This window comes from Halalkalibacter sp. HAAS-P014 (genome assembly GCF_056619965.1).
Map to the genome: position 1 here is coordinate 115,343 of NZ_JBWQTV010000021.1, position 57,671 is coordinate 173,013.

The 57,671-nt window shown below is 37.8% G+C and carries 45 protein-coding genes and 1 riboswitch (2 of these 46 running past the window's edge); of the genes, 39 read left to right on the forward strand and 6 right to left on the reverse strand.

The genetic code is table 11. The features are described 5' to 3' along the window. Window positions 1-1,155, reverse strand: partial view of a protoglobin domain-containing protein gene (locus tag AC1FXZ_RS17120; RefSeq protein WP_480056068.1) — the 5' portion only. It extends 108 nt beyond the left edge of the window; 1,155 of the gene's 1,263 nt are visible here — the first part of the coding sequence; it begins with the start codon at window positions 1,153-1,155; its stop codon lies off the left edge, out of view. Window positions 1,156-1,527: 372 nt separating this feature from the next. Here AC1FXZ_RS17120 and AC1FXZ_RS17125 point away from each other — a divergent pair, with 372 nt between their 5' ends. Genes AC1FXZ_RS17125 through AC1FXZ_RS17145 form a run of 5 tightly spaced genes read left to right on the forward strand, consistent with a single transcriptional unit; the run spans window position 1,528 to window position 6,959 of the window. Next, window positions 1,528-2,439 carry an FAD binding domain-containing protein gene (locus tag AC1FXZ_RS17125; RefSeq protein ID WP_480055861.1) on the forward strand — a complete coding sequence of 304 codons (912 nt, stop codon included), beginning with the start codon at window positions 1,528-1,530 and terminating at the stop codon, window positions 2,437-2,439. Next, entirely contained in the window at window positions 2,423-4,705 is a 2,283-nt protein-coding gene (gene pucD / locus AC1FXZ_RS17130; RefSeq protein ID WP_480055863.1) for a xanthine dehydrogenase subunit D, read from the forward strand. The genes AC1FXZ_RS17125 and pucD overlap by 17 nt, the downstream gene beginning before the upstream one ends. Then, a complete protein-coding gene (locus AC1FXZ_RS17135; RefSeq protein WP_480055865.1) occupies window positions 4,706-5,218 on the forward strand; it encodes a (2Fe-2S)-binding protein in 513 nt (170 codons plus the stop codon). Window positions 5,219-5,240: 22 nt separating this feature from the next. Then, window positions 5,241-6,323, forward strand: a complete 1,083-nt coding sequence (locus AC1FXZ_RS17140; RefSeq protein ID WP_480055867.1) for an XdhC family protein — start codon at window positions 5,241-5,243, stop codon at window positions 6,321-6,323. A 21-nt stretch (window positions 6,324-6,344) separates the two neighbouring features. Next, window positions 6,345-6,959: a nucleotidyltransferase family protein gene (locus tag AC1FXZ_RS17145; RefSeq protein WP_480056070.1), complete on the forward strand. Its 615-nt coding sequence runs from the start codon at window positions 6,345-6,347 to the stop codon at window positions 6,957-6,959. 225 nt (window positions 6,960-7,184) lie between these two features. On the opposite strand, the gene AC1FXZ_RS17150 is transcribed toward AC1FXZ_RS17145, so the two are convergent. Further along, a complete protein-coding gene (locus AC1FXZ_RS17150; protein ID WP_480055869.1) occupies window positions 7,185-8,855 on the reverse strand; it encodes a PucR family transcriptional regulator in 1,671 nt (556 codons plus the stop codon). 702 nt (window positions 8,856-9,557) lie between these two features. Here AC1FXZ_RS17150 and uraD point away from each other — a divergent pair. From uraD to AC1FXZ_RS17275, 25 genes are all read left to right on the forward strand, one after another. Further along, window positions 9,558-10,082, forward strand: coding sequence for a 2-oxo-4-hydroxy-4-carboxy-5-ureidoimidazoline decarboxylase (gene uraD, locus AC1FXZ_RS17155; protein ID WP_480055871.1), 525 nt, complete (start codon window positions 9,558-9,560; stop codon window positions 10,080-10,082). 21 nt (window positions 10,083-10,103) lie between these two features. After that, on the forward strand, window positions 10,104-10,460 hold the full coding sequence (gene uraH / locus AC1FXZ_RS17160; protein WP_480055873.1) for a hydroxyisourate hydrolase: 357 nt from the start codon (window positions 10,104-10,106) through the stop codon (window positions 10,458-10,460). A gap of 54 nt (window positions 10,461-10,514) precedes the next feature. Beyond that, entirely contained in the window at window positions 10,515-11,522 is a 1,008-nt protein-coding gene (locus AC1FXZ_RS17165) for an ABC transporter substrate-binding protein (protein ID WP_480055875.1), read from the forward strand. A gap of 365 nt (window positions 11,523-11,887) precedes the next feature. Next, window positions 11,888-13,132, forward strand: coding sequence for a hydantoinase/carbamoylase family amidase (locus AC1FXZ_RS17170; protein WP_480055877.1), 1,245 nt, complete (start codon window positions 11,888-11,890; stop codon window positions 13,130-13,132). Between the two features lie 27 nt (window positions 13,133-13,159). Continuing rightward, on the forward strand, window positions 13,160-14,410 hold the full coding sequence (locus tag AC1FXZ_RS17175; protein WP_480055879.1) for a pyridoxal-phosphate-dependent aminotransferase family protein: 1,251 nt from the start codon (window positions 13,160-13,162) through the stop codon (window positions 14,408-14,410). A gap of 13 nt (window positions 14,411-14,423) precedes the next feature. Next, the gene (locus AC1FXZ_RS17180) at window positions 14,424-15,599 is read left to right on the forward strand and encodes an amidase (RefSeq protein WP_480055881.1); all 1,176 of its coding nucleotides are present in this window, start codon (window positions 14,424-14,426) and stop codon (window positions 15,597-15,599) included. A 23-nt stretch (window positions 15,600-15,622) separates the two neighbouring features. Further along, on the forward strand, window positions 15,623-16,483 hold the full coding sequence (locus tag AC1FXZ_RS17185) for a fumarylacetoacetate hydrolase family protein (protein WP_480055883.1): 861 nt from the start codon (window positions 15,623-15,625) through the stop codon (window positions 16,481-16,483). A 340-nt stretch (window positions 16,484-16,823) separates the two neighbouring features. Beyond that, window positions 16,824-17,513, forward strand: coding sequence for a Na-translocating system protein MpsC family protein (locus AC1FXZ_RS17190; protein ID WP_480055885.1), 690 nt, complete (start codon window positions 16,824-16,826; stop codon window positions 17,511-17,513). Between the two features lie 304 nt (window positions 17,514-17,817). After that, on the forward strand, window positions 17,818-18,504 hold the full coding sequence (locus AC1FXZ_RS17195) for a Na-translocating system protein MpsC family protein (protein WP_480055887.1): 687 nt from the start codon (window positions 17,818-17,820) through the stop codon (window positions 18,502-18,504). A 96-nt stretch (window positions 18,505-18,600) separates the two neighbouring features. Then, entirely contained in the window at window positions 18,601-19,794 is a 1,194-nt protein-coding gene (locus AC1FXZ_RS17200; RefSeq protein ID WP_480055889.1) for an ATP-binding protein, read from the forward strand. Window positions 19,795-20,154: 360 nt separating this feature from the next. Continuing rightward, window positions 20,155-21,807: a gamma-glutamyltransferase gene (ggt, locus tag AC1FXZ_RS17205; RefSeq protein ID WP_480055891.1), complete on the forward strand. Its 1,653-nt coding sequence runs from the start codon at window positions 20,155-20,157 to the stop codon at window positions 21,805-21,807. Window positions 21,808-21,854: 47 nt separating this feature from the next. Continuing rightward, on the forward strand, window positions 21,855-22,427 hold the full coding sequence (locus AC1FXZ_RS17210) for a chromate transporter (protein ID WP_480055893.1): 573 nt from the start codon (window positions 21,855-21,857) through the stop codon (window positions 22,425-22,427). Next, window positions 22,428-22,961: a chromate transporter gene (locus AC1FXZ_RS17215; RefSeq protein ID WP_480055895.1), complete on the forward strand. Its 534-nt coding sequence runs from the start codon at window positions 22,428-22,430 to the stop codon at window positions 22,959-22,961. A gap of 161 nt (window positions 22,962-23,122) precedes the next feature. Continuing rightward, window positions 23,123-24,481: an aminotransferase gene (locus tag AC1FXZ_RS17220; protein WP_480055897.1), complete on the forward strand. Its 1,359-nt coding sequence runs from the start codon at window positions 23,123-23,125 to the stop codon at window positions 24,479-24,481. Window positions 24,482-24,701: 220 nt separating this feature from the next. Next, a complete protein-coding gene (locus AC1FXZ_RS17225; RefSeq protein ID WP_480055899.1) occupies window positions 24,702-26,015 on the forward strand; it encodes a polysaccharide biosynthesis protein in 1,314 nt (437 codons plus the stop codon). A gap of 296 nt (window positions 26,016-26,311) precedes the next feature. Next, window positions 26,312-27,745, forward strand: a complete 1,434-nt coding sequence (gene treP / locus AC1FXZ_RS17230; protein WP_480055901.1) for a PTS system trehalose-specific EIIBC component — start codon at window positions 26,312-26,314, stop codon at window positions 27,743-27,745. A gap of 142 nt (window positions 27,746-27,887) precedes the next feature. Next, window positions 27,888-29,564 carry an alpha,alpha-phosphotrehalase gene (treC, locus tag AC1FXZ_RS17235; protein ID WP_480055903.1) on the forward strand — a complete coding sequence of 559 codons (1,677 nt, stop codon included), beginning with the start codon at window positions 27,888-27,890 and terminating at the stop codon, window positions 29,562-29,564. A 30-nt stretch (window positions 29,565-29,594) separates the two neighbouring features. Further along, a complete protein-coding gene (gene treR, locus AC1FXZ_RS17240) occupies window positions 29,595-30,311 on the forward strand; it encodes a trehalose operon repressor (protein WP_480055905.1) in 717 nt (238 codons plus the stop codon). 226 nt (window positions 30,312-30,537) lie between these two features. Next, the gene (locus tag AC1FXZ_RS17245; RefSeq protein ID WP_480055907.1) at window positions 30,538-31,593 is read left to right on the forward strand and encodes a nitric oxide synthase oxygenase; all 1,056 of its coding nucleotides are present in this window, start codon (window positions 30,538-30,540) and stop codon (window positions 31,591-31,593) included. A gap of 373 nt (window positions 31,594-31,966) precedes the next feature. Continuing rightward, the gene (locus tag AC1FXZ_RS17250; protein ID WP_480055909.1) at window positions 31,967-33,862 is read left to right on the forward strand and encodes an ABC-F family ATP-binding cassette domain-containing protein; all 1,896 of its coding nucleotides are present in this window, start codon (window positions 31,967-31,969) and stop codon (window positions 33,860-33,862) included. Window positions 33,863-34,016: 154 nt separating this feature from the next. Further along, the gene (locus AC1FXZ_RS17255; protein WP_480055911.1) at window positions 34,017-34,772 is read left to right on the forward strand and encodes a DeoR/GlpR family DNA-binding transcription regulator; all 756 of its coding nucleotides are present in this window, start codon (window positions 34,017-34,019) and stop codon (window positions 34,770-34,772) included. Beyond that, window positions 34,769-35,695, forward strand: a complete 927-nt coding sequence (pfkB, locus tag AC1FXZ_RS17260; protein WP_480055913.1) for a 1-phosphofructokinase — start codon at window positions 34,769-34,771, stop codon at window positions 35,693-35,695. The genes AC1FXZ_RS17255 and pfkB overlap by 4 nt, the downstream gene beginning before the upstream one ends. A gap of 1 nt (window position 35,696) precedes the next feature. Next, window positions 35,697-37,559, forward strand: a complete 1,863-nt coding sequence (locus AC1FXZ_RS17265) for a PTS fructose transporter subunit IIABC (RefSeq protein WP_480055915.1) — start codon at window positions 35,697-35,699, stop codon at window positions 37,557-37,559. A gap of 105 nt (window positions 37,560-37,664) precedes the next feature. Then, a riboswitch (TPP riboswitch) is annotated at window positions 37,665-37,764 on the forward strand. A 77-nt stretch (window positions 37,765-37,841) separates the two neighbouring features. Then, window positions 37,842-38,411 (forward strand): energy-coupled thiamine transporter ThiT, encoded by a 570-nt coding sequence (thiT, locus tag AC1FXZ_RS17270; protein WP_480055917.1) that lies wholly within the window; start codon window positions 37,842-37,844, stop codon window positions 38,409-38,411. 234 nt (window positions 38,412-38,645) lie between these two features. Then, window positions 38,646-39,431 carry a carbon-nitrogen family hydrolase gene (locus AC1FXZ_RS17275; protein ID WP_480055919.1) on the forward strand — a complete coding sequence of 262 codons (786 nt, stop codon included), beginning with the start codon at window positions 38,646-38,648 and terminating at the stop codon, window positions 39,429-39,431. Between the two features lie 193 nt (window positions 39,432-39,624). On the opposite strand, the gene AC1FXZ_RS17280 is transcribed toward AC1FXZ_RS17275, so the two are convergent. Then, a complete protein-coding gene (locus tag AC1FXZ_RS17280; protein ID WP_480055921.1) occupies window positions 39,625-39,939 on the reverse strand; it encodes a hypothetical protein in 315 nt (104 codons plus the stop codon). Between the two features lie 252 nt (window positions 39,940-40,191). Here AC1FXZ_RS17280 and AC1FXZ_RS17285 point away from each other — a divergent pair, with 252 nt between their 5' ends. The 9 genes from AC1FXZ_RS17285 (at window position 40,192) to AC1FXZ_RS17325 (ending at window position 54,496) form a co-directional block, all read left to right on the forward strand. Next, window positions 40,192-42,501 carry an NlpC/P60 family protein gene (locus AC1FXZ_RS17285; RefSeq protein ID WP_480055923.1) on the forward strand — a complete coding sequence of 770 codons (2,310 nt, stop codon included), beginning with the start codon at window positions 40,192-40,194 and terminating at the stop codon, window positions 42,499-42,501. Window positions 42,502-43,427: 926 nt separating this feature from the next. After that, window positions 43,428-44,627, forward strand: coding sequence for a poly-gamma-glutamate synthase PgsB (pgsB, locus tag AC1FXZ_RS17290; protein ID WP_480055925.1), 1,200 nt, complete (start codon window positions 43,428-43,430; stop codon window positions 44,625-44,627). An 11-nt stretch (window positions 44,628-44,638) separates the two neighbouring features. Then, entirely contained in the window at window positions 44,639-45,088 is a 450-nt protein-coding gene (gene pgsC / locus AC1FXZ_RS17295) for a poly-gamma-glutamate biosynthesis protein PgsC (protein ID WP_480055927.1), read from the forward strand. Between the two features lie 15 nt (window positions 45,089-45,103). Then, window positions 45,104-46,270 (forward strand): CapA family protein, encoded by a 1,167-nt coding sequence (locus AC1FXZ_RS17300; RefSeq protein ID WP_480055929.1) that lies wholly within the window; start codon window positions 45,104-45,106, stop codon window positions 46,268-46,270. Continuing rightward, a complete protein-coding gene (gene ggt, locus AC1FXZ_RS17305; RefSeq protein WP_480055931.1) occupies window positions 46,260-47,879 on the forward strand; it encodes a gamma-glutamyltransferase in 1,620 nt (539 codons plus the stop codon). Before AC1FXZ_RS17300 ends, ggt (AC1FXZ_RS17305) begins: the two co-directional genes overlap by 11 nt. Before the next feature lie 31 nt (window positions 47,880-47,910). Further along, entirely contained in the window at window positions 47,911-48,132 is a 222-nt protein-coding gene (locus tag AC1FXZ_RS17310) for a hypothetical protein (RefSeq protein WP_480056072.1), read from the forward strand. Between the two features lie 236 nt (window positions 48,133-48,368). Beyond that, complete coding sequence (locus AC1FXZ_RS17315) at window positions 48,369-51,347, forward strand: gamma-glutamyltransferase (RefSeq protein WP_480055933.1); 2,979 nt, start codon at window positions 48,369-48,371, stop codon at window positions 51,345-51,347. 94 nt (window positions 51,348-51,441) lie between these two features. Then, window positions 51,442-52,362, forward strand: a complete 921-nt coding sequence (locus AC1FXZ_RS17320; protein ID WP_480055935.1) for an LCP family glycopolymer transferase — start codon at window positions 51,442-51,444, stop codon at window positions 52,360-52,362. A 193-nt stretch (window positions 52,363-52,555) separates the two neighbouring features. Then, window positions 52,556-54,496 (forward strand): C40 family peptidase, encoded by a 1,941-nt coding sequence (locus AC1FXZ_RS17325; protein WP_480055937.1) that lies wholly within the window; start codon window positions 52,556-52,558, stop codon window positions 54,494-54,496. A gap of 487 nt (window positions 54,497-54,983) precedes the next feature. Here the strand turns inward: AC1FXZ_RS17325 and mreBH are convergent, their stop codons facing one another. The 3 genes from mreBH to ptsG form a co-directional block, all read right to left on the reverse strand. Continuing rightward, window positions 54,984-55,991: a rod-share determining protein MreBH gene (gene mreBH / locus AC1FXZ_RS17330; RefSeq protein WP_480055939.1), complete on the reverse strand. Its 1,008-nt coding sequence runs from the start codon at window positions 55,989-55,991 to the stop codon at window positions 54,984-54,986. A 244-nt stretch (window positions 55,992-56,235) separates the two neighbouring features. Further along, window positions 56,236-56,373, reverse strand: a complete 138-nt coding sequence (locus AC1FXZ_RS17335) for a YflJ family protein (RefSeq protein WP_480056074.1) — start codon at window positions 56,371-56,373, stop codon at window positions 56,236-56,238. A 107-nt stretch (window positions 56,374-56,480) separates the two neighbouring features. Continuing rightward, window positions 56,481-57,671: the 3' portion of a glucose-specific PTS transporter subunit IIBC gene (gene ptsG, locus AC1FXZ_RS17340; protein ID WP_480055941.1), read on the reverse strand. 849 nt of this gene lie beyond the right edge of the window; only the last 1,191 of its 2,040 coding nucleotides appear in the window; its start codon lies beyond the right edge, outside the window — the gene reads right to left on this strand; its stop codon occupies window positions 56,481-56,483.

Below are 57,671 nucleotides of genomic sequence, written 5' to 3' on the forward strand. Positions count from 1 at the left end.
AATCATCATATTTTGTTTTTTCATCGTTTCCATTGAACTTAGAATTTCATCAAAAAATTGGTTTGTTTGACTAGATTCTTTCGTCCCTCTTTCAATCGATTTATTGTTTTCATCGATCGATTCAGACATCGTACTTGTATAGCGATTGATTTCATTGACTAGGTTTGAAACTTCAGATACGGTCTCTTTCGTATTCTCAGCTAGCTTCCTCACTTCACCTGCTACCACGGCGAATCCTTTTCCTTGTTCACCAGCACGAGCTGCTTCGATCGAAGCATTTAAAGCAAGAAGGTTGGTCTGATCTGCAATAGATGTAACAATTTGTGAAATCTGCTCTATTTTTTTCGAGGTTGAAATTAACTGTTCCATTTGAGCAGAGATCCTTTTCATATTATCTTGTGTACTGATCATAATCTCTTCTAAACTAATTAAGCGATTTTTGCCATCCTTTGATTTCGCTTCTGTAGTGATAGCGATTTCAGAGCTTGATACAGTTAATTTCTTAATTTCACTCGTTTTGCTCGTTATTTCATGGATAGAAGAACTTGTTTCCTCACTGACAGCTGCTAGGTCTGCAGCATTTTTCTTGACTTCCTCTTTTAAAAGGTCCTTTTTTTCTTCTGCTTCATTTCTGATTCGTTCATTCTCTAATTCGTAAGCTTCTAATACAAGTTGCTGTTCTAGGTTAAGGATCTTGGTGACAGCTACCGTCGCTCTTTTTAACTCATCTTTGTTGATTGTATGTTCATCAATTACTTCCATTAATGATAAGAGCAAATCTTGAAACGCGCACATATACCATTTGGGCTGAAGTCCAATTTTGACATGAACATAAGCGATAATGTTTCTTTTTTGGATGAAATCGTCATTAATTTGCCCACTAAACATCTCAAAGATATGAGTGTAAAGGGTCTTCTGCAAACGGCTTACTGTACTATTATCGTTAATAATTTTCATAAGGGATGGCTCTTTCCCTAAATTTTTATAAAATTGAGCAACGATGTGGTCTAGATTTTCCTTAATAACTGGTTGAAAAGCACGAATGATAGCTAAATCTTCTATTGTTAGATTGATTAGTTCAATTTGTTTGCTGACGGTGCTTGACGGTTTTACTTTTATATAAACATCATTATTTTGATTTGAGATCGAAGACATGATACTCACTGGGGAGTTTTCTTTTCGTGAAAAAATTCTAACCAAATTTGTCACTTCTTTCTGTTATAAATTTTGAAATTGATCTGTCACGGGAAGGTTTTCTACCATACTTCCAATAGGACTGTTAAATTCTATCTAGTTCGATTATGGCACAATACATATCTAAAGTACTAATATTTTTTTGATATTAATGGATTAAAAGTGTTTTCGTGCTTGAAGCGTAGTAAAAAATACGCAGGAGATAAAAAACCTGTTAACTTTCCTGACAAAATTTATGTTTTGCTAAGGTAAATCGTAGAAAATTAATACATAGATGAAAAACAATGGATAACAAATCCAGGTGCCTTATGTTAGAAAGAGGTGGTTTAAAAGGTGGGAACAACTAAAACGATTTGGAGACCAAATAATTTAGAAGAAGCATGGAAAATACAAATGAATCTTGAGCCAGAAGCGTTTTGTTATGTATCAGGAGGAACATCGCTTCGTACGCAATGGGAGGCAAATCTACGTGAGATGGCACCGAATCTTATAAGCTTGGAAAATATAGCTGAGATGCAAGGAATTAAAGAGAGTCTTTCTTATGGCAGAAGAGAGATCGTGATTGGCTCGCAAACTAGTCTGACTAACTGTATTCAAAGTCCACTTTTACAAAGGTATGTAACCCCTCTTATAAGGGCATGTCGTTGTATCGCTGCCCCATCAATACGAAATCAAGCTACAATTGGTGGAAATATTTATACAACTGCAGGTGATACAATCTCTGCGTTGATGATTTATCAAGCGAAGATGAGTTGGTTTGATGGCCACTCGATTGAGACGGAAACAATCGAGGAGTGGTTACATTCATTGCAAACGAATGATGTAAGATCCGATAACCGAATTTTAGTGGATTTAAAAATTGATATAGATGAAGAAGTTAATTTAAAAGAGGTTTCTTTTTTTACAAAGGTGGGGCGGCGTGAAACCTTTACTGCTGCACTAGTCACAGTTGCTGGAAGAGGGATCATTAACACAGATGGGCTACTTCAGAGTGTTGCACTGGCTGCAGGAGGAGGTCCTTTGCCAGTGAGGCTGAAAAAAGCAGAGAAAGAGCTTATTGGCAATTCACTCTCAAAGGAAATAATAGAGAAAGTTCATCGGTTAATCAAAAAGGAATATTTAGCTGTATCGGATCCTTTTCTATCAGAAGAGTATAAGAAAACAGTAGTAGCAAATCTAATTGTAAGTGAGTTGATCAATAACGGACCTAGTAAAAGGGGGACTGGACATGCGACTCAATCGTAGCTTGAGTGGTAACAGATGGAGAGAGAGGCCAGATGGAAAAGAAAAAGTAACTGGAGAACTGCACTATTTAACCGATATTAAATTCTCAAACATGTTATATGGAAAAGTGTTAAGAAGTACGTTTCCACATGCGCGAGTAGTTTCCTTAAATACGGAAAAAGCCCTCAATTATCCTGGTGTAATAGCAGTATTAACCCATCGTGATATACCTGGATTGAATGGATTTGGTATTAGTAATCCGGATCAACCAGTCTTTTGTGAGGATTATGTCCGTTTTAAAGGTGATGCGATTGCAGCATTAGCTGCTGTAACCAAAGAAATTGCAGAGGAAGCGATTCGGTTAATTGAAGTCGAGTATGAGGAGCTTCCAATAATTGATTCACCAGAGGTTGCATTACAGCCAGATGCACCGTTGCTACATCCGAATGGCAATATCCTGCATCAAACGAATTATAGCAGAGGTGACGTAGAGACAGGGTTTGAGCAATGTGCCTACATCGTTGAAGAGACGTATCTAACTCCTAGGCAAATGCACACGTATCTTGAAACAGAGGGAGGAGTATTTGTTCCTAGCAAAGAAGGGAAATTGACGGTTTATGCCCCCACGCAGCACGGTTATAAAGACCGCATGCAACTGTCGCGCATAGTAAATATCGATGAGGAAAAAATTCGTGTTGTTTCAAGTCCAATAGGAGGGTCATTTGGTGGAAAAGATGAACTGAACATCCAGCCCTATGGTTCTTTACTTGCCCTTCATTGTAATAGACCAGTAAAAATGCATAACTCAAGGTGGGAGTCGGTTAAAGCCGGCATCAAACGTCACCCTATGAAAATAACTATGAAAACAGGAGTCAATGAGAAGGGGGAATTGATCGCACATAAAGTTCAAATTACATCAGATACAGGTGCATATTCAACTCTTGGAGCTCCGGTGCTCAACTTTGCCACAGAGCATGCGATGGGGCCATACCTCATAAGCCACGTTGATGTGAGGGGGAAAGCGATTTACACAAATAATGGTGTTTCTGGTGAATTTCGAGGGTTTGGAGGAAATCAAGTCATTTTTGCGTTAGAAGGTCAGATGGATCGCTTAGCTAAAAAACTAAACATCGACCCATGGGAATTAAGAAGGAGAAACTTACGAAAGCAAGAGGATCTAGGTCCGATGGGACAGCGAATCTTGCCAACGAATGGACCGGAACAAGTGTGGGCAGCGATTCAGCAGTCTCCACTTTGGGAGAGGAAAAATACAGACCAGGATACAAGTGAACCTTGGAAAAAGCGTGGCGTTGGTGTTGCTATTGCGATGCACGGGTCTGGTTTAGGCTACGGGCTTCCTGACCATGCAGGTGGAACAATTCGACTAACTAACGAAGGAAAAATTGAAGTGGCTTTTGGTCATGAGGAATTTGGGCAGGGACTAATTGGAACATTAGAAATTTTATTGCTTGATCATTTTCGATGTAGAAAAGAAGATATCAATATCATTATAGGTGATACCGGTCGTGTGCCATCAAGTGGATCATCAACAGCTTCTAGAACAACAAACATGGTTTGGCAAGCGTTAAACCGGTTAAAAGACCCGTTTTTAGAAGGAATGTTTACTAGAGTAAGTAAGTTAACAGGGTATGCTAAAGGTACATTAAAAACAGGAAGTGGTGGGATTTGGGCTAACGTATCTGGAAAGGAAGAGCGAGTAATCACATACGCTCAATTAGCTCAAAATAGTGAGTGCCTTGAATGTTCGACTGAGTTTCATTACCCTGTAACGCCGGATCCGGTCATCGGAGGACACTATTTATATACAAGTACATCTGTAATTGTTGAAGTAGAGGTGAATCTATTAACAGGTGAGGTTGCTGTTGAAAGAATTGACCATGCAGTTGCAGCAGGGCCAGTTATTAATCCAATGGGTTATTTAGGTCAAATAGAAGGGGGAAGTGTGATGGCACTAGGATTTACACTTACGGAAGATGCCCTTATGAGCGCTAGTCAATATGTTACGAAAAACCTAGATACGTATTTAATTCCGACAATCTTTGACGTACCTGAAGACCATCACGTCGATGCGATAGAAGAATTACCTGAGAACGACCCTTTTGGCCCTCGTGGTGTAGGGGAGGTTAGTTCAGTTGCTTTAGCTCCAGCAATTGTCTCAGCAATTAAGCAGGCTACAGGGGTTTGGTTAACGGAATTACCAGTGAAACGAGAAATGTTACTCGGTGATATCTCCAATTTTAATCACCTCATGATAGGAGGCAAGTAAATGGGCAATCAAAATGTCGATGTAATAAGTGAGAAAGGTAAAACTACCACGCATCAATTTTCTTTTGAATTAAACGGAGAGCCCATAAGTATAGAGTGTGATCCGTCAAGAAGATTGGTTGACGTTATTAGAAGTGATTTACATTTAACAGGCACGAAAATATCTTGTGAGATTGGCAGATGTGGTGCCTGTATGGTGTTGATAGATGGAAAACAACATAATTCTTGTTTAACAATGGCTTACCAATGTGAAGGGAGGCAAGTCGTAACAATAGAAGGAATAGGTGAAAAGAAAATGGATATAGTTCAACAGGCTTTTTTAGAAGAGGGGGGATTTCAATGTGGATACTGTACCCCAGGCATGGTCATCTCAATTAAGGCAATGTTATCCGGAAATCCAAACTCAACATTTGATGAGTTAAAGGAAGGCTTATCAGGGAATTTATGTCGCTGCACGGGCTATGGTGGAATTTATCGAGTTCTAAGGAAAGTAAGTTCAGATGCCAAAAGATAGTCATTGAAAGGAGAGGGTTGTTTTGAAGGAGCTTTATAATTACCTTTGTATTCTAAAAGAACAACCATATCGTACGTGCGCATTAGCAACGGTAATTCAAGTTGATGGATCCGCATACCGTCATGAAGGGGCAAAAATGTTATTTTTAGACAATGGCGTCCATTATGGAATGATTAGTGGGGGATGTCTAGAAGAAGACCTGAGAATTCATGCTGATACTGTTATTGAAAAAAGAAGCGTAAAAACAATCGAATACGACTTGCGGTCAGAAGATGATCTAGGCTGGGGACAGGGAGCTGGATGTAATGGCAAAATTAAAGTGTTGGTCGAACCGATTTGTTGGCAAGATCAAGTAGATAGTCACCTCTTTTGGCCTCCTGTGTTAGACCGACTAGAAAAAGGACACAAGCTTATTTCTGTTCGAGAACTGAATGATGAATTAAGTGGTTCCTATACCTTTTTTACGACAGATGGTGAAAAAGTTGGTTCTTGTAATATGAATGAAACGGAGCAATCGTTACGTAATGAAGTAACTTACTTTTATAAGGAAGGACGTACCTTCGAATATCAATTAAATTTAGAATTGAATTCACAGCTTTTGTTTGAATTACACGAACCAAAAGATACTCTTTATATTTTTGGAGCAGGAGTGGATGTAGAGCCAGTAGTAAAAAGAACAGCTGAACTAAATTTCTACGCAATTGTTATTGACCCAAGAGAAGACCGGTGTCGGAAAGAGTTTTTTCCAGATGCAGCACAGTTAATTGTTGAACATCCCGAGACATTCCTTAATAAGAATGAACTGAAGCCAAACGGTTATGTAGTAGTGATGACGCATAGCTTTTTACGTGACCGAAAGATCCTTACTTATTTTTTGCGGAATCAACCTAAATATTTAGGAGTATTAGGTCCCAAGAGAAGAACAGAACGATTATTGCAGTCGTATGTGGTGCCAGAGTGGATGCACTCACCAATTGGGGTGGATATTGATGCCGAAGGGGCCGAAGAAATAAGTATTAGTATTTTAGGAGAATTAATTAAAGTCAGAAATAAAAGAAGGGTACTTGATAAAGCTCAAAAAAGAAAAAAAGTGCAAGTGAACTAGTAAAAGGTGAGGTTCTATGTGATGAAATATAATAGAGTTAGTGCAATTATTTTAGCTGCGGGTGTTTCAGCTCGAATGGGCTCTGCAAAGCAGCTACTAAGATTAGCTGGTAAGTCTATTCTTGAACACGTGATAGAGAATGTTATGGCACACTCATTTGATGAAGTAAAGGTGGTCATAGGTCATCGCGCTGATGAGATAATTGACGAAATCGAAATGACAGATCGTCGTTTTTCTTGGATTAAAAACAACGATTATCGAGATGGCCAAAGTACGTCTTTCTTAGCTGGTATAGAGAGTGTAGCCCCTTCTATAAATTCAATAATGGTTTTTTTAGGTGATCAGCCTAATATTTCAAAGGAAACAATTAGTAGAGTAGTAACAAAAGGGTGTCTGAGTGGAGCGAGAGCAACAAGCCCTTTTGTTATTCGTCCATGTTATAACGGCAAGCCTGGGCACCCTGTTTTTTGGGGGAATTTCAAGGCCAATGACTTTTCAAAAGTTACTGGGGATGCAGGTGGAAAAGAGGTGTTGTCTCTAATCGAAAAAGAGTACGTTGCTGTTAATGATCCAATGATCCATTTTGATATTGATACTCCAGAAGAATACCAAAAAGCACTACAAAGAGTCCATTGAAAAAGGTACGATTTTCCCTTTTTCAATGGACTCGAAACCATGTGTGTAGCCGCCGTATTCGTTTAAGCTTTTTGAGGAATTTTTCAAAAAGCGCACGGCGTGTGTAGCCATGGCCTCGCTGACTCTATCCCAGTGCCTTTGCCTTTAGATCTTCAAAAGGTATGATTTTCCCCTTTTTCAGTGGATTCGAAACCACTCTTTGATGACTAGGCAAAGGGCTGTTATCTAAAGTAATAACTTTTCGTTTTTATTATGGATGAATGAGCGAATAAATAAAGCTGTCCGTAAAGTAAGCGTTTCATCGGACCCCTTCAACTCAATTCCTAACAATTCTTCACATTTTTTAATTCGGTAGATAACAGTGTTTCGATGAATAAACAATATTTTGGCTGTCTCTGAAATCTGGCAGTTATGGTTTAGAAAAACAGAAAGTGTCTGAACTAGATCTTCTTTCTCTTTATCCTTTGGATAAGCTAGATCTCTTAGAGTTGATCGATAAAATTCTTTTAACTTTTGTGAAGGGATCGTTTTAAAGATTTCGGCAAGCTCTTTAATTCGGTATGTTTTGATAAAGCGTTTTTTATTTTCTCGATAACCCGATTTTAAAGCATCTACTGCTTCTTGGAAAGCTGTTGGGATATCTGTAATATTCTCCGTGTAATTGCTAATTCCAAAAGACATGGATGAGTCAATTATCCGAAAAAGATCTGATTGTAGTTCAGTAATAACGTCCCAAACATTCTTTTCAATATCATCATTATAAAAGTCAAACCCTAGTAATGTTGTAAACAAATCCCCTTTCGTAAAAACGTTACAGTCAAATTGCCTTGTTAATTCAGATTCCATTAGTTCATAAATACGATCCCTTTGGAGGCTAGTTTCTTTTTCTGTTTGTAATGGATACGTGTCTTGGTATAGATCAGAGGAGCCGTCAATTTTACAAGTTATGCAAATATATTGGAGGGATTTATTTAAATGATAGGCTTTACCTCGGTTGATGATTTCTTCTTCACTCGGTATGGCTCCGTCAACCAAATCAACGAAGAATTCATTTTTTAATCTGCGTGAATTTTGTTCGAGTGCATGGAGTTTCATAAATTCAAATGATATTACATTGGCAGCTTGTTCAATAGCTAATGTAAAAGAGGATTTACTAGATAAAGTACTTCCGAATATAATTATATATCCCTTTTGTTGATTTGTTGTATTTATAGGATAGATTGAAAAGTCGGTATAGCTATTGTTTCCATCCTCTCGAGGGAGAGTTAACACTTTATATGTGTCAAGATTCTCGTGGTGAATTTTCTCGTGGATATACCAATAAATTTCAAAAAATGACTCTTTATCAATGTCGTGAGAATAAGCCATTATATCTAAACGGTAATTTAGTAAAATGACTGGCAAGTCTAAAATTGTAGCTAAGCTCTCAATAATATTGGAGAATCCACCACCTGAAACAACAATGTCGGTAAATTCACGATGAATATTTAAAGCATAATTTAATTCATGTGTACGCTCTTTTAGAATACAACTTAAAGCCTCGTTTAACATATCGCCGAGTGAATAATCGAGAGGGATCTCAAAGATTGGAAAGTGCATTTCGTTGGCTAACTCGATTACTTCTTCAGGTATCTTTTCAATAAACCTTTTTGTTTTTAACCCTAATCCAGCACAACCTTGTTTAGCCATTTGTGTTACGAGCTCAATTAAGGCATTAGGATTGTTTTTTATGGAGTACGCTGTCGTTAATAATAATTGCTCATCGCCTAAGTAATGAATAATATCAGGAGCATCCATAAGATTTACAGATTGAACACTTTTTTGTAACCCCAGTTCTCCACCTACGACTATCGTTTCTTTGAAAGTTGGCAGGTTTAAAATTTCTATTAACTTCATCCTTTGTCCTCCTCGCCAAATATTTTCTATTGTGAACAATGTACAAGAAAAATCAATATTCCGAAACATCTTTGTGAGATAATCTGACAAAATATATCGAATTATTAGTTAATTAGCACAAAATAGTAACTGTGACGAATGGTAAACGATTTTAATAAAGGCTGACTCGCATACTTTGTTGCTTTTGGGCTTGCGTGTATTCACATGTTCGTTCCATTTCGCTCCAATCACTCGCTTTCCGTGGGGAGATGCTGAGCCTCCTCGGCTGTGGGGTCTCGCCCCTACCTCTAAATCCCACAGGAGTCGAGTGACTTCCGCTTCATTTCACTACGAGTAAAAACTTTCTAATAGCAACAATCTTTACGAAAATAGCTTAATAAAAAAAGGCTCACAATGGGGTAAGCATTAAAGGAGAGATTGGTCATTCGCTTTTTTAGTTACGTTTTCTAACAAACGATTTTCTTTACAATTTCGAGAGTAAAGTAGGGTACTATTCGTTTTCTAAGGCTCTCCTTTCATAACGGTAAGTATAGGACTAAGATGTTTCATTTCTGAAATGGCAATTTCTTTGGTCTTACTGAACAATGCAAGATGGGCAATTTGTTCGTTGTAAATAATGACTAAGTACTAGTTTCCTTTTATGATTTGGCTATAACAAGTTAGGGGACGTTATTAAATTGAGTTTAATAGGTGAAGGGGTAGGTGGTAACCATCGTTATTACAATGGAAGAAGTCAATTTGATGAAAAAAGAGGAATTTGTTGAAAAGGTTGGATCTGTCTTTGAACATTCACCATGGGTATCTGAAAAGTCTTGGAAACATCATCCGTTTAAAAATTTTGATCAAATGTATGAATTGATGATTCAAGAAGTATGGCAAGCCGAAGAGTCATTAAAACTATCTTTACTAAGGGCTCATCCAGATTTAGGTACGAAGCTAACTATTTCTGAGTCTTCAGCGCAAGAACAACAGGATGCAGGATTAAGCCAATTGACAGAACAAGAGTATCAGGATTTTTCATTAATGAATAAACGTTATACGCAGAAGTTTAGCTTCCCTTTTATTATGACTGTTAAAGGACAAAATAAAGATTTTTTAAAAAGTAGTATGACAAAACGAATGAACAATACTTACGAAGAAGAAATGCAGACAGCGTTAGAACAAGTCGGTAAAATTGCTCGATTTAGGTTGGTAGAAATGATAAAAGATGTAGATGTAAGTATTTAGATAACTTTTGGGGGTGTGGTAGTGAAAGGGAAGCTAACGACTCATATTTTAGACATTAGCAAAGGGAAGCCGGCTAGAAATGTTCGAATCGAGCTTTGGAAAAAGCATGAAAATAGCCAGTTAGAAAAAATAGCAGAAGCTAAAACGAATGCAGATGGTCGAGTCGATCATCCTTTATTAGAAAGAGGACGATTAGAAAAAGGCATCTATCAACTACAGTTTCATGTTGGTGACTACTTCCGTGCCAGTAATCTAGCAGATGAACCTCTTTTCTTAGATATTGTACCAGTGCAATTTGTTATTTTGAATGAAACACAGGATTATCATGTTCCATTATTAATTGCTCCAGGTGGATATAGTACATATCGTGGCAGCTAATAGCCTTATTAAGTCTATATGTTGTATTAATCAATTGTTGAGAGGGGTTAAACTATGAAAATGTTTCAGATGAAGATGCTTATCTTAAGTATAGTAACACTATTCGTTCTTGTGGCCTGTGGTGGACAAGAGTCCAGTGGGGAAAGTGAAGGAGCAACGAGAACGAATGAAACAGAATCCGTTAAGCTTGTGTTAAACTGGTTTCCAAAAAGTCAACATGGTGGCGTATATGCAGCAAAAAAACAAGGGTATTTCACTGAAAAAGGGTTAGATGTTGAGGTAGAAGCAGGAGGCCCACAAGTATCATCGATGCAGATTGTTGCATCAGGAAATGCTCAGTTTGGTCTAGCGCATGCTGACCAAATTGTCCTTGCAAGAAATGAAGGGATTGAACTCATTACTCTTGCTGCAACGATGCAAGGCAGTCCAGCGTCATTAATGTTTCATAAAGGGGAAGACATTCGTAACTTTGAAGATATGAATGGAAGAACGGCATTTATTCAACCGGGAATTCCTTATTGGGATTTCTTAACTAGTAAGTATGATTTAAGTGGAGTGACGGAAATGGGCTATACTGGTCAGCATGTTAATTTTATCGATGATCTGGACTCTGTTAGTCAATCGTTTGTGACATCTGAACCGTTTTTCTTAGGAAAAGAAGGTGTTGAAACAGAAACGATTTTAGTCTCTGATTCAGGGTTTGATCCTTATAATGTTGTTTTGTTTGCTACAAAAGATTATGTTGCAGAGAACGAAGAAACAGTACGTGAGTTTGTAACTTCATTTGTAGAAGGTTGGAAGTATTATGAGGAATCACCTTATGAAGTTAATGAAGTTATTCATGGGGCCAATCCAGATCTTGCTCTTGAAGATTTAGAGTTTGAGACAGATTCGCAAAGGGACTTTGTTTATGGAGGAGATGCAAAGGAGTATGGGTTTGGTTATATGTCAGAAGAGCGTTGGCAAACATTGATTGAACAATTGTACGAAATAGGATTATTGGAAGAAGCTTTTGATGCTAATGATATTTTTACAAATGATTTTTTGCCAACAAACGAATAGTTTAATATTGAACGCACGGAGTACAAGAGAAGTTGCTAGGGGTCTTACCGGAACTAGTTACATACGTTTTTCATGTAGCAGACGTATGTTAACAAAGGGTGGACCCCTTTTGTTATAGATTGTAAAAAGTCTTGGTCTATCCGTGTTTTAGTTTTCGAAAAAAAGAAGGGGATATAATCTTACAAGCATGATCGTTGCTTTTACAATTACTACACTATTTCCAACCCAAAAGTATGAGACACGTTGGTTATTTTATCTAAATACATACCTCTTTATTGTGCGATATGAATAATGACTAACCGTGTTTAGTTATCTAAAATGAAAACACATAATAACTGGCACGTAATATAAAGAGGAGTGATAAAATGATCGCTGTACAGCAGATAAATCAGCAACGGTTATGGAATACACTTATGAAGTTGGGGGAAATTGGTTCTGGTTCTAATGTAGATGAAAAAGGAGTTACAAGACTCTCATTAAGTTTGGAAGATTTACAGGCTAGAGAGTTTCTAATCGGTGTCATGAAAGAGGCGGGGTTAGATGTCCGTGTTGATGCTATTGGGAACATAATTGGGAAACTTGAAGGAAAGGATGTTCATGCACCAGCTGTAATGACGGGTTCTCATATCGATACCGTTATTCAAGGAGGATTATTTGATGGGGCTCTAGGAGTACTAGGTGCTGTTGAGGCAGTTCGCTCTATTAGGGAATCGGGCGTCGAACTTACCCACTCCATTGAGGTAATCTCGTTTACGGATGAGGAAGGGACTAGGTTTGGGACTGGTTATATTGGAAGTAAAGCTCTTTCTGGTCATTTAAATGAAGAAACATTGGAATTAGAAGACGTCAATGGAATTACGCTGAGTGAAGCACTCCAGCAAGCTGGCTTTACCCCTGCAGATTATGAGCAAGCAAGAAGAGAACCAGAATCGATCAAGGCGTATGTGGAGATGCATATTGAACAAGGAAAAGTACTTGAAGAACACAACTTGCCTGTAGGGATTGTTACAGATATTCAAGGACCCGTCTGGTTAGAGGTAACTCTAAGTGGCAACCCGGACCATGCAGGAGCAACACCTATGAATATGAGAAAAGATGCGTCACTTGCGATGGCAGAAGTGATGCTTGAAGTTGAACGAGTTTCGAGTAAGTATAGTGGAGTGGGAACAGTCGGAAAATTAGCAATTGAGCCAGGTGGCGTAAACATCATTCCGGGCAGAGCGACTTTCTCTATTGATTTAAGACATGTTGATAAAGTAGCAAGAGCAGAAATGGTAAATGAAGTGAAAAAATCTATTAATACTATTTGTGCCCAAAGGGAGATAGAATCAAAGATTGATGTTAAAAAGGCCGTAGATCCAGCGACGTGTTCAAATGAAGTAGTGGATGTACTAGAAGCTTCTTGTACAGAGCTCAAAATACCGACAATGAAACTACAATGTGGCGCGGGACATGATTCCCTAATGATGACGAAAGTGACAGAAATGGGGATGATTTTTGTAAGATCACAAGACGGTATTAGCCATAACCCGAAAGAGTGGACGGAAAAAGAAGACTGTGTTGTTGGTACACAAGTATTGTTAAATGCATTGGTCAAATTAGCACAGTAATGAGAGAAAAAAATGGGAGGTAGAGAAATGCTTAAACCAAACAGATTACATGTTCCAGCAAGAATGATTATGACTCCGGGACCAGTCGAGGCTGATCCTAGAGTGTTGCAAGCAATGTCTTCGTCTATATTAGGTCAATTTGATCCTAGCTTTACTTCGTTAATGAATGAAACGATGAAGCTATTGCGAGAGGTGTTGCAAACAAAAAATCATTGGGCCTTCCCCGTTGACGGGACTTCTAGGGCAGGGATTGAAGCAATGCTATGCAGTGTGATTGAACAAGGAGATAAAGTTCTAATTCCTTCATTCGGTCGCTTTGGAGGCTTGCTAACAGAAATTGCTGAGCGTTACGGAGCGGAAGTTCATTTGGTTCATTGTGAGTGGGGAAGTGTCTTTGATCCAGAGGATATTATTAAAGAGATGAAGAAAATCCGGCCCAAGGTGGTTGCTATGGTTCATGGTGATACATCAACTGGTAGAATGCAACCATTAGAGGAAATAGGCCGAGCTTGTAGAGAACAAGATATATTGCTCATTGTCGATGCGGTTGCGACGGTAGCTGGAACAGATGTGAAAACAGATGAATGGATGATTGATGGACTTATTACTGGAACGCAAAAGTGTATCTCTGTCCCTTCTGGAATGGCTCCTCTGACGTATAATGAGAGAATTGAAAATATTTTGTTGAAAAGAAAATCAATTGAAAAAGGTCTTGTATCAGATCAACAAGTTTCAAGTAATGCCCGGAAAATTCGCAGTAACTATTTAGATTTAAGCCAGCTCCAAGATTATTGGAGTCCAGCTAGACTTAACCATCACACGGAAGCAACATCAATGCTTTATGGTTTATATGAAGGGTTACGATTAATAGTAGAAGAAGGGTTAGAACAAAGGTACATACGGCATCGTTTAAATGAAAGGGCGTTAGTTGCTGGTATTGAAGCGATGGGATTAACGTTATTTGGGGATCATAACTACAAACTGCCAACGGTTACGTGTATTAACATTCCTGATGGAGTCGATGGTGATTCAGTTCGGTCAATGTTACTTGATGAATTTGGGATTGAAATAGCAAGCTCGTTTGGGCCACTCCATGGAAAGATTTGGAGGATTGGAACAATGGGATATAGTTGTCAGCAACGAAATGTCTTGCTAACACTTGGTGCTTTAGAAGCCGTACTTTTGCGACATAAGGTCAAGGTAAATGTAGGAGCAAGTGTTCAATCCGCGTTAGATGTGTATCAAAACAAAGATCAAGAGAAGAGTATTTTAATTTAAGGGAGGTGCTCGAGTGAAAGGTAACTTTAATGTGTTTATAAATGAAAATATTGTTGTGAAACCGTTCGGAACAGGCAATCTCTCTGGAGTTACTTTTTCTGTTAAGGATGTATTTGATATCAAAGGGGTTACATCAAGTGCGGGCAATCCAGATTGGTTAAGAACGCATACTCCGGCAGAGAAGAACGCACCTGCCATAGACGCTTTATTACAAGCAGGAGCCACATTACATGGGACAACGATAACAGATGAGTTGATGTATAGTTTGAATGGTGAAAATTTTCATTACGGTACACCAGTAAATCCGGTGGCGAATAATCGAATTCCAGGTGGTTCATCGAGTGGTTCGGCAGTTGCTGTTTCTGCTGAGCTCGTTGACTTTGCGCTTGGTACAGATACGGGTGGGTCTGTTCGAATACCTGCAGCATATTGTGGGATTTATGGATTTAGGCCTACACATAATCATGTTGCAATTGAAGGTGTCATTCCTTTGGCTGAGAGTTTTGATACGGTAGGGTGGATGACAAGGGATGCTAGGCTGCTAAAGGACATTGGGAATGTGTTACTTAAAGCTCATTCTTCGAGTGGGAATTCATTTAGTACATTACTATTTCCTACAGATGCTTGGGAGTTAGTGGATGAAGAAAGTGAGGGAGCTCTCTCTGCACTTGTGGCACAACTAAAGCAAACGTTCCCATCACAATCGATTACCACAGCCAAAGAAGGGTTACAAAGATGGATGAAATGCTTTCGAATATTGCAAGGGCTAGAAATATCGAAAACACATGGCAAATGGATTAAGGAGGTTAAGCCTAAATTTGGACCAGACATTGGCGCTAGATTTGAATGGGCATGCTCATTAAGCGAAGTAGAAAAGAAGCCTGAGCAAAAACTAATAGAAGAAATTCAAGTAGGGTTGGAGGAATTATTGGGAGAAGATAACTTACTAGTTATTCCAACGACTCCGGGAAAAGCACCTTTTCGAAATCAATCAGGTGAAGAGATTGAAAACCGCCGATCACAAACGATGCAATTGTCTTGTATTGCAGGACTTGGTGGGTTGCCTCAAGTGACGATTCCTATTAGTGGAGAAGATGGATTGCCAATTGCATTATCTGTTATTGCAGGACCGAAACAAGATGCTAAGTTACTGCAATGGGTTTATGAAAACGAAAATATATTCAACTAATTTTTAAATACTAGGTGATGACTATGAAAATTGCGACAGTCAGTATTGAAGGAAGAGAAACGGCCGGAATTGTAACGAATAAAGGAGTTATACCTATAAAGATTATAAATGAGATGGAAAATACTAATTTTGCTCAGTCTCTTTACGAATTATTGGAAACAGGTCAATTTCAAGAGTTAAATAAGTGGTATAAAGAAGAAGGAGAAACACGACTTGCCAAAAAGCAATTAAAATCTCTTACCAAGCCTACATATGCCCCACTCTATCGTACTCCTCGGAAAGTTTGGGGAATAGGAATGAATTATGTGAAAATGAGATCGGAGTTAGGAGGATTAGAAGATTCTGATCCGGTGTTTTTTATGAAACCTGATACTAGTATCATCGGAACAAAAGATCAGATTGAAATTCCTCGACAATCAACAAGGACAACTGCAGAGGCAGAATTAGCCATTATTATTGGAAAGCAAGGGAAAGATGTACCGGAAGATGAAGTCGAAAATTTCATTGCAGGTTATACCACAGCTTTAGATATGACTGCTGCTGATATTCATGCCGAAAATCCTCGTTTTATGCAAAGATCAAAAAGCTTTGATACATTTTTTAGCGTTGGGCCGGTGATGGTAACAAAAGACGAAGTCCCTGAATTAGCAACACTTGAAGTAAAAACAATTGTAAATGGAAGCATTGAACATGAAAATAAAGTAGAAAACATGATTTATCGGCCTACTTACATCGTTTCCTTCTTATCACATGTGACGACATTATTACCTGGAGACATGATCATTACTGGTACGCCAGGGGCTGCTGTTATTCGTGAAGGTGATGTAGTCGAATGCCAGATTACCGGATTTGACTTACTATCTAATCCAGTAATCCAAAATTAATTTATAAAAAATTGCCTTAATATTATAATCAGAGAGTATTATTTGAATAATACGTGATAGTATGATACAGTTAAGTAGATTGTTGTCTAGAAGTGTCAATGATAGTTTTCTAAAAGGTAGTAGGCATACTCTACGTTCATAAACCTAATAATTAAATATAATTGGTAAATGGAAGAATATATACATAGTATAGAAGTCTTATTCATGGCCTAACTTCTCCACGCTTGTGGAAAGTTAGGCCATTTTTTATTTTGGGTATAAAAGTAAAAAAACAATGTAATTCGTAAGGGTATTTATAAAATTTTCCCCACTAGCTTTATAAGGAGGACGTTAATAAAAAATGATCAAGGAAAGTAGTCGGCAAAAGGATTTAACACATTTTAGCAGTTTGTTATCAAAGGTAATGAAAAGAAAATTCGGGAAAGGCCCAGAAACTTGTAATGTAGAGGTTGGTAACAATATTGTTGTCATTAATGTTAATAGTTTTAAGACACCAACGGAAGAGGTTTTGATAAGGAATGATGAAGTATCCCTTGCCTCCAAAGTTAGAAAGATTTTAATGAAGGAAATCTTTGATGAAATAAAATTAGAGGCTTCACTTCTAACAACATTTGATATTAATACGTGTTACTGTGATTGGGATTATGAACAAAATTTAGGAGTAATTCTGCTTACCAACGAAAAAGGCTTAGCTAAAGAAATAGGCGAGGAGTCGTTTCGATTAGCAATAAGTGAGAAAGTTCAGGCTATAAGTGAAAAAATACATAAAAAGCCGAATCAGATAAAAGCCCAGTTTGTTTCTTCTTCATTACTAGTTCTGGAATGTTCCGGTGTTTTAACGAAAACTGAAAATCTATTATTTGAAAATGGTTACGATGATTTATTAATGGGACGTTCATTCGAGATAAGAAAGAGTTATTACCAATACGTCAATGAAATTGAAACGGTTACCGGCAGTCGTGTTAAACAATTATTTTTAATGTGGGATTATAGACAAAATAAGAACTTTATAGTTATTTATACACTATAGGTTCTCTATCTTATTATATAGGGACTATGAAAAGCTGAGACAGAAAACAGAACAAAATTTTTAAAACAGTGTTAGAAGTGTATTGAATATTTTATGATTAAATGCTGGAACTTTGGGGAAGCTATTATAAGAAGAAAAAACTAGACTGACGGACTCAGATATAACTACTCTCGTGGTAAATAAATGAAGGGGACCTAATTCGACTACAATTTAAGGTAACGTTAAAAGGTTATCTTGTGGTATACTAGTGATGGTCGGTGTCTTAAAGGCATTGATTATGGTGCCCTTTTGAAAGAGGGATTGAATGTTGGAGTTTCAAGAGCAATTAAATCATATAAGCAGTTACATAAGTAAATTATTAAGAAAGAAATTTGGAAGAGGACCTGAAGCATGTACAGCAACCCTTTCAAAAAGAAATATGGTCATACATATACGTGGGTTTATATCCCCTATGGAAGAGGTTCTTCTTCAGCAAGGGAAATCTAGCGATGTTGATAATGCTAGAACCTTGATCATTGCCAATGTTTTGGAGGAGCTAAAAGGAGTTGTCCAAATATCGTTGGGGGCAGACATAGCAGACTATTATCATGATTGGAACTTCCCGAATAATACAGGCGTCATTGTTCTTGAACTGGAAAAGGAGATTGAACAGATGCGCGAGATAGAGCCTTTTTCGTCGTTACCTTCTTTTGAGGCTGAAATTGCCCGTATCAGTGCTTTAGTTCAAAAAGTTCCTGATTGTATTGAAACGGTATTTCATTCGGAGAACATTATTATCGTCAATAGATTTGGGATATTAATACCAATCGAAAAAGCTTTGATTTCTAAGGGTTTTGAAAGAGAACTAATTTTCACAAAGGATGAGTTAGAGAAAAGTTACTTTCATCGATACGGTAAATTTCAAGAAATGCTTAAAAGGTCTGTTCGTGACATATTTATTGATTGGGACCTAAAGAGGGATAAATCAATAATGATATTTATTTTACAATAAAATAATCAAGGTAAATGTGGGAAATAAAAAGTCGTACATGGCCTAACTTCACTTATTAAGAGAAGTTAGGTTTTTTTCTATTTAAGAGGAGGAACTATGCTAAAGAAGAGATATAGTATATTAATCGGGATTTTTCTGTTGAGTGTATTAATTGTGTTCATAATGTATTTGGTTAAGAGTGTTGTCATGCAAGGGTTGATACTTTTTGGTATAGGGAGCATATTGTTTTATATTTACCAAGAATACGAAAAAAAAGAGAGGCTAGTCCAGCAGAATACAGAACGAATTATTGAATATTTATCTCTACCATTATTAGTAGTAGCGAATGGAGAGATTTGTTATGTGAATCAAGCGGCACTAAAATTGTTCGAAGCTAAGAAGAAAAAGGACATACTTACTGAGCCGATAGCCAATTATATACATTTAGGCAATAATAAAGTAGCCGATACCAAAGAACTTGGTAATCAGTCTCGAGTGGTTGCTGGGGCACTGAGAACGTTAGCTGGGAATACAATTGATGTGGGATTACAGCAGATGATGTTAGAGGATCAATCTAGTTCGAGTTACGTTTTAATCATGGAAGATATCAGAGAAGAACAAGAAAATCAAAAGAAGTTGCAACATTTTGAACAGTTATCTGTATTAGGTGAGCTTGCAGCTGGCATTGCCCATGAGATAAGGAATCCCATTACGAGTTTGAAAGGTTTTTTACAAATGATGGAAAGTTCAAACCTAGATACAAACTCTACTACTTATACAAAAATTATGTTATCGGAAATTGATCGGATTAATATGATTGTTAATGAGTTGCTCCTTTTGGGGAAACCGAAAGAGTTGATGATTAAAAAACACAATCTTATTCATATTATTGAGACTGTTCTTACACTAGCAAAGACTCAGGCGATTATTTATAATATCGAAATTGATCTTGTTATGGACCGGAACTTGAAACAAGTTATGATCAAATGTGATGAAAATAGATTAAAGCAAGTCCTCATTAATATTTTAAAAAACGCTGTTGAGGCAATGCAGCAAGAGGGGACAATTGTTGTTAACGTTACAAAGAAGGGTTCCTTTATTCATATTCTGATTATTGACGAGGGGAAAGGGATCCCGAAGGAAAAGTTAGATAAAGTTGGCAAACAATTTTTCTCAACGAAGGAAGAAGGAACAGGACTAGGTTTGATGATTAGTACCCGTATTATTGAAGAACATGGTGGCGAAATGAAAATAGAGAGTGAAAAAGGAAAGGGGACAACGGTTGATATTAGCTTGCCTTTTAAAGGATGAGATAAGAAAGAGGCCACTGAAAAAAAACCTTAAAGAAATCTCTTCATGTTTTGGAGAGGTTTTTTGTGGTTGTCTGAAATTATATCTAACGAAGTGAACAGGAAAAGAAATATCTTGGGACCTGACTTTTAAACAGTTCTACAATTTTTCATGTTAGATTTCCTTACAAAAAATTCTTAATATTTTAAATATGATGTACAATGGACGAATACACTTTAAAACTATTAAGTGCTTAATCTGCTCAAATTAGTTACATTTAGTTAACTTAAACTGAAAATAAATTTCGTTTTGTATAAATTTATCCTTAAAATAATTAACAAAAGATAATACAATAAGTATAGAGAGGAAAGGGTGGGATATATGACTTCTAAAAATAATCAAGCTTATCGTGCGACAACGATGGGACCTAGTGGAATGATCACTACACCTCACTATTTAGCTTCACAAGCAGGAATGAACATTTTACAAAATGGAGGTAATGCTTTAGAGGCAGCCATTGCAGCGGCTTCTACTATCTCTGTTGTGTACCCTCATATGAATAGCATTGGGGGAGATAATTTTTGGTTAATTTATAATGCAAAGACAAAAAAAGTGGAAGCTCTTAACAGTAGTGGGCGTTCAGGAGAGAATGCTTCCATTTCCTATTACGAAAACCAAGGTTTGAAGAAAATACCGGCTCGAGGCTATTTAGCGGCCAATACCGTACCGGGAGCAGTTGCTGGTTGGGAGGAAGTATTTCAGTATTCAAAAAATAATCTTGATTATTCATATTCTTGGAAGGATCTATTGCAATCAGCTATCCACTATGCCCAAAATGGCTTTGCTGTAACGTCGAGTCAAGAGCGCTGGACGAATGTGAATATTAAAGAAGATGATACTGAGTTTAGATGTTTACAACGTTTTGATGAATTTAAGCGTATTTTTCTGAAGCCTGATGGTACTACTTATAAAAAAGGAGAGGTAATCAAGCAAGAAGATTTGGCGCGTACATTAAAAGCTATTGCTGATGAAGGTGCTAAAGTGTTTTATGAAGGAGATATAGCAAGACAAATTGTCGGAGAACTTCAGGCTAATGGTGGTGTGTTAACACTTAATGATTTTAAACAGCACCGCTCTAATTGGGTAGATCCGATTAGTGTCGATTATCGAGGTTATACAGCGTATAATCTGCCACCGAACACACAAGGGATGGCTTCATTATCAATTTTAAATATTTTAAATAACTTTGACTTTTCCTCAATTGAAGAAGGTTCTACAGAGTATTATCACTTACTCATCGAAGCTACGAAACTTGCATTTGCAGACAGAGATCAATGGTTAACAGATCCTGATTTTATAGATATTCCTTTAGAAGATTTGCTGTCAAAATCACATGGAATGGAACTAGCTAATCGAATTAATCAGCAGCTTTCAAAGCAAATGGAAAAGCAGTTAGATCCAAAAGGGGATACAGTGTGGTTTGGCGTTGTTGATAAAGAAGGAAATGCGGTTTCTTTCATTCAAAGTATCTACCATGATTTCGGATCGGGAATTATTCCAAAAAACACAGGGGTACTATTGCAAAATAGAGGAAGCTTTTTCTCGTTGGATCCGAATCATATTAATTGTTTGCAGCCAAATAAAAGAACATTCCATACGTTAAATCCAGCGATGCTGTTAAATGGAGACGCACCACACCTTGTATATGGAACAATGGGTGGAGAAGGACAGCCACAAACACAGGCAGCCCTTGTTACAAGAATGATAGATTATCAGTTCGATGTGCAGGCAGCCATTGAAGCGCCTAGATGGTTATATGGACGAACGTGGGGAGCTAGCTCAAATAGTTTGAAAGTTGAATCAAGAATACCAGAGGAGACAATTCAATCTCTAAAAGATCTTGGGCATGATATAGAAATAATGGATGGATTTACTGATGTCATGGGGCATGCAGGGGCGATTCGAATCGATAATAACCGTCTTAAGCATGGTGGAGCTGATCCGAGGGGAGATGGCTTAGCCTTAGGTTATTAAAGGGTTTATAGAAGTTGGTATTTTTAACAAATGACGGAGGTTTACTTGTGAAAACTCATATCAATTTATTTATTGCGTTTTTCAGGTCAGGTATTTTAGGTTTTGGAGGAGGACCATCTGCTATTCCTTTAGTTCATAAAGAAGTTGTTACGACGTTTAAATGGATGAATGATGACGAATTTAGTGACGTCTTGGCCCTTGGCAATACTTTGCCTGGTCCGATCAACACGAAAATGGCAGGGTATATCGGTTATCGCGTTGCGGGTGTGTTAGGAATGATTAATGCTGTGCTGTCATCGATTGTTCCAACGATTCTTATGATGATAGTCCTTTTGACAGCCTTGACATCTTTCAAAGATCAACCGTGGGTGGAAGGGATGACTAGAGGTGTCATGCCGATTGTTGTTGTCATGATGGCAACACTGACGTGGGACTTTTTTAAAAAGTCCAAACAAGGTCTTGGTTGGGCAGTTAGCATTACGATGCTTTTAGTCAGTTTATTGTTAATTGAATTTTTACACGTCCATCCGGGGATCGTTATAGCAGTGTTACTCTCATATGCTTTGTTTAAACCGAATAAGCCACAAAAAGAAGTGAAGCAAGAGAGAGGAGTGAACTAATTGATATATTGGGAGATATTTCTTGCATTTTTTATCCCGGGTATTGTTGGTTATGGTGGAGGTCCCGCATCGATTCCACTAGTCGAGTATGAAGTTGTGGCCCGATATCAATGGATGACGGTAGAAGAATTTAGTGAAGTGTTAGCACTAGGAAATGCCTTGCCTGGACCGATTGCCACGAAGATGGCAGGGTATATCGGTTTTGAGGTTGGTGGTGTTATAGGTGCAATAGTCGCTGTTTTTGCAACGGTTGCCCCTTCTTTAATTTTAATGATTGCACTTTTAGGACTCCTATATAAATTTAAAGATTCTCCAAAAGTAAAGAACATGACATCTCTAATCCGTCCAACAATCGCGATCCTATTAGGAGTATTAGCATATCGCTTTTTAGAAAGTTCCTATGTAGGTGCAGGTATCTGGCATACGTTGTTTTTAATCATTGCTGGTTTCTTATTATTAGAAAAGTGGAAAGTCCATCCTGCCTTTGTGATTTTAGGTGGGCTTGGCTACGGAGCATTATTTCTAAGCGCCTAATTAGAACTACATAATAGATATGACGAAAAGAACCTTACTTATTAGATTAGGTAAGGTTCTTTTTTTATGGGTTTACAACAATTCTGCCTTACGTTAGACGGTATCTCCCATTCTAAAGTATCGATGCAATAAATAAAGATGTATAAAAAGGAGGGACGGTTATGTCAAATTCAGAAAACAACTTGAACCAAAAGAAAGATGATGCATACGTATGGCATGCAATGAAGCCCTATAATCCTGATAATACAGTTATTGCAAAAGAGGCTAAAGGGGTGTGGGTGACCGATGAAAAAGGGAATCGTCTATTAGATGCAATGTCTGGATTGTGGTGTGTAAATATAGGTTATGGCAGGGATGAATTAGCAGAAGCTGCCTATGAGCAAATGAAAAAACTTGCCTATTTTCCTCTTACTCATAGTCACTTGCCTGCCATTCAGTTAGCAGAGAAGATTAACACGTTATTGGATGGAGACTATGTTATCTTTTATTCAAACAGTGGGTCAGAAGCGAATGAGGCAGCCTTTAAAATAGCTCGGCAATATCATCAACAAAAAGGAGACCTTAATCGATATAAATTTATTTCTAGGTATCGGGCGTATCATGGAAATACAATGGCCTCATTAGCTGCTACTGGGCAAGCCCAACGAAAATTCAAGTATGAACCACTTGCTTCTAGTTTTCTGCATGTCGCCCCTCCAGATACGTATCGCAACCCACCTGATGACCAAAAGATAGGAAGAGATCGAGAAGAAGTAAAAGCAATTGAGCAAATGATGGTTTGGGAGTTAGAGGAAACGGTAGCTGCTGTTATTATGGAGCCAATTATAACTGGTGGCGGGATACTTCTACCACCGGACGATTATTTGAAATCCGTAGAGGAAGTTTGCAAAGAAAAGGGTGCATTATTGATTATTGATGAAGTCATCTGTGGATTTGGTCGTACAGGAAAACCATTTGGTTTTATGAATTATGGAGTGAAGCCAGACATTATAACAATGGCAAAAGGGATTACAAGCGCTTATTTTCCTCTATCGATTACAGCTGTAAAAAGAGAGATATATGATGCTTTTAAAGGATCAGAAGAATACGATTATTTTAGACATGTCAATACATTTGGAGGAAGTCCAGCTGCGTGTGCAGTGGCCTTAAAGAATCTAGAGATCATGGAGAATGAAGGCCTCTATACGAGAGCTGAAGAGGTCGGGAAAGATATGGTAACTCAATTAAAGCAATGCCTTGATACGCACTCTAAGGTTGGGGACGTACGAGGAAAAGGGTTACTAATTGGAATCGAACTAGTTAATGACAAGAAAACAAAAGAACCGATTCATGCCGATTATACCAATAGAGTTGTTGCGAAATGTAAAGAAGAAGGTGTCATTATCGGGAAAAATGGGGCAACTGTTGCTGGGTTTAATAATGTACTAACGATTGCCCCACCTCTCATTATCAATGAAGATGAAGTGAAAATGGTTGTACGGACGGTTGCTCGTGCAATAAATGAATGCGTGTCTAACTAAGCTAAAGTTGAGGTTGCAATAGCTCCGGTCGTTATGTGCCTTCTAGAGGGGTGACCCACTTCTCTCAAGGCTTTAAATCGGGATGTGTCCAAAGGTCTGAACCTGACCTTTAGGCACATCCCTTTTTTGTTGTGTCTAACAAATTTTTTCTTTTTCTTACCCATAATTTGACTACTTGTCTCATATAAATTATGGACAGGATGTAAGGGAGAGAATTATTTTGAAAATCTTTTTTAAAAGCGCGTTATTATTAATTGTTGTGGCTTTTATTGGTGAGTGTATTGAGTTTTTAATTAACATGGTATTGGCAAGGGAGCTTGGAGAAGAAGGTCTTGGGCTTTATATGTCTATTCTGCCAACGGTTCTTTTCATAGTTGTAATAGCAAGTCTTGAGCTTCCTATTTCCATTTCTAAGTTTGTAGCTGAGAAGGAAGAAATTTTTCATCGTAGTATGTTAATGCATGCGCTGCGTTTTGCGACTCTTTGCACGATGGTCTTCTCTATTATTGCAATATGGTTACTCCCAATTATCCCGGTGTTTGACCGGTATCATCCACTTGTCCCTTGGTTATTCATTCTACTTATTCCAATTATTGCGTTTTCCTCTGTCGCAAGGGGTTATTTTATGGGTGCCCAAAAGATGGGGAAAATTGCCTTTGCTAATTTCTTGAGACGTGCTGGGCAGCTCATCTTGTTAGTTGCCCTCTTTATGTTCACATCCTTTGAGACAGAAGTGGCATTATTAGTCGCTCTGTGTACATTGATAGCGAGTGAATTGTTAGTATTGAGTTTTCTATTAGTAGCTTTTTTGATCCAAATGCGTGTGTTAAAACGGAAACCAAGAGCGAATTTGGCTGGTAGCAAAGTTAGAAAAAGTCTACTGGAAGTCTCAATACCAACAACGGGTTTACGAATATTCCATGCTGCAACTTTTGCAGTGAAACCTTTTTTTATAAAAGAAACTCTCGTTAGAGCCGGAATGGTGGACTCGCTAGCAATGGTTCAGTACGGGAAAATGGCGGGAGTGGCTTTTTCAATTGGGTTCTTTCCTGCTTTTATTGCTCACTCTCTGTTAATCGTATTGATTCCTACTGTATCTGAGGCTTACTCAAAGGGCGATATTGAAAAGTTGCGTTCTCTGCTTAGAAAAGTAATGTTATTAACGGCTGCGTATGGGGTACCTGCAGTAGCAATATTTTATTTTTTTGCTGAGCCATTAACAAGTTTGTTTTTTGAAAACTCACCGGCTATTCGATATTTACAGTTATTAGTTCCTTACTTTTTGTTTCATTTTTTTGTGATTCCGATGCAAGCCTATTTGATTGGAATTGGGTTAGTAAAAGAAGCCTTTGTTCATGCACTTTATTCATCCATTTTCTCGTTTGCCATGATGTATTTCTTAGGATCTATGCCGAGTTTACAAATGGATGGAATTATTCTTGGGATGAATATGGGGGCTGTTCTTCTGACTCTTATGCACTATGTAACCATTTGTAAGAAGATTGGTGTGAATTTACTCTTACAAAAAACATAATAAGCACTTTAAATCTTGTGGAAGTCTGATCCGAGTGGGGTCAGGCTCTTTTTTGTTTATTTTTTAATTCTTATGGGGAATATCTCGTTAGTACAAAGGAAAAATACCACTAACTAATCAAAAAGGTGGAGTAAAATACGAAAGTTTCCTAAGTATTTTAGAAAATTACGACTACGAGGGAATTGTTGACACACTTGTACATACAAGTTAGAATGAAAACGTAATCACTTGTATATACAAATGAAATTTGTTGAAACATAAAATCGGAGTAATCGTTCGATAAAGGGGGAAGAGAGATGAGTAAATACACAGACTCAGCTAAAGAGTTGCTCGAGCATGTTGGAGGCAGTGACAATATTTCCGTTGTAACTCACTGTGCTACAAGAATGAGATTTGTCTTAAATGATCCTAAAAAGGCAAATGTTGAAAAAGTAGAAGAAATTGATATTGTAAAGGGTACATTTACCAATGCCGGTCAATTTCAGGTTATTGTAGGGAATGAAGTAGCTTCTTTTTATAACGAGTTTACAAAGATTGCCGGAGTAAGTGATACATCGAAAGAAGACGCAAAAGTTGCTGCTAAGCAAAATATGAACGTGCTGCAGCGAATGATTGGACATCTTGCTGACATTTTTACGCCGTTAATTCCGGCGTTAGTTGTTGGGGGTCTAATATTAGGTTTTAGAAACGTAATCGGCGAAATCGATATGATGAACGGTGGAACGCAAACATTAGTAGAAGTATCACAATTTTGGGCTGGTGTTCATGCGTTCTTATGGTTAATAGGTGAAGCGATATTTCATTTCTTGCCGGTTGGGATAACGTGGGCGATTTCTAGAAAGATGGGGACCACTCAAATTCTTGGTATTGTTTTAGGTATTACACTTGTATCTCCACAATTGCTTAATGCTTATGGTGTAATTGGTACGGATGAAATACCAGTTTGGGATTTTGGCTTTGCTACAGTAGATATGATTGGGTATCAGGCGCAGGTTATTCCGGCTATTCTTGCTGGGTTTGTTCTTGCGTACCTTGAATTAGGTTTACGTAGAGTGATTCCAAGCGTTGTTTCAATGATTTTTGTTCCATTTTTCGCGTTAATTCCAGCGGTATTGGTAGCGCATGTAGTACTAGGTCCAATTGGTTGGACTATTGGTTCATGGATTTCTTCAGTTGTTTATGCAGGTTTAACATCTGCCTTTGGTTGGTTGTTTGCAGCGCTATTTGGATTTGCTTATGCACCACTCGTCATTACAGGGCTCCATCATATGTCCAATGCAATTGATTTACAATTAATGAGTGAATTTGGTGGAACGAATTTATGGCCGATGATCGCATTATCAAATATTGCGCAAGGGTCAGCTGTTGTCGCGATGATTATGTTAAATCGTAAAGATGAAAAAGAGAAACAGGTTTCGGTTCCAGCAGCCATTTCTTGTTATTTAGGTGTCACAGAGCCAGCGATGTTCGGTATTAACTTACGATATATGTTCCCGTTCCTCGCTGCAATGATTGGGTCATCAATGGCAGCTATCATTTCTGTAGGAAGTGGGGTTATGGCGAACTCAATTGGTGTTGGTGGTATCCCTGGAATTCTTTCAATTCAAGTACCACACATGTTGATGTTTGCCCTTGCAATGCTTGTTGCAATAGTTGTTCCAATTATCTTAACGATGATTTTAGCTAAGACAAAGATGGGTGTTAATGCTTACAAGCGCTTAGGGAAGTAATAATGTTGACAAAAAAAGGGTAGCAACTCGAATAGTTGTTACCCTTTTTAAGAATTATACATATCAGAATAAGGACTATCTCGTATACGTATTTCTGATTTCGCTGGAACAATGAAAATGTTAATAGAGGACGGTGCTAACGATGAATGAATGGTGGAGAAAATCAGTTGTCTATCAAATTTATCCTAAGAGTTTTAACGATACAACGGGGAATGGTGTTGGAGATTTACAGGGAATTATTGAAAAGTTAGATTACTTAAAAAACCTTGGTGTTGATGTATTGTGGCTAACACCTGTTTATGCTTCACCTCAAAAAGACAACGGATATGACATTTCCGATTATTATTCGATTCATGAGGAATACGGAAATATGGAAGATTTCGACCGCTTGCTGGAAGAAACGCATAAGCGTGGAATGAAGCTAATTATGGATTTAGTTGTCAATCACACGTCAACAGAACACGAATGGTTTAAAGAATCAAAGAAGTCGAAAGATAATCCGTATCGAAATTTCTATATTTGGAAAGACCCTGTTGATGGTGGGGAGCCGACAAATTGGCAATCGAAATTTGGAGGAAATGCATGGGAGTATGATGAAAAGACAGGTCAATACTATTTGCATTTGTTTGATGTTACTCAAGCAGATCTTAATTGGGAAAATGAAAGGCTGCGCCAACATGTGTATGATATGATGCATTTTTGGTTTGAAAAGGGCATTGATGGATTTCGTTTAGATGTAATTAATTTAATTTCAAAAGATCAAACGTTTCCGAATGATGATGGTAGTGTAGCGCCTGGTGATGGTCGTAAGTTTTATACGGATGGTCCTAAAGTCCATGAATTTTTGCAAGAAATGAACAAAGAAGTTTTATCTAGGTATGACAGTATGACCGTTGGAGAAATGTCATCAACTTCGATTGAACATTGTATTCAATATTCAAATCCAAAAAGTAATGAACTAAGCATGACCTTCAATTTCCATCATTTGAAAGTCGATTACCCTAATGGGGAAAAATGGGCTCTTGCTGACTTTGATTTTCTGGCTCTAAAAGAAATATTAACAAAATGGCAAGTTGAGATGAATAAAGGTGGAGGATGGAATGCGCTTTTCTGGTGCAATCATGATCAACCAAGGGTTGTAACTCGCTATGGAAATGACACAAAGTATCATAAGGAATCAGCTAAGATGCTTGCAACAACTATTCATTTAATGCAAGGGACACCTTACATTTACCAAGGTGAAGAATTTGGAATGACTGATCCAGGATTTGATTCAATTGAGGATTATCGAGATGTAGAAACGCTTAATTATTATCGCATCATGAAAGAAAAAGGCTTGCCAGAAGAAGATATAATGGAAATTATTAAGCGTAAATCAAGAGATAATTCTAGGACGCCTGTTCAATGGAATGATGAAGAAAATGCTGGGTTTACAACAGGAACCCCATGGATTCCTGTCGTACGAAACTATAAAGAAATTAACGCGCAACGTGCAGTGACTGACCAAAGCTCGATTTTTTATCATTTTAAAAAATTGATTCAGTTACGAAAAGATTACGATATTTTAACAGTAGGGGACTATAAGCTTTTATTGAAAGAAGACTCACAGTTGTTTGTTTACGAGCGTTCGAATGGAAATGAGAAGGTTCTTGTCATTAATAATTTCTACGGAAAAGAGGCAACGTTTCAAGCGCCAAAAGAGTGGGTCGAATTAGGCAGCACTAGTGAAGTACTGATCTCTAATTATGAGGACGCCAAGCCACTTAAGGAAACGATGGAGCTTCGCCCATATGAGTCTCTCGTTTATTATGTAAAATAAACATGATACACTTACTTTAGGTGAGATAAAATGACAAAGAGCAAATTTCAAATGATTTATGATGATCTGTCAGAGCAAATTCAAAATGGAACTTTAAAAGCCAATGAACTCCTACCCTCTGAACATGATTTAGCTGAAACATTTAAAGCTTCGCGAGAAACGATTCGAAAGGCTTTGAAGTTGTTATCTGAACATGGCTATATTCAGAAGATGCAGGGCAGAGGTTCGATGGTGCTTGATATAACAAAGATTAACTTCCCGATATCTGGTCTCGTAAGTTTTCGTGAACTAGCAGATAAAATGGGAAAGCGAGCGAAAACGGAAGTTGTGCTTTTAGAAGAACAACGAATCTCAAAAAAGATGCAAGAAGAATTTCAAACGGTGGAAGAGTGTGACGTTTGGAATGTAGTGCGTGTACGTGAAATTGATCGTGAACGTATTATCCTAGACAAAGACTATTTACTCTCTTCAGTTGTACCTGGACTAACTAAAGAGATTTGTGAGAGTTCGATTTACTCCTATATTGAAAAAGTACTTGGTTTATCGATTAGTTTTGCAAAGAAAGAAATTACTGTTGAATTACCAACAAAAGAAGATGAAGAACTTCTTGACCTAAAAGAATTTAATATGATTGTCGTTGTTAAAAGTCATGTTTATTTAGATGATACAACACTTTTTCAGTATACTGAATCAAGACATCGGCCGGACAAGTTTCGGTTTGTAGATTTTGCAAGAAGAATTCATTAAAAGTTTTGTCTGAAATACGAGGATGACGTAGAGAAACCCTATTCTTTACGAGTCATCCTCGTATTTTTTTGTGGTGACTATCGATGAATTGCTTAATTAGTACAGAATGATTGTTCTTAATTAGACACTTCCTCTTATTTGTTGTTGAGGTATGATGAATTTGTGTAGAAAAGGAAAACTCGTGAACAATAAAATGAAGGATATCTATAAACGAGGTGAAAAGAATATGTTGGATGAAGCGCGATCGTTTATTGAAACGTGTTATAGAGAATTAGGAAAAAGTGAAGATGAAGCAGCGAAAAGGCTTTTACAAATAGAAAAAGAAATCAATGAAACAGGTACTTATACTCAAACGTATGAAGAATTAGCGCATGGCGCACGTATGGCTTGGAGAAATAGCAATCGTTGTATCGGTCGTTTGTTTTGGGAGTCAATGCATGTGCTTGATGAGAGGGAACTCACAACAGAAGAGGAGATAGCGAATGCTCTTTTCTTTCATCTTCAATATGGAACTAATGGTGGTAAGGTTATTCCGACGATAACTGTTTTTCGTCCTGGGTTCGTACGGATTTTGAATCACCAGCTTATTCGTTATGCTGGTTATGAAACGAAGGAAGGCATTATAGGTGATCCGGACTCTGTAGTTTTCACTCGATTTTGCGAAAAGCTAGGTTGGCAAGGGGAGAAAACAGCCTATGATGTATTGCCACTAGTGATCCAAATCATGGACCGAAAACCTCAATGCTTTTCAATTCCGAGAGAGTACATAGTAGAAGTGAAAATAGAACATCCGATGATCGCAAAATTTGAAGATCTTCAATTAAAGTGGTACGGTGTTCCGTTTATTGCTGATATGAAGCTTGAAATTGGAGGCATCACATATGAGGCAGCGCCTTTTAATGGTTGGTATATGGGGACGGAGATTGGAGCTCGAAATTTAGCCGATCAAAAACGTTATAATGTCCTGCCGAAAGTTGCCAATCTGTTAGGGATAGACACGACAAGGGACTCTTCATTATGGAAAGATCGTGCTCTTATTGAGGTAAATGCAGCTGTATTACATTCCTTTAAAAAGCAAGGGGTAAGCATAGTCGATCACCATACGGCAGCAAAGCAATTTAAGCAATTTGAGGAAAAGGAACGTAAGACGGGCAGAGAAGTGACGGGAACTTGGTCCTGGTTGATTCCACCAGTCTCTCCGGCTGCAACTCACATATTTCATAAAGATTATGAAGATAAGATTGTAAAACCCAACTACTTTTATCAAGAAAAATTATATTAAGTCTAAAGGGAACAAAAAGAGGCTACTGAATGGGGCAGTTATCCTGCTGTATTAGTAGCCTTTTTACGTTTGTCTTTTACATAGGCAGTTTTCGTAAGGATTGTTGCTGTTAGAAAGTTTTTACTCGTGGTGAAATGAAGTGGAAGTCACTCGACTCCTGTGGGATTTAGAGGTAGGGGCGAGACCCCGCAGGCGCAGCCAAGGAGGCTCGGCACCTCCTAGCGGGTGCGAGTGACTGGAGCGAAATGGAACGAACATGTGAATGCACGCAAGCCCAACAACAAAGTATGCGAGTCATCCTACATATGAAAGATGCAACAACGTGAGAGTTACGATAAAATAGATACATACTTCAAAAAAAGGGCGGAAAAAAATGAGCATGTTACAGGTTGAAGGATTAACAAAAACATATGGCGATAAGACATTGTTTGATAACCTTTCTTTTACAATAGGGGAAAAAGAACGTATTGGTTTAATTGGAATAAACGGTACAGGTAAGTCTACACTGCTAAAGATACTAGCTGGGATGGAATCGGCCGATAGTGGTGAGCTAACACATTCTAATGATTTTCAAATAGAGTATTTGCCACAGCAACCAGAATTAGATGATGAGTTAACCGTTATGGAACAAATTTATTTTGGCGATTCAAAAATGATGGTTGCGATGCGTGGGTATGAACAAAGTCTTTTGCTGTTTGAGAAAAACCCAGAGAGCGATGACTATCAAAAACAATTTATGAAATGGCAACAAAAAATGGATGAGTTAGATGCATGGGAAGCAAATACGATGGCGAAAACGGTTCTATCCAAGCTGGGTATTCATGACTATGGGCAAAAAATAAAGCAACTTTCAGGTGGACAAAAAAAGCGTGTGGCAATCGCGAAAGCATTGATTCAACCAGCACATTTACTTTTATTAGATGAACCGACAAACCATCTTGATCATGGAACGATTGAGTGGCTTGAGAGTTATTTATCAACTTATCATGGTTCAATCATTCTCATCACCCATGATCGGTACTTTTTAAATCGTGTGACCAATCATATGTATGAACTTGATCAAGGAAGATTATTTAAATATGTAGGAAACTATGAAATGTTCCTTGAAAAAAAAGCAGAGCGCGAGTTGCAAGAAGCTCAAAGAGATCAAAAACGTGCTAACCTTCTTCGACGTGAGTTAGCTTGGCTTAAACGAGGTGCAAAAGCGAGGACTACTAAACAAAAAGCACGCATTCAGCGCGTTGAAGATCTACAGGAAGAAGAAGGAGTTTCTAGTCGTGGTGAGTTTGACTTTGCGATCGGATCAAAGCGTTTAGGCAAGCAAGTAATTGAGCTTGAGGGCGTTACGAAGAAATTTGATGAGCGAGTCCTTATTCAATCATTGGATTATTTACTTGTTAAAGGTGAACGTTTAGGAATTGTTGGGCCAAATGGAACGGGGAAATCAACATTATTAAATATGTTAGCAGGACGAATTGAACCAGATGAAGGAACCATAACGATTGGTGAGACGGTCAAAATTGGCTATTATACGCAAGAGGATAAAGAAATTGACGGCTCGTTGCGTGTAATTGATTATATAAAAGAAATCGCTGAAGTTGTGTATACAGTTGATGGGACGGTAATTACAGCAGAGCAAATGTTAGAGCGATTCCTTTTTCCGAGGTCTATGCAATATACATATATCCGTAGATTATCTGGTGGTGAGCGAAGACGTCTTTACTTATTAAGAGTATTGATGAGCGAGCCCAATGTATTATTTCTGGATGAGCCAACGAACGATTTAGATACGGAAACATTATCCGTACTAGAAGATTATTTAGAGCAATTTCCAGGAGTCGTTATTACGGTTTCCCATGATCGTTATTTTCTAGACAGAGTCGTAGATCATTTGTTAGTGTTCGAAGGTGGAGGGACTGTATTAAGATTTCAAGGTCATTACACAGATTATCTAAAACAAAAAGAAGAAGCCGAGCAGGTTGAATCGATCAAAAAAGAGAATAAAGTGCAAGAAACTTCTAAGAAAAGCCCAAGGAAAAAGCTATCCTATAAAGATCAGCAAGAGTGGAATAACATCGAAGAGAAAATTACGAAGTTAGAAATGGATATTGAAACAGTTGATAAGGCAATTATTGATGCTGGTAGCGACTATGGTGTTATTCAAGAAAAAATGAAAGAAAAAGAATCATTAGAAAGTGAGTTAGAGAAAACAATTGAGCGTTGGACGGAGTTATCTCTATTAGTTGAAGAGATAGAAAACGAAAAGTAATGATTCACTGAAGATATCAGCATAATTAATATTGTTGTTGAAAAACGGTCACTCTAAAAGAGACCGTTTTTTTTTGTTTTTTACCGAAAATGATTTTTTATGATTGAAACTGATTGAATTTGAAGGTATACTTCCTATATAGAGGTGATAGTAATTGCTTACAATTGAACGTCACGAAATCATTCTTTCATTATTAAAAGATAGGGTTATAGTAAAGATCCAAGAAATAATAGATGAAACAGGAGCCTCTGAGTCAACGATTAGAAGAGATTTAACAGAACTTGAAAATGCGAAGAAATTAAAGCGCATTCACGGTGGCGCAACGCTACTTAAAAAAAGCCTAGATGAACCTTCTGTTGCTGAAAAAACAATCAAAAACAGTCAAGAGAAGCGAAGGATTGCAGAAAAGGCAGCTTTTATGGTCGAAGAGGGAGACTGTATCTTTCTTGATGCGGGTACAACAACTATTGAAATGATTCCGTTTTTAGAAGCGAAAAATGTAGTGGTTGTGACAAATGGGCTTAGCAATATTTCTTTACTTTTAGATTTTAATATTGAGACCCATGTTGTAGGTGGGTATGTTAAGTCTGGTACAAAAGCTATGGTTGGGAGAAATGCCATTAAAACGCTCGAATCATTTCGGTTTGATAAAGCATTCATAGGTGCAAATGGTTTAACGATCCAAGATGGTTGTACAACTCCTGATCCAGAAGAAGCGTTTATTAAAGAAAGTGCAATGAAACGTTCTCGTCATAATTTTGTTTTGGTAGATCATTCAAAATTCGGGGAAGTGGCTTTTAGCAAATTTAGTAACGCAGAAGACGCAACAATAATTACAAGCGAAAAAATCGATAATGACTATCATCGCAACTTACGAAATATAACAACTCTAGAGGTGGTTAGCTTATGATTTATACCGTAACATTGAACCCTGCTCTAGATTACTTTGTTCAAATCGACCAAATGAATCTAGGAACAGTTAATCGATCAACCTATGATTATAAAGCACCAGGAGGGAAAGGGATTAACGTTTCCAGAGTTCTAAAGAGGTTAGGGCATCAAAGTGAAGCGCTAGGCTTTATTGGTGGGTTCACAGGAATGTATGTGGAAGAGGTAATAGGGAAAGAAAACATTACTACAAACTTTATCCGTGTAAACGGTGATACACGAATTAATATTAAAGTGAAAAGCGAAGAAGAAGAGTCGGAGATCAATGGAGTATCGCCAGACATAACAAGTGAGAATGTAGCAGGGTTACGCAAACAGTTAACAGTTCTTAAAGAGGGTGACCAATTGGTACTTGCTGGAAGTGTCCCTTCCACTATACCTGCTGACATTTATGAAACATTATGTCAGGATGCTCGTGAAAGAAACGCTGAAGTATACATTGATTCTAGTGGTGCAGCGATGAAAAGGGTTGTTGAAGCAAACCCTACTTTTATTAAACCGAACCATCATGAATTAGGGGAATTATTCTCGGTGGAAATAGCAAATCCAAAAGAGGCAATTCCTTACGTACGTAAGTTAACAGCACAAGGAATAAAGCGTGTTCTTGTTTCGTTTGCAGGAGATGGAGCGATTTTAGGAACGAGGGAACAAATTCTTTTTGCGAATACACCTAAAGGGATTGTAAGGAATTCTGTAGGCGCCGGTGATTCAACCGTAGCTGGGTTTATATGTGCAAGAAACGAAAAAATGTCGTTGGCAGATAGCTTTAAATTTGCTGTAGCGACAGGTAGTGCAACTGCGTTTTCAAAAGGGTTTGCCGAACGAGAGTATATCGAATCGCTACTAAAAGAAATTGACATCACAGAATTAGAAAAGGGTGAGTAACTTGAGGATATCTGATTTATTAAAAAAAGATACAATTGTACTCAATATGAGAGCAAGCGATAAATCATCAGCTATTGATGAATTAGTAACGAAATTAGATGCCGCCAATAGATTAAATGATGCATCTGAGTTTAAGAAAGCGATAATAGCTAGAGAAGAGCAAAGCACGACAGGTCTGGGTGAAGGGATTGCGATTCCTCATGCAAAAAGCGAGGCAGTTAAAACACCAGCGATTGCTTTCGGACGTTCAGAAAATGGTTTGGATTATGAAGCGCTTGATGGCCAGCCGACCCATTTGTTCTTTATGATTGCTGCTTCAGCTGGAGCAAATGAAGAACACTTGGCAACACTTTCACGTTTATCGACTTTTTTAATGGACGAACACTTCCGTGAAGCTTTATTAAAGGCAAAGTCAGAAGAAGATATCATTGCTGCTATTGATCAGAAGGAACAAGAGCAAGCAGCAGAAATTGAAGCAGAAAAAGCTCCTGCTAAAGGTAGGTACGATATTGTAGCAGTTACAGGGTGTCCAACAGGTATTGCCCATACTTTTATGGCAGCTGATGCGTTAAAAGACGAGGCGAAAAAACAAGGCCTTACAATTAAAGTTGAGACAAATGGTTCAGGTGGAGTGAAAGATCAATTAACTCCGGAGGAAATTGAAAATGCAAAAGGGATTATAGTAGCTGCGAGTACAAAAATTGAAATGAACCGTTTTAAAGGGAAAAAAGTCCTTGAGGGACCGGTAACGGATGGGATTCGCCGTCCGAAAGAGCTTATCGAGAAAATTAATTCCGGTGACGCTCCAGTTTATAAAGGTTCAGTTTCAGGAGAAAGCAACGAAGGCGAGGAAATTAAGGAAAAAGCCGGCTTCGGTGGTGGATTTTATAAACACTTAATGAATGGTGTTTCGAATATGCTTCCGTTTGTTGTCGGTGGGGGGATCCTAATTGCTCTATCCTTCTTGATTGATCTGGAGCTAGATAATGAATTTGCTCAAATGTTAATGACGATCGGTGGAGATAATGCATTTGCTTTAATGATACCGGTGTTAGCTGCATTTATCGCCATGAGTATTGCTGATCGTCCTGGTTTTGCAGCTGGTATGGTAGGTGGTTTGATTGCCGTAACAGGTGAAGCTGGTTTCTTAGGTGGTCTAATTGCTGGTTTCTTAGCAGGGTATATCGCACTTCTTGTTAAAAAGTTATTAGCAGGTCTGCCTCAACAATTAAGTGGGATCACAACGATTTTATTCTATCCAGTATTAAATATCTTTTTAACAGGTATGATTATGCTTCTGCTTATTACTCCTCTTAGTGCTATTAACCGTGGGCTTGAAAGCTGGCTTGGGGGAATGGGTACAACAAATATGGTGCTATTAGGTATTGTTCTTGGTGGTATGATGGCCATTGATATGGGTGGCCCTATCAACAAAGCAGCCTTTACATTTGGTATTGCCATGATTGACGCTGGAAACTTTGGCCCACATGCTGCTGTTATGGCAGGAGGTATGGCACCTCCTCTTGGGATTGCGTTAGCGACAACGTTCTTTAAACGTAAATTTACAAAGCAAGAACAAGAAGCTGGTAAGACGAATTACGTTTTAGGTGCTTCCTTTATAACAGAAGGGGCCATTCCATTTGCAGCAGCCGATCCAGGACGTGTTATTCCATCGCTAATTATTGGTTCAGCTGTTGCTGGTGGTCTGACAGCTTTATTCGGAATCGGGTTACCAGCGCCACATGGTGGAATCTTTGTTATCGGGCTAGTATCTGGTAGCTGGTTCATGTATCTAATCGCTATTTTAGCAGGTGCGATTGTATCGGCTCTTATATTAGGGATTTGGAAGAAAAAGGTTGTATAGATGAAAGCGAAGAGAACAGAAATTCTGTTCTCTTCGCTTTCTTTAAGTTCTTATGTTGCTATGAAAAGTGACATTTATGTTATAATGAACTTTATGAATTAAATAACTATCCACTAGGGGTGTCAAGTGACTGAGAGAGGGGAACCCTCAACTCTAAGAACCTGATCTAGTTTATACTAGCGTAGGGAAGTGGCTGAAAAAATAACGTGCGCATTTTTGCGCGTATTTTTCCTGTCTAACTTAACCTTCTCTTGTGGATAAAATCAAAAGGGAGGTTTTTTTGTGTCTCGTGATCGATTAGTAACGATGATTGAGGTAGCGGTAATGACTGGTTTGGCAATTGTTCTAGGGCAAGTGAAATTTGGAGCACTGTGGCCAATGGGAGGATCTATCTCTCTAATAATGGTCCCTATTTTTCTAATTGCATTTAGACGTGGGTGGAAAGTAGGCGTAGTGACAGGCTTGTTAGTCGGAATACTAAACCTTTTATTAGGTGGGTATATTGTACATCCAATTCAGTTGCTGCTTGATTACCCGTTGCCGTATCTTGTATTAGGCTTAGCTAGTGTTTTTGCTTTTAAAAAGGGAACAGTGCCTAGTGCGACTACTATTGTTGTAGGACTTATTTTTGCAACGACACTTCGTTTCTTCAGTCACTTTGCTTCAGGTGTTATCTGGTTTGGAGAGTACGCGCCTGAAGGGATGAACCCAAGCTTGTATTCTTTTATCTACAACATCTCAAACTTATTACCTGAAATGATTATTACGCTAGTTGTGTTACTCGTGTTAGCGAAAAAATACCCTTCCTTCTTTTTGGCAAAACGCCAAAGAGGGGTAACGGATGCAGCGTAGTAGTTTGAATAAAAGGGCTCTTAATGAGCTCTTTTTTTCTGTGTTTTTTCAATGAAAAACTTAAGAATTAAGGATTTGTGAAAGTCGATATAAAAATTATTAAGCTTTGCGACGCTTCCGTCAAGTTGATAAAATTAATACGATGAAACATTTACGGTATAGAAAAAGGGATAGTAAGAATAAAGAAGAAGTAGAATGAATAGAAAGCAAAATGATTTTTGGGAGGAGAAATAATTGAAGATAGCTACTTACCAAATGGATATCATTCCAGGCAAACCAGCAAATAACCGGAGCAAGGTAAAAGAGTGGGCTGAAACGGTCTGTAAATCACAACAGCCAGATATTCTCGTCTTACCAGAAATGTGGACAACGGCCTATACTCTTCCGACGTTAGAGGAAATAGTCAATTCAGATAAAGCAGAAACGGAATCATTCCTTAAACAATTAGCACATGAGCATAATGTTAATCTTGTCGCTGGTTCCATAGCTGTTAAAGAAGAGGGAGGCATTTATAATCGCTCATACATCTATAACCGTAAAGGAGAAATGATCTATACATATGATAAAATCCACCTTGTCCCGATGCTAGATGAACATAATTATTTAAAAGGTGGAAGAAATTCTGTTCAGGTGTTTGAGTTAGATGGCAGAAAAATAGGAGTGATTATTTGTTATGATCTTCGTTTTCCGGAGCTTGTTCGTTCCTTGGCCTTACAAGGAGCAGAAGTTGTCTTTGTTGTGGCAGAATGGCCGACGGCAAGAGCAAGCCACTGGGAAATTCTACAACAAGCGCGTGCGATTGAGAACCAGCTTTTTATTGTAAGTGCGAATAGGGTTGGAGTATACGATGGAGTTGAGTTTGCTGGACGATCAATGGTGATTAATCCGTGGGGAGATACAGTGGAAAAGGCATCTGCAACAAACGAAGAGACGGTAACAGTTACATTAGATTTAAATGAAGCGACTCAAATTCGAAAAGATGTTCCTGTCTTTTCTAGCAGAGTTCCGGAGCTTTATTGATCTCAAGTTAGAATATAATTAATGTATGAGACATAGATCAGGTAGATTTGTGTCTCTTATTTTTTGTTGGTTATTGAATAACCTAACAAAAAATAACGCTATATATATAGAAGAAACACGTCAAAACAAAAGGACAAATCCCAACTTCACTAATTTAGAATTGAGATTGGGATTAAAGCCAAGGTGAATCAGTTCATTTGATGCACTTTTCACCAGAGGATAGCGAATTACTTACAATCTCATCGGCTTTTTCTTGTTTTTTTGCAGACAATGCTACGATATCGTCGGTGCTTTTATTTACATCAGATACTTGTTTCACATAACGTAACTTTCTCATTTGGCGATCTGCATACTGTTTCGCTAATTTATAACATTCAACTGAATGGCCATATCGCCTACGTAACTCTGCTGTTTTTTCCTTAAAGAGTTGTCCCCACATTTTACGTTCAAAAGCATTGTAGTCGTGCCATGTTCTCTTTCGCTTTGAAAAAAACATCCTTTTTATCATAAAACCCCTCCTTGTTATTTGATTTTTCTGAATAATTAACTAATTCTATTTTGTGTTATTAATATCCTTTCCAACCTCTCTGCTTTTTAAACTGAAAAGACAATTGTTTTGTTAGATTATCAACTAATAAACTAGACGGATTTAACTTTCTATATTCTATTATAATAGGATTTTGGTATAAATTGCAAAATATTTAGTGAAATTGTGTGAAAATATGTTAATCTGTTGTTAGATGAACATAAGAGGTGAATTATGAAAAAATCAATAGCTACTTTACTAGTTTTATTTCTTCTACTTACTATTAATATGAAACCAACCTACTCTGAGTTTGTTGAATCACAATCCAATGTTGTGCAAACAGCAATCAATTTAAAAGGTTCCAACTCTGACGGTTTTACCACATTTGCTTTCGTACGACATGTGTATGAGCAAGCTAAAGGAATCATTCTTCCTAACAATGCCGAACTTCAATGGAATTTGGGCCAATCGATTGAGCGCAATGATTTGCAACCGGGCGATGTTCTTTTCTTTCAAGGAAATTTCTTAATGCCTGCTATTCACATTGGACATGAGTCCTTTATTATTGTCACAACCTCAGGAATTGAAGAACGAAACTTAGCTACGAGCTCTTACTGGAATGAACGATATATTGGTGCTAAGCGTTTTGATGATCTTGAAGTGATGACAAACCCCGTAGCGAAATTTGCATTAAATCAAGTTGGAGAAAATATCCATCAATTTACAACAGCACAATTTGTCCACTATGTCTTTCATGAAGCCCTTCAGTTATCGGTACCTGATAGAGCACTCGAACAGTGGGCAATTGGAGATACAGTTGAAAAAGAAGATTTACAACCGGGCGATGTTGTCTTCTTTAATGGGAATTATTTCATGTCTGGTATTTATACTGGATTTGATTCATTAGTAATGGTTACTACTTCTGGGATAACGGAAGTAAGTTTATCAAGTTCCTATTGGTCAACAAGATACGTTGGAGCAAAACGGATTAATGAAAATAATAGTAATGAAGCTTCTAAATATGAGGATCCTATTATTGAAAAAGCAGCTTCTCTCATAGGAACACCTTACATCCCTAAAGGAGAAACACCTGAAACCGGTTTTAACACTGGTGGGTACATTCATTATGTTTTTAAAGAAGTTACTGGAAGCCTCTTATCAAAATTTCCATCAAGACAATATGAAGCAGGTCAAAAGATCAACCGTTCTGAACTAGAACCTGGCGATCTAGTTTTCTTTAATGGTACAAGTTCACTCCTTTCTGGGATATATAAAGGGGACGGATTCTTCTATATTGTGACTTCCAGTGGGGTTGCCGAAAGAAACCTAGAATTTGATTCTTATTGGTCATCGCGTTACTTTGGTGCAGTAAGATACACTGACGAAATCTTGTTATTATCTAACCCAAAAACTTACATGAATCATGAGCATAAAGCAATAAAAGAAGCAATGAAGTATATCCATACACCCTATTTATTAATGGGAGATACGTTAGCTGGTTTTGATTGTTCATATTTAATTCAAACTATATTCCGAGATAGCCTGGAAATTTATTTACCTAGAGCAACATATACACAGTGGCAGGTTGGGGAAACTATTTTATCAGAAGGATCTACGATTGAAGACATTGATTTAGATGAACATATAAAACCAGGTGATGCCATTTACTTCTCTGACACATGGCGAACAGGAATCTCTCATGTCGGTCTCTACTTAGGCAATAACTATATGGTCCATGCGACTGGAGATGAAGGAGAAACAACCATTTCTTATATTAGTGAGTATTGGCAAGGAAAATACACAGGTGTTAAGCGATACGATGATTTAACTTTGCGCTTAGATATTCCTGTTATTGAGGAAGCAAGTAAACATATTGGTGTGAAATATTTGCAAAATGGAACAGATCCTAGTACTGGTTTTGACACAGCTGGTTTTATTCAATATGTTTATAATAAAATTGGAGTGCAACTCCCTAGATATGCTAGCCAACAGTCGGCCGTTGGAAAAGAAGTTGCTAGAAATGATCTTTCCCTTGGCGATGTCATCTTTTTCGAAGGCTCAACTACTCTTATTCCAGGTATATTCATTGGGAATGATCAAGTAATTCTAGTAACTCAAACAGACGGTGTTCGAATTATTGATTTAACAACAAGCAGCTATTGGTCATCACGCTATCATAGTGCCAGAAAATATGAATTAACAAAGCCCGATCAGCTTTCAGAGTTGGCAAGAACTTACTTATCACAGCCATTTGATGGTACGACCGCAGCTTTTGTAAAGCAAATAGTAGATGAGGCTACATCAGAAGAATTTCCAAGTAATGTGACGTCTCAATGGAGTATGGGAAGAAGCATCGAAATAGAGAACTTAGAGATGGGTGACATTGTTTTTTTCACAAATGGAAAGTCTGATGACCCATGGATGTCGGGTATTTATACAGGTCTCGGAAATTTCATTATTGTAGTAGATTCGACAGTTCAAGAAAGAAACCTTATTCATTCAGACTTTTGGAAGAATCGATATTTAGAAGCCAAGAGATTATAAAAAAGACTGATTGGACGTGTCACACTCATTATGGTTACAGGAGTGTTAACGTGACACTATAAATTCTTTTTTATCGCAAGGAATTGGAGCCAATGTGATATAGTTCGGGACTTGACCCAATGGTCTTGATAGGGGGAGTAATAAGATTTAGCTATATAAAATGGACAGTTTTTGAAAAAAGAATCCAAGCATCTAGAAAATGACCTCGGCATTGAGCCGGGGTCATTTATTTTTATATTAAATGGGAGACTTTTTCTATTGTCATTGGGGACGTTTATCCATCTTTTTGACGAATCAAATCGAATGGACTATGACTAGTAGATTAAAATGTTACATTAAGTTACAAAATTAATGAAATATTCATCTTTTTCGCTAAAAACAGTCACTATCATTAAACACTGTAATAGAAAGAAAGCAAAAGACAAATGGGTATTTAGTTTTATTCCGTAATAATAACGATTATCAATTATAGTTCGAATAGCTGAATTCATAACAATCAAACAGTCGAAGGACAAATAAAAAACCAAAATAAAATGAGTGAAAATATGTATTATTTGGTCATTTAATAGTTTTAATCTTTAAGTATTTGAAGATAGAGGTAGAGGAAGAAAAACATAAAAAATCACAGAAAATGGATAATTATGTAACAAAATGTAACGAATCTTCGATATGGACTTTAGGTGGATAAATCAGTCAGGAATCGATTTTAACAACTATATTACTGATAGTGGTAAGTAATTACTAGATTTTGTAATAAAGACGTTTATATACAATAGTCGGATTACAGTTATCCTGAATTTGAATTATGATTCCAATGTGAGTGGGGAAATTTCCCAATAATTACAAAGGGGTGATTTAATGGTTTATCAAGCGAGATTTTTTGGGGAGGAGAGACAACTATATTTTCTGAAAAAGGTGGTGAGTAAATGAAGGTATTACTCTTAATAGTGTTATCTGCTTTGTTTGTATTAATCCTAGGTATTATTGAAAAGAAACGTCATCAAAGAAATATCGATTCTATACCAATCAGAGTCAATATCAATGGTATACGTGGTAAATCAACGGTTACCCGACTGATAACAGGAGTATTAAAAGAGACGGAGAGAAAGACAATTGGCAAAACAACAGGAACATCAGCGCGAATGATCTATTGGGATACAGATGAAGAGAAACCTATTATAAGACGACTAGAAGGGCCGAATATTGGAGAACAAAGAAATGTTGTAAAAGAGGCAGCAGATTTAGGAGCAGAAGCCCTTGTTAGTGAGTGTATGGCTGTTAATCCAGATTATCAAATTATATTTCAGGAGCAGATGTTACAGGCAAACGTGGGGGTAATTGTTAATGTCCTAGAAGATCATATGGATGTGATGGGTCCTACTTTAGATGAGGTAGCTGATGCTTTCACTGCTACAATTCCATACAATGGACACCTTATCGTATCTGAAAGTCCATATGTTGATTATTATAGAGAGGTTGCACAGCAAAGAGGAACAGAAGTAATTGTTGCAGACAACTCACGGATTTCTGAGGAATTTTTGCGTGAATTTGATTATATGGTTTTCCCAGAAAATGCATCATTAGCTTTAGCTGTTGCCGAAGCATTGGGGATAGACGAAGAAACTGCTTTTAGAGGAATGTTAAATGCCCCAATCGATCCGGGAGCGATGAGAATTGCCAAACTAGGTAATCCTAATTATCCTTCGTATTTTGTTAATGGTTTTGCGGCAAATGATGCTTCGTCAACATTGAAAATTTGGGAGAGACTTAGAGAACTAGGCTATCCTACCGAAAGTCCAGTTGTTATTATGAATTGTCGTGCTGATCGGGTCGATCGAACAGAACAATTCGCTGTTGATGTGCTTCCGTATATTGAAATGGAGGCGTTGGTAGTAATTGGAGAAACAACTAGGCCAATTATTGAAGAATACGAGGCAGGTAATATTCCGGCGAAGAATATCTATGATCTAGAAAACTTGTCAACCGATGAAATTTTTGCAGAACTTCAACAATTTTTATCGGATACGGTTATCTATGGTGTAGGTAATATTCATGGAGCTGCTGAACCATTAATAGAAAAATTTGAACAAGAAAAAGAGAAGGCATTCATTAAAAATGTCGGCTAGGGGGAAGAAAGTTGTTTGGATCTGATTTATATATAGCGCTAGTAATAGGAGTAGTTCTTAGTTTAATTTTTGCAGAAAAAACGGGGGTATTACCGGCAGGGCTAATTGTTCCCGGGTATCTTGCATTAGTTTTTGACCAACCTATTTTTTTATTGATGGTCTTTCTGATCAGTTTTTTAACCTATTTTATTGTTGTCTATGGAATTGGGAAGGTAACTATTCTATATGGTAGACGAAAATTTGCAGCAATGTTAACAACAGGTATTGTTCTGAAACTAGTGTTTGACTATTTTTATCCTATTATGCCCTTTGAGGCCTTTGAATTTAGGGGGATTGGGGTCATTGTTCCTGGGTTAATTGCTAATACTATCCAAAAACAAGGATTGGTTCCTACAGTAGGAAGTACAATACTTCTAAGTGGAATCACGTTTGGAATTATAACAATTTATTATTTGATTTAGGTGGAGGTATTAATAATGTCTAGTAAATTGACGCTACCAGAAAAGGTACTCAAATCAATTAAGAGCAATAAAAAAAAAGTAAACAAACATACGCTAATAGCAATGGTTTTAACCTTAAGTTTATTACTGTTAACGCCTTTACTTGATAGTAAGAAGCTTGCAGATACATATTCAAATGATTCAGCTATTTTTACGGCAGCAATGGTGGGGGATATGATGTTTGGTCGCCATATTGAAGAAGTGACCAAACGGTATGGGCATGATTATCTTTTTAGACATGTAGAACCGTATTTCCAAGAGTCAGATTATGTTACAGGGAATTTTGAACATCCAGTTGTACTAGGTGAAGATTATGATGAAATAGATAAATTTATTCATCTTAAGACAGGAGATGAATCTGTTCAAGCACTAGAAAGAATGAATTTTTCAAATGTTACATTAGCTAATAATCACACGTTAGATTATGGACCTCAAGGGTTAGAAGATACAATTCGTACGTTTGAAAAATCAAATTTGGATTTTGTCGGTGCTGGACGAAATTTAGAAGATGCACAATCAATTTTATACGAGGAAGTCGAAGGAGTGACTATAGCAACGTTAGGCTTTAGTGATTCTTATGTTAAAGGCTTTCGTGCGCTAGATGATCGTGGAGGAATACTGGTAGCGGATCCTGACTTATTTATGCCCCTTGTTTATGAGGCAAATGAAAATGCCGATTTGGTTATTGTTCATATGCACTGGGGGCAAGAATATGACAGTAACGCTCACCCTAGGCAAATTGATATGGCAAAAGCAATATCAGATGCTGGAGCAGATATTATCATCGGTCATCATCCCCATGTCTTGATGTCGGTTGATGTTTATAATGACACACTGATTATGTATAGCCTCGGTAATTTCATTTTTGATCAAGGGTGGAGCAGAACGAGAGATAGTGTGTTGGCGCAATATCAGTTAGAAGATGATGGTACTGGGAAATTAATTCTTAATCCAATGAGAATTAGAGAAGGTTCACCTAAACCACTTACTGGAATGTCTGCACCATATCATGAGGCAAGGATTTTCAGACAACTTACGAAAGAAACCATTGATTCTGCTAACTGGTACAAGGAGGAAGGAAGGCTAATTTTTGAAGTAGACCATTCCCGTGTTCTTGAAGGGATTGCGATTGATGATAAATAGAAAGATTGCGATTCCGATCTTCGTTCTAGTCATAATCATTTGTTCGATTTTTCTAATTGACACAGAAAATAAACCGGTAACGTTTGTTGAACAAGAGACTGTCAATGATAGATTTGGAGTCAGTGCTGCAGACCCACTTGCTGTTAACGTAGGAATGCAAGTGCTTGAAAATGGTGGGAATGCTATTGATGCAGCCATTGCCGTTTCTTATGTCTTAGCCGTTGTAGAACCTTTTGGATCAGGGTTAGGTGGTGGAGGAGGAATGGTTGTTGTACCTGGTAATGATGAAAGTCCAGTTGCATATGACTATCGGGAAATCGCTCCGATCAGTGGGAAGGTTCCAGAGGGATACGTAGGTGTACCTGGATTTGTAAAAGGTCTTGAACAAATTCACGATGAACGTGGCTCTATGCCAATGAATAAATTACTGCAGCCGGCAATCGATCTAGCCGAGGGTGGATTTCAAGTGGATTCTATTTTGACAGAACGGCTTTTAGCTGCAAGAGGGAGGCTTCCGATCAATCAATTAGAACACTTTTTCCCTGGAGGTACAGCCATTAAGCCTGGCGAAACACTGAAGCAACAGGATTTGGCAAATACATTAAAGCTTATACAAGAAGATGGATCTGATGCTTTTTATTATGGTGAAATCGGCGAAAAAATCGCAGGTGATGTTCAAGGGCTAGAGGTGGAAGATCTTGCCGGCTACACGGTCTTAAAGAATGAACCGGTTAAAGGGGTATTCAACGGATATAACGTTTATTCTGCACCACCACCATTTGCCGGTCTAACCGTTATTCAAAATTTACAAATGGCAGAATTGATGGGAATTGAAAAGGCAGAAAGTGAACCGGATAACTTTATTCATCTGCTAGCAGAAATATCAAAAAAAAGCTATGAATCTAGAATTCAATATATAGGGGATTTAAATTTTAATATTGTACCTATTAGTGAATTAAGTAGTATTAATTATGCAAAAGAATTAAGTTCTAATATTTTGTTTGATCAACTTTCAAAGGCTTCTACTAATGACGCTACTCCTGCAGACAAACTTGACCATAGTGATACTACTCATTTTGTTATTTATGATGAAGAAGGGACAATGGTATCTGCTACTCATTCGTTAAGTAACTTTTTTGGGTCTGGTAAATATACAGCAGGTATTTTCTTGAATAATCAATTAATGAATTTCAGTCAAGTTTCTTCATCACCAAATTTTTTTGAAGCAGGAAAACGCCCAAGAAGTTTCATGGCTCCAACTATTCTTGTTAAGGATGATAAACCGGTATTAGGAATTGGCTCTCCTGGAGGGACTAGAATTCCTACCGTTATTTCTCAAGTGTTAATTCTGTTTTTGCTATATGATTTAGATTTTCAAACAGCTATTGATACACCACGCTTTTTTGCTGAAGACGATGCTCTGTATATTGAAGATGAGTTTTCAGATAAAGTAAAAAAAGAATTGATTAATAGAGGATATAGAGTGGTTGTAAGAGAATCCCCGGCTTTCTTCGGAGGTATTCAAGGTTTAATAGTTGATCATAACAATAATAAGCTAAACGGTGGATTTGACCGTCGAAGGAATGGCACATGGGAAATAAAAAATTAATGCTGAATATGAGGTGTCTATAGTGAAAAAGATGATTAGTTTTATAGGACCATTTGTATTTTTAGCTACAATCTTAGTATGTATGAATTCGTTTAAACATGTACAAACCCTTAATATTGTCGAGGAAGCTTTGATCGAGGAGCACCTTTCAACATTTAAGGAGAAAAGTGAATTAGAGAATAAAGCAAATGAGATAATACTTAACTTTCATAAAAGGAATATGGAAGAAACTGTGATAATAGGTGATTTTTAAACTAGTGAGTAGATGACTATGACCTTAGCCGGAACCAGAAAGGAGTTTACCATCTTCAAGTATTTGAAGGTGGTAGACTTATATTTTTTATTTCTATCATGAAAATTAATTGGAAATTAAAAAACTACTTGAGGGAAGTTCCTTTTTAACCTATGTTATGCTGGTCAACTTAAGTCCTGCTGATTAGTGATCAAGAAAAGAGTTAAGCGTATCTATGAGGTGGTGAACAATCTTTGTTGAAAAAATGGTTGGGGTTATGTTTAGTACTGAATGTCACATTTTCACTTATCAATCCTTCTGTCGTAACAGGGGAAGATAATCATAAATTCTTAATAGACAATTATGGAGTGAGCTCTTCCCATCCTCTTGCCGTTGAAGTTGGCATGGAAGTGCTTGAAAATGGTGGGAATGCGGTAGACGCTGCTGTGGCTGTTTCATATACATTGAGTGTTGTCGAACCATTTGGTTCAGGGATTGGTGGTGGAGGACAGCTGTTACTCTTGCCACCGGAAGAAATGGAGCCACTTGTTTATGATTATTGGGTTTCGGCCCCTGGGGATGACGAATGGGGAAATAAGATAACTGGTGTTCCGGGATTCGTTAAAGGATTGGAAGTGTTACATAATGATTTCGGTTCAGAACCATTTGCAAAGTTGATTTCTCCAGCTATTGAACTTGCTGAAGATGGCTTTGAAATTGATTATTTATTATCAGAACGTCTTAATGCTGCAGCTCATCGGTTGCATTTAGAGGATTTTCCCCACTTTTACCCGGAATCTAAACCTTTAGAGCCTGGTGAAACACTGAAACAACTTGAATTAGCTGAGACACTTATCAAAATTAAGGAAAATGGTTCGAGTGTTTTTTACAATGGAGAAATTGGTAAGCAGGTTACTGAAGCTGTTTCGTACTTAAATGATACAGATTTAGAAAACTATAACGTTAGAAAGCACAAACCTATCAAAGGGGAATTGAATGAAGGAACTATCTATTCAGCTAGCCCTTCTCTAGCGGGCTTACCGTTTATCCAGTCATTAAAACTAGCAGAAATTGTAAATATAGAGGACACCATCGATGATGAGAGTGAATTCACTCATTTAATGACGGAAATTTTAAAGCTTACTAACAATGAACGAATAAAAACGGTTGGGGATCCTGCATTTAATGATATTGATATCGATAAACTTGTCAGTGATGAGTATCTTGAAAAGTTGGCTAGCCAAGTCTCTTCTTCGAGCTTCTCTACAAACGTAGTGGATGATGGAGAGTTTGTTAATGAAGAACATACAGATACAACTCATTTTGTCATTGTAGATCAGGATGGAATGATGGTATCGGCGACCAATACGTTGAGTGACTTTTTTGGTTCAGGAACGTATGTCGCCGGTTTCTTTCTTAATAATTCAGTGGAACTATTCAGTTCCAATCCTACTTCACCGAATAGTTATGAACCTGGTAAGCGTTCAAGAAGTTTCTCAGCTCCAAGTATATATATTGACCATGAAAGAGTCATTGGCATAGGAAGTCCCGGAGGAACACGAATTCCACATGTGATGGCTGAAGTGTTAACCAGACATCTTTATTTTGATCAAACACTTGATGATGCTGTTGAGGCCGCACGTTTTTATGGGCAAGATGACGTACTATATGTGGAAGATCACTTTTCTGAGGAAGTAATGGTCGATTTGATAAAACGAGGCTATAACGTTGAAGTAAGGAATCATCCTATCTACTTTGGTGGAATTCAAGCACTAGAATTAAAGCTGGATGATCATAGCATTAATGGGATTGCTGATATACGGAGAGGTGGTATGTGGGATGCAAAAGATAGAAGAGATACTCCTTTTTTATTAGAAATAGCTATTTCACTTTTCTTTCTATTATGTATAACATTCCCTGTCCTTCATTTATTTCATAGTTTACCTTGGTTTAAGGCAAAGGGGGAAGGGGTTAAACAAGATTTCGGAACAAAAAAGGGGATTAGTATTTTAGTCCCTTGTTACAATGAACAAGGAATTATTAAAACCTCGGTTCAAAGTATGATCTCTTTATCTTATTCCAATTTTGAAGTCGTTTATATTAATGACGGTTCAACAGACCAGACGCTTTCTCTTTTAAAAGATCTTTTAAAACTAACACCGTGTTCTCGTTCTCCGTATCATAAATTGTCACATACAAAGGTAAGAAATTGTTTTCAGTCGGAGCTTTATCCTCATATTTTCGTCGTAGATAAAACAAATGGTGGAAAGGCTGATGCCCTTAATGCGGGTATTGAATATTCTAGCCAGGATGTGATTGTTACGTTAGACGCAGATACGGTCTTAACCGATACGGCTTTATCTAGTGTTAACAAAAAGTTTGCAGATCAGAATGTTGTTGCAGCAGGAGGAATGGTGCATGTTTTACAAACAAAAACATCTAAACCTTTAAGCCGGATGTCATTACTGAACACCAATATGTTAGTGCGTCTACAAATGTTAGATTTTCTAAAAGCATTTTATATTACGAAGATTTCCCTAGCTCGCTTTCAAGCCTTAGCGATCATTTCCGGAGCTTTCGGTATTTTTAGAAAACAAGCGCTTTTAGATGTAGGAGGGTATCGATCTACAGTTGGAGAGGACATTGATATCACATTAAAAATGCATAGATACATTTCAAAACGAAAGGGTAAGAAAATTATCCTAATACCAGAAGCTATTTGCTATACAGAATTACCTGAGAACTGGAATGACTTTTTTAAACAACGTGTTCGCTGGCAGAAAGCATATATTGACTGTCTGATTTACTTTCGCTCCTTTTTTGCAAAAAGCTTGTTTAATCGAGCAGTCTCATTTTTCTATATTTTTGAGTCATTTCTAGCAGGAACACTTTCAGCTTTTGTTATGGTAGGAATCTTTGTGGTAAATGGTATTTATTACCCTCCTGCTTCGTATACAGAGTATATCCTTTTGTATTTAATATACCTTTTCTTATTTAGTGTTGTTTATGATCTAGTGGCAATTGGAATGAGCAGATATTATGGATTTAAATTTGAAAAAAAAGATGGACAGCGATTACTCTTCACAATTGTTTTAGATGTCTTGATCTATCGTTTTATTATTTTATTTCTTGTATTGTATGGAAGCATTGCATATTTCTTCAACCACAATTGGAATAAAGTTGCTAGAACAGGACGAGATTATCAAACGGAATCTAAATCTAAATCGGCAGCATAATAGATGTATTCTTTATCGCGTTTTTATACCCCGAATAAAGGAAGTCTGGGGAGTGCAATATGAAGAGTTTCATAAAAAAGTGAGGTTTCAATAAGTGGGCAAGAAATTTCTACTCGTTATATTAACGGTAATTGGTGTATTAATATTAGGAGCAGGAGGCTACGGCTATTACTTTTGGCAAATGGTCACATCAACAGTAGGCAATATTCAAGAAGAAGAATTTGACCGTGAAATATCTGATAAACGGCTACAAAAAGTTAATTTAGAAGAAGGAAATCCGATTTCGGTGTTGTTAATGGGAATTGATGACCGTGAAAACCGTCAAGATCTTGGGCGAGCTGATACGCTAATCTTATTAACAATTAATCCTCATACAGAATCGGTGAATATGGTAAGTCTGCCCCGTGATTCCTATACGGAGATACGAGGAACCAGAACATACGATAAAATTAGTCATGCTCATGCAATTGGTGGGATTGATATGACTATACGGACTGTAGAACACTTCCTAGATGTTCCAGTTGATTATTTCGTTCAGGTTAATATGGATAGTTTTAAAGACATTGTTGATGCAGTAGGAGGAGTGGAAGTAGAAAATAACTTAGAATTTACTTTTTACGAAGTCGACTATCCAAAGGGAAGGATTCATTTAGATGGTGAAAAAGCATTGGGTTACTCTCGTATGAGACATCTAGATCCTGAAGGGGATTTTGGGAGACAGCTTCGCCAGCGTCAAGTAATTGAAGCGGTAATTGAGAAAGGATCAAATCTATCGTCTGTAACCAATTTGAATGAGATACTTACAGTTATTGAAGATAATGTAAAAACGAACTTGACTCTAGATGAGATGTTGAGTATTCAATTGGGATATAGAAAGGCTGTAAATCATATTCAACAGCATCGAATGGAAGGAGAAGACACAAAAAAAAATGGAGTTTATTTTTATTTGCCTGATGATGGAAATCTGAAGTTACTTTCTAGTGAACTAAAAGAGCATTTGGAAATTAATGAATAATAGATTTACATTGCGTAAAAGCTTGCGATTACACCAGATTTGTTGGTCAAATACAGTAAGAGTTATTCATAGCTTAATAGGGGTACTAAAAAGACTCAAATTTTACTAGGTTAAGATTTGAGTCTTTTGTAACTTATCAAATTCTGCACAAGAAACTTTAAAGCGAAATAGTTTGAGGTAAGGAGGGAGATGAATGACATTCAATAATGAGCAAGTTCAGACAGTGTTAAGCGCCTCGACTGAAGTGATTACTACTGAAGCTTTGACCCATTTGGGTGTGCCATATGTTTTTGGTGGTAATTCTCCAAGTACAGGTTTTGACAGTTCTGGGTTTATCCAATATGTTTTTCAGCATTCAGTCGGGTTTCAAATGCCAAGAACGGTTCTTCAACAATGGGATATTGGGGAAGTAGTTGAAAGAAATGAGCTGCAGGTAGGTGATATTGTTTTCTTTAGTCGTGAGAGTGATGGAAATGTTACTCATAATGGAATTTATATTGGGAACAATCAAATGATCACAGCTTCTGTATCGCTGGGAGTATCAATAGTATCGATTTCAAGTGGGTATTGGGGAGAACGTTATACTGGTGCGAGAAGAGTTACAGAGGTTCAGCCTGCTGATCATCCTCTTGTGAACGAAGCTCTTATACATTTGGGAGTACCTTATGTTTTTGGTGGGACTACACCTGATGGTTTTGATTGCTCTGGATTTATTCGGTATATTTTTAGGGAAACACTTAATATTTATTTACCAAGGAGTACTTACCAACAATGGGAGTTCGGGGAGAGGATTGACTTAGACGACATTGAAGCTGGCGATGTGATTTATTTTGAAAATACGTATAGAGAAGGGATTTCACATGCCGGTATTTATATGGGAAATGGTCAATTTATTCATGCAGCAGATGATCGAGGTGTCACGATTGATTATATTGAGAGTGCTTACTGGTCGTCAAAAATGGCTGGAGTAAGAAGGTTTCCTGAACCTAATTCATCAACTGTTGTGGAAGAGGCTTTAAAATATTTAGGAGTACCTCATCAATCTGGTGGCGATACGCCTGATGGATTTGATGCTTCAGGTTTTTTACAGTACGTTTACCGTGAAAATGAAGGGGTTTACCTACCTAGAAGTATTGGCCAGCAGTGGCAACTTGGGAAAGACGTTACTGAACATGAGTTAATTCCAGGAGATATTTTATTTTTTAGTAGAGACTTAGACGGAGTAGCCACTCATACTGGGATCCACCTTGGATATAATCAATTTATCCATGCTTCTTTCACGCACGGTGTTTCAGTTACTTCATTGGAAGAAACATATTGGGGGCCGAGGTATATTGGGGCACGTAGATACCAAGGTATAGATTTAGAGGTAGGGGAACCAACCCATAATAGAATTGTAGAAGACGCAAAGTATTATATAGGAGTTCCATTTAGTTCAGGTGGTAATCACCCCGATCAAGGTTTTGATAGCTCTGGCTTCATTCAGTTTATCATTAACACTTACGGGGAAGGGTTATATTTACCAAGAACGGCTTCAGCGCAATGGTCAATGGGGAAGTCAGTCAACCGGGAGAACCTGGAGCCGGGCGATCTCTTGTTCTTTAGCAATAATAGTGAGACGATTACCCATGTTTCCTTGTTTATTGGGTATGATCAGATGATTCATTCGACTATATCTCAAGGTGTTTCTATATCCTATTTTGAAAATAGCACATATTGGAACCCACGCTTTGTTGGGGCGAAGCGAATTAATACCACTTTGCAAACGGATAGTCCAATTGTCAGTGAAGCTTTTCAACACCTTGGAAAACCATTTGAAATGGGGGGAACAGGCCCTGATGCTTTTGATAGTTCGGGATTTGTTCAATATGTTGTTAGAGAAAGTGTAAATATTAGCTTACCTAGAACATTAGCTGATCAACATCAGCATGGAGAAGAAATAAATCGATCCGTATTAAAAGCAGGTGACATAGTCTTCTTCAGCCGAAATATGGACGGTATTGTTACACACGCTGGAATCTATATTGGGCAAACTCAATTCATACACGCGTCCTTATCGGAAGGAATAACTATTTCTTCTTTAAATGAGTCATATTGGGGACCACGGTTCACTGTAGCAAAACGTATTTTATAGTGTGAGGATCATTTAAGGAGGGCAATGGCTACGCCGGTGTACGCCCAGTACGAGAAGATCGCTCGTACTGGGCTAAAAAGCAAGCCCCGGCTGCACACATTGCTCAGTATAAAAGGAAAAGGTAAAAAGCAACCTGCAATGGCTACGCACGGTGCACGCCAAGTACGAGAAGATCGCTCGTACTTGGCTAAAAAGCAAGCCCCGGCTGCGCACATTGCTCAGTATAAAAGGAAAAGGTAAAAAGCGACCTGCAATGGCTACGCACGGTGCACGCCAAGTACGAGAAGATCGCTCGTCCTTGGCTGAAAAGCAAGCCCCGGCTGCGCACATTGCTCAGTATAAAAGGAAAAGGTAAAAAGCAACCTGCAATGGCTACGCACGGTGCACGCCAAGGACGAGAAGATCGCTCGTCCTTGGCTGAAAAGCAAGCCCCGGCTGCGCACATTGCTCAGTATAAAAGGAAAAGGTAAAAAGCAACCTTTTCCTTTTATACTGATACTTTTTGGAGTTTGTTGATGAATTTTAGTGCGCGGCCTGTTCCCATTGCTACGGCTTCTAGTGGGTTATGGGCGATGTGGACCGGTACTGATATTTCGTTGGCAAGCCATTCTTGCATGCCGTTTAAGTGAGCTCCTCCACCTGTTAACATGACACCTTGGTCAACGATATCGCCACTTAGTTCTGGAGGGCAATCTTCAAGGGTGGATTTGATTGATTCAAGCAATTGAACCATCGATTCATTAAGTGCTTGTTGAATTTCGGTTGAAACAAGTTTGATTGTTTTTGGTAAACCATGCAAGAGGTCACGTCCTCTTACTTCCATTGTCATTTGCTCATGTGCAATAGGAGTGTAGCCGATCTCCATCTTAATTTGTTCAGCTGTGCGCTCTCCAATTAAAACATTATATGTTTTACGTACATGTTGGATAATGGCTTCATCCAGCTTGTCTCCACCAATTCTAATGGAGTGACAAGTGACGACACCGCCAAATGAAATAATTGCGACTTCTGTTGTACCTCCACCAATGTCGACCACGACGTTAGCAATCGGCTCATCCACAGGTAAATCAGCACCGATAGCGGCTGCTAAAGGTTCTTCAATAATATGGACGTTTTTGGCGCCACAACTACGAACGGCATCATGAATCGCACGACGCTCGACAGAAGTTGAACCTGAAGGAGCGCATACGACAACATTGGGTTTGCGTAGAGACAGTCCTAACTCCTTGCTCGTTTTTTTCATAATCGTTTTTAGCATGCTTGCAGTCATATTGTAATCGGCAATTACGCCGTCTCTCAGTGGACGTATTGCTACAATATTTGTGGGAGTTTTCCCAACCATGTTTTTTGCTTCGGTTCCGACTGCTAAAACTTCGTCTGTATCAAGGTTAATGGCAACAACGGAAGGTTCATTTAAGATAATTCCCTTGCCTTTGCTATATACAAGGATATTAGCTGTTCCTAGATCAATTCCTATTTCTGCATTTGCAAACACGTTTTTCACCAACTTTTCAGAATCTGATTTAACTAAGATTTGATTTTATCAGGTAAAGCCGGTTAAACAAAGAGTCGAACCTCTCATCTTATATGTGAGAATGTGAAAACTCAGGAAAGAAAATACGAAGAATTTCTACATTTTTAGACAATGAGGGATTTGTATAGGAAAAAAGTATCAGTAGAGGCAGTTGGCAGTACAAAAAGAAAAGGCTACTATCGGTTAGTAGCCTTAGAAATATATTTTAGTTTTTCTCGTTTAAAAGATTAGCTAAAATATGAGTTTTATAGCGCTCGATCTTCCTGCCCTCTATATAGCGAATTCCTTTTTCTTTTAGTTTTTTTACGTACCAGCCCTTTGTTCCAATATACATGTACACCATTCCTTTCAATGAGATCAAACAAAAACGAGCAAGCACAGGTGGCTTCCTCGTTTTGTTTATTTATTTCATTGTATGCAGGTGATTTTGAAGAGATTACGCTAAACGATTTATTTTTGTTTAATGGAAATGATATCTTCTTCCGACAATGAAACTTCTTGCTGTTTATTGATTTGAATGAATTCACCTTCTGCTAAGTTTGTGAAAACAATGGGTGTAATGATCGAAGGGGCATTTTCCTTAATGAAATCCAAATCAAAGCGCAATAATTCTTGTCCTTGCTTAATGGTATCATCTTGCTTCACAAGTGTCTCAAAGCCTTCTCCTTTTAAATTTACTGTATCTAGGCCAACATGAATGAGAATTTCTTTTCCTTCATCAGATAAAATTCCAATTGCGTGCTTGGTAGGGAAGAGGTTAACGATCTTGCCAGATACAGGCGCTTTTACAATGCCTTCTGTTGGCTCGATGGCAAATCCATCCCCCATCATTTTCTCAGAGAAAACTTGGTCTGGTACTTCTGTTATCGGCATCACTTTCCCTGCTAAAGGTGACACAAACGAAATGTCCCCTGCAACTGCTGCGTTTTCTTGCGTTGGCTCTTCAACTGGAGCTGGGGTACGCCCACTAATGATATCTTCAATTTGGCTCTTAATCGTTTCAGAACGTGGTCCAAAGATTGCCTGGAAGTTCTGTTCAACTTGCATAACACCTGAAGCGCCGAGTTCCTTTAATCTATTTTTATCTACTTTATCATTTTCTTTAACCGATACTCGTAGTCGTGTGATACATGCATCTAAATGCGTTAAGTTCTCTTTGCCACCAAGCGCTTGTAAAATATTATATGGTAGTTCGGTTTTTCCACCACGAGATTTAGCTCCACTTTCGCCTGATGCTTCCTCTGTTTTCTCTCGACCAGGTGTCATTAGGTTAAATTTCTTAATCATGAAAGTGAACAAGACATAATAGATCACGGCAAAAATTACCCCTACAATAATAACGATCCACCATGGTTCTCGTCCTGGTATAACACCGAATAAGAAAAAGTCAATGGCTCCACCAGAGAATGTATACCCCAAATTGACATTAAGGTAATACAAAATAACGAAGGAAAGACCATCTAGGACAGCATGGATGAAGAAAAGTAATGGTGATAAAAACAAAAATGAGAATTCAATTGGCTCTGTAATTCCAGTTAAAAAGGATGTTAATGCAGCAGAACCTAATAAACCTCCAACGAGTTTTTTGTTTTCAGGACGTGCTTGGTGATACATGGCAAGTGCAGCGGCAGGAAGTCCAAA

What these genes read in the sequence shown, in the direction of transcription:
- pucD (WP_480055863.1), top strand. Translation starts at nt 2,423, where the DNA reads ATGCGACTCAATCGTAGCTTGAGTGGTAACAGATGGAGAGAGAGGCCA.
- AC1FXZ_RS17135 (WP_480055865.1), top strand. Translation starts at nt 4,706, where the DNA reads ATGGGCAATCAAAATGTCGATGTAATAAGTGAGAAAGGTAAAACTACC.
- AC1FXZ_RS17145 (WP_480056070.1), top strand. Translation starts at nt 6,345, where the DNA reads ATGAAATATAATAGAGTTAGTGCAATTATTTTAGCTGCGGGTGTTTCA.
- AC1FXZ_RS17150 (WP_480055869.1), bottom strand. Translation starts at nt 8,855, where the DNA reads ATGAAGTTAATAGAAATTTTAAACCTGCCAACTTTCAAAGAAACGATA.
- AC1FXZ_RS17165 (WP_480055875.1), top strand. Translation starts at nt 10,515, where the DNA reads ATGAAAATGTTTCAGATGAAGATGCTTATCTTAAGTATAGTAACACTA.
- AC1FXZ_RS17170 (WP_480055877.1), top strand. Translation starts at nt 11,888, where the DNA reads ATGATCGCTGTACAGCAGATAAATCAGCAACGGTTATGGAATACACTT.
- AC1FXZ_RS17175 (WP_480055879.1), top strand. Translation starts at nt 13,160, where the DNA reads ATGCTTAAACCAAACAGATTACATGTTCCAGCAAGAATGATTATGACT.
- AC1FXZ_RS17185 (WP_480055883.1), top strand. Translation starts at nt 15,623, where the DNA reads ATGAAAATTGCGACAGTCAGTATTGAAGGAAGAGAAACGGCCGGAATT.
- AC1FXZ_RS17190 (WP_480055885.1), top strand. Translation starts at nt 16,824, where the DNA reads ATGATCAAGGAAAGTAGTCGGCAAAAGGATTTAACACATTTTAGCAGT.
- AC1FXZ_RS17195 (WP_480055887.1), top strand. Translation starts at nt 17,818, where the DNA reads ATGTTGGAGTTTCAAGAGCAATTAAATCATATAAGCAGTTACATAAGT.
- AC1FXZ_RS17200 (WP_480055889.1), top strand. Translation starts at nt 18,601, where the DNA reads ATGCTAAAGAAGAGATATAGTATATTAATCGGGATTTTTCTGTTGAGT.
- ggt (WP_480055891.1), top strand. Translation starts at nt 20,155, where the DNA reads ATGACTTCTAAAAATAATCAAGCTTATCGTGCGACAACGATGGGACCT.
- AC1FXZ_RS17220 (WP_480055897.1), top strand. Translation starts at nt 23,123, where the DNA reads ATGTCAAATTCAGAAAACAACTTGAACCAAAAGAAAGATGATGCATAC.
- treP (WP_480055901.1), top strand. Translation starts at nt 26,312, where the DNA reads ATGAGTAAATACACAGACTCAGCTAAAGAGTTGCTCGAGCATGTTGGA.
- treC (WP_480055903.1), top strand. Translation starts at nt 27,888, where the DNA reads ATGAATGAATGGTGGAGAAAATCAGTTGTCTATCAAATTTATCCTAAG.
- treR (WP_480055905.1), top strand. Translation starts at nt 29,595, where the DNA reads ATGACAAAGAGCAAATTTCAAATGATTTATGATGATCTGTCAGAGCAA.
- AC1FXZ_RS17245 (WP_480055907.1), top strand. Translation starts at nt 30,538, where the DNA reads ATGTTGGATGAAGCGCGATCGTTTATTGAAACGTGTTATAGAGAATTA.
- AC1FXZ_RS17250 (WP_480055909.1), top strand. Translation starts at nt 31,967, where the DNA reads ATGAGCATGTTACAGGTTGAAGGATTAACAAAAACATATGGCGATAAG.
- pfkB (WP_480055913.1), top strand. Translation starts at nt 34,769, where the DNA reads ATGATTTATACCGTAACATTGAACCCTGCTCTAGATTACTTTGTTCAA.
- AC1FXZ_RS17280 (WP_480055921.1), bottom strand. Translation starts at nt 39,939, where the DNA reads ATGATAAAAAGGATGTTTTTTTCAAAGCGAAAGAGAACATGGCACGAC.
- AC1FXZ_RS17285 (WP_480055923.1), top strand. Translation starts at nt 40,192, where the DNA reads ATGAAAAAATCAATAGCTACTTTACTAGTTTTATTTCTTCTACTTACT.
- pgsB (WP_480055925.1), top strand. Translation starts at nt 43,428, where the DNA reads ATGAAGGTATTACTCTTAATAGTGTTATCTGCTTTGTTTGTATTAATC.
- AC1FXZ_RS17300 (WP_480055929.1), top strand. Translation starts at nt 45,104, where the DNA reads ATGTCTAGTAAATTGACGCTACCAGAAAAGGTACTCAAATCAATTAAG.
- ggt (WP_480055931.1), top strand. Translation starts at nt 46,260, where the DNA reads ATGATAAATAGAAAGATTGCGATTCCGATCTTCGTTCTAGTCATAATC.
- AC1FXZ_RS17310 (WP_480056072.1), top strand. Translation starts at nt 47,911, where the DNA reads ATGATTAGTTTTATAGGACCATTTGTATTTTTAGCTACAATCTTAGTA.
- AC1FXZ_RS17325 (WP_480055937.1), top strand. Translation starts at nt 52,556, where the DNA reads ATGACATTCAATAATGAGCAAGTTCAGACAGTGTTAAGCGCCTCGACT.
- AC1FXZ_RS17335 (WP_480056074.1), bottom strand. Translation starts at nt 56,373, where the DNA reads ATGGTGTACATGTATATTGGAACAAAGGGCTGGTACGTAAAAAAACTA.